The organism is Enterococcus sp. DIV0008 (assembly GCF_050542615.1).
Taxonomy (GTDB): domain Bacteria; phylum Bacillota; class Bacilli; order Lactobacillales; family Enterococcaceae; genus Enterococcus_D; species Enterococcus_D innesii.
Genome location: NZ_CP172937.1, coordinates 2,748,239 through 2,805,909, shown reverse-complemented (window position 1 = coordinate 2,805,909; position 57,671 = coordinate 2,748,239). Strand labels below are relative to the sequence as shown.

Here is a 57,671-nt window from a genome sequence, read left to right as displayed (position 1 = left end):
TGGCCGCAATTTGAATACGATGAAGAAGCAGGTCGCTATGTTTCTGCTCACCATCCGTTCACATTGCCAAAAGAAAGCGATCTGCCGTTGTTAACGACAGACCCTTCAAAAGTCTATGCGCAAGCCTACGATATCGTGCTAAACGGTTACGAGCTAGGTGGCGGATCATTGCGTATCCATACACGGGAAGTGCAAGAGCAAATGTTTGAAGCGCTAGGCTTCTCACGTCGCGAGATGCAAAATCAATTTGGCTTCTTATTGGATGCTTTGGATTATGGTTTCCCACCACATGGCGGCATCGCCCTTGGGTTAGACCGATTAGTGATGCTATTGGCTGGTGAAGAAAACATTCGCGAAGTCATTGCCTTCCCTAAAAATGGGAAAGCGGCTGATCCAATGTCACAAGCACCAAGTACCGTTTCACCAATGCAACTGTTTGACTTGAGCATTGATGTAACAACGGTTGAAGAAAACGAATAAGCGTTAAACCCATGATGAAATGAGTGATGAAATAGAAATTGGTGAATGAATGAAAAAAGTTCATGAGAATTCACCCATTTCTTTCATTGCTCGTTTCTTTTTTTATGTGCTGAAGTATAATAAAGGCAAATCAAAAAAGTGAGGCTATGAAATGCAATGACTCCTCTGTTTAAATGGCTCCCTCATCCGGAATATGCCAACAAACTTTCATTCTCGATCGTGTACGCACTGCTGGCATCGATTGCGGTCAATTTTTTCTATCAGCCGGGCAATATTTATTCCAGCGGCATTACCGGTGTCGCTCAGATCATTACTACGATCTCAAGAGAATGGATCGGGTTTTATATCCCCTTATCTCTTGCGCTATTATTGTTGAATGTGCCATTATTTTTTCTTGGCTGGTTTAAGATCGGCCACAAATTTACGATCTTTACTGGAATCACTGTTTTATTGACATCCTTATTCGTGCAAATTTTGCCAGAAGAAACCGTCACGACGGACCCGATGATCTGTGCGATTTTCGGTGGTGCCATCAATGGAGTGGGGATCGGCTATGCCTTGAAGAATGGTCTTTCTTCCGGAGGGCTGGATTTTGTCAGCATTGCCATACGCAAACGGACAGGGAAGACGATCGGCTCGATATCGATTTTCTTTAACATTGTTATTTTGTTCGCCGCTGGGATCTTGTTTGGCTGGCAATATGCGTTGTATAGTGCGATCGCGATTTTTGTCAGTGGAAAAGTGACGGATGCGGTCTTTACGAAACAAAAGAAAATGCAGGTGACGATCATCACTCGCAACCCAGAAGAAGTCATTCAGACGATCCAAAAACATATGCGGCGAGGCATTACCATCATCAATGAAGCCGAAGGAGCCTACAAACATGACAAACAAACGGTTTTGCTGACGGTAGTCACACGCTTTGAACTGCCGATGCTGCGCAGTGCTATGAAAGAAGCCGATCCAAAAGCCTTTGTTAGTATTGCGGAAAATGTCCAGATTTTGGGTCGGTTTTATGAAGAAGAACTGTAAAAAAGGAGTTGAAAAAAGTATTTCTTTATAGAAGTACTTTTTTTTCGCCAAAAATTAATTTTTTTGAAATATAGCAGATGTTGCTAGCTTTATATGGGGGATTTCTGGTAAATTATGAGAGTATGGAATCAATAGCGTTCATGCTGAAATTGTTTTTTTATGAAACAATTGGATCAATTAGAGAAAAGTGGTTGGAGAATGAACAAACGTTTAAGTACAAGCCGCTATATTACCGGGTTCGACGGCATTCGCACCTTGGCAGTCATCGGCGTTATTTTATATCATTTACTACCTACTCATATGCGAGGCGGGTATTTAGGAGTTCCAGTATTCTTTGTCGTATCAGGTTATTTAATCACTGACTTGCTGAGGCAAGAGTGGGATCAAAACGGCAAAATCAAAGTCAAAGATTTTTATGTACGGCGGATGAAACGGCTTTATCCAGGAATGGTGGTGATGCTGCTTATCTCAGCAGCGTATATCACTTTGTTCCAGCGAAACCTGCTGAATAATTTGCGCGGGGTTTTTGTTAGCTCGTTGCTGTATTACAACAACTGGTGGCAGATCAATCATGGGTTATCCTATTTTGATCGGTTCGGCAATGAATCCCCCTTTACCCATCTGTGGTCACTGGCTGTGGAGGGACAGAACTATCTGATTTGGCCTTTAGTGTTTATTTTGTTGATGAAAATCGGCAAGCAGAGGCATCGCGCCTTTAAATTTACTGCCGCAGTCACGATTTTATCGGCAATTCTGTTAGCGGTCCTTTACACACCAGGCGCTGATCCAACACGGGTCTATTATGGAACGGATACGCGGCTCTTTTCGATCTGGATGGGGAGTGCCTTAGCATTCATTTGGCCAAGTACCCACTTGAAGAAAGAGATACCGCAAAAAGCCAAACGGGTCTTAAATATCTCTGGTTTTGCTTCCTTGGCTGGTCTGATCGCAGCGTTCTTTTTCTTAGATGATCATTTAACCTTTGTCTATTATGGCGGCATGTTCTTGATCAGTATCCTATGTACGATTCTTGTGGCAGTCACCGCTCATCCCGGAGCCAGTTTGAATCGGGTATTGAGTAATCCGATTTTCAGTTATATCGGCAAGCGCAGTTATGGGATCTATTTGTATCAATTTCCAGTGATGATATTTTACGAAGCAAAAGTGGGAAATATCGGTGAGAACGTGCTGATGCACACGTTAGTGGAACTATTCTTGATCTTGTTTATCAGTGAATTGTCCTATCGGTTTATCGAAAACCCAATGCGTAAATTCCAGTACAAAGATACATTCAGAACGGTCCGCGGTTGGTTCAGTAAACCAATTTTTAGTTGGAAAAAACCGTGGTTAGTGCCCAGCTTAATCATTACCCTCGTTGCTTTGTTTGGCGTCGTGACTGCACCGACGAATTATGTCGATGCCCAGCAGCAGCAGTTGAGAGACAACATTGCGGCCAATAAAAAAGCGGCTGAGCAATCGCAAAAGAATGCGAACGCTGAAGGCAATGAAACGGACGATGAGGCGAACACGAGTGAAGATGAAAAAAATATCATGGAAAAGTATGATCTAACAGCAGCCCAAGTGAAAAAAGCAGAATCTCTTGAAATCACGGCTTTTGGTGATTCTGTGATGCTGGATGCAACGGCTGACTTGAAAGAAGTCTTTACCCAAGCGGTAGTTGATGGGGATGTTGGGCGCCAGCTGTATGCGAGCCCTGAATTGATCAAAGACTTGAAAGAAAAAAATCTTTTACGGGATACCGTCCTTGTGGGGCTAGGGACGAATGGTTCCTTTACAGAAGCCCAATTTGACAGCTTTATGAATGAGATCGGTGATCGCAAAGTCTACTGGATCAATGTGCGGGTACCGACACAGCGTTGGCAAAATGAAGTCAATCGGATGTTGGAGCGCATGGCGGAAAAATACGACAATATGACCTTGATCGATTGGTATGATTTGAGTAATGACCAAGAGTCCTGGTTTTATGAAGATCGGGTCCATCCAAATCCAGATGGCATGGATCAATACGTGAAGCTAGTTGCCCAAACGATTTTACAAGAGGAATAGGCAAGAAAAAGACAAACCTTATGCAATCATAAGGTTTGTCTTTTGTCTTAAACGGTGCTTTGAAAGAGCATCGTTTTTTAATCTTTTTCTATCACCGTTAACAGTGAGTCAAACAAAATCGCACTAGAAGCTGATCCGGGATCGATATGACCGATGGCACGTTCACCAACATAAGAGGCACGGCCTTTTTTAGCAACAAGTTCTTTGGTATGTTCTTTCGCTGCTTCGATCGTGTCCTTGGTCAATTCCCCTTTTTTCAAGGCTTCTGCGACAGGTTGCCAGACATCGACCATCGTTTTGTCTTCAAACTCAGCTTTTCCCCGCATTTTGATGCCGGTCAAGCCTTCTTCAACGATCGTACCTAATTGTTCAAAGGAGTCGATTGTTTCTAGTTCCTTCGTTGCTTTGGTCATATTCATAAACGCCGAACCATAAAGGGGACCCGAAGCGCCGCCGACTTTTGAGATCATTGCCATCGAGAAGACTTTAAAGGTATCACTGATCGTCGTTGGCTGTTGTTTGGCATAAGCTTCTTGATAAGCAGCTACGCCGCGTGCCATATTGTTGCCATGGTCCCCGTCGCCGATCGGTGTATCTAAATCGCTTAAATAGGCCTTGTTTGCTTCGATTTCTTTCGTGAAGGTATCTAACCATGCTTGCACCGTTTCTGTTGTCAATTGCATCTCTATTCGCTCCTTTACCAGGCTATTGTTGTGACGTCTTCATTTAACGCATCGGTGTGATCCGTTTCGCTGAAATCGATCATGGTCAGTGAAAGTCCCTGCATATCGATGGAAGTCATGAAATTGCCGACCTTATGGAAGGAGACAGGGATGTCTTTTTCTGCGAGTAATTTCGCGACATCATTGGCAAAAATGAACAACTCCATTTGCGGCGTACCACCCATACCGTTGATCAAGACACCGACTTTTTCTGGGGTCTTTTCATAATCCGCTAAGATTTTTTCCACCAACTCTTGTGCTAGTTCACGTGAGGGTTTCAGTTTTTCTCGACGGTAACCAGGTTCGCCGTGGATGCCCACGCCATACTCGATCTCATCATCGGCTAAGTCAAAACCTGGTTTCCCAACTTCAGGAACTGTTGCCGCTTTTAATGCGACCCCAATGGTTTTGATCGATGCAACCAAGGCATCGCCCAGTGTTTTTAATTCACTTAAGCTGGCACCATTACGAGCAGCTGCGCCTAAAATCTTGTGGACTAAGACCGTACCGGCAACTCCTCGTTTGCCAGCAGTATAGGTGCTATTTTCAACAGCGATATCATCATCAACGACCACGATCTCAGTTGTGATCTCTTCCATTTCTGCCATATCTTTGGCCATCTCAAAGTTCAAGATATCGCCAGTATAGTTTTTGACGATCAACAAGACGCCTTGCCCTTGATCAGAATCTTGGATAGCCGTCAAAATCTGGTCGGGGGTAGGGGAGGTGAAGACATCGCCTAAAACGGCGGCGCTAAGCATCCCATCACCGACAAAGCCAGCATGGGCCGGCTCATGTCCGCTCCCACCGCCAGAAACAAGACCGACTTGTTCTTTTTGATTATTCTTAGCAATCACCCGTGAGTCGGCGACTTGATGGACCAGTTCAGGATAACTGCCTACGATACCAGCCAACATTTCTTCTACGATCATTGAGGGATCATTAATGATTTTTTTCATGCTTCATGCCATCCTTTCTCGGCTGCTTTTTTTGCTTCTGCAACGATTTGCGCCAAATCATCACTAAAACCAGCGGTGATCGCTGCAGCAAAGGCACCTTCCACCAGCGGCGCGTCGATCAGGTGATAGCGTTCTTGTTGCTGAGGTTCTAGCATGTCGTAAGCAAGTTCGGCATTCAAAACGGCACTGCCTAAATCGGCAAAGACTAAGATCAGTTCAGCATCTGCGGATTCGTTGACGGCATCTACGATTTTCGTGGCGTCAGAACCCAGCTCTCCTTCTGCTGTCCCGCCTAAAGAATAGATCGTGACTGACTCGCCATCAGCCATTTCTTCGATCATCTGTTTTAATCCTTCGGTGAGTTGCTGACTGTGAGAAACGAGTAAAATACTTTTTTTCATCCAATTTCACCAACACTTTCTGATTAAATTTGGCTGTTTGACAAGGGGGTTGCCTTTTCCAAAGAAACACCGTCCTTGTTGAAACCGCCTACAGGTTCAGTATACCAAATTTCTTTCTTCTTGTATGGTTGCACCTATGGAGAGGACAAAAAAACAGCATCGTCTTTCTGGACAAAGCAAGAAAGAGCGATGCTGCAAAATCAATTAAGACTGTTTAACAAGCACTTTGGCTGAAAAGCGCTTCGTTAGGAAAGAAAGCCCAACGTACAGGCAGATGTTCAATGCCATCATGCCAAGGAAGTAAGGCAAGGTCACGGCGGTCAAGAAACCGACTTCCAGCAACCCGTGAAAGAGCATTGCTGCGACATAGATCCCCACGGTAGTGGTAATCGCTAAGAACAATCGCAATGGATTTAATGGCAAGCAAGCGCGAATCACAGCGATACAGCTGATCCCGATCAACAAATAGTACAACAAGGTCGTCGTATCAAATTGTGACCAACCGTAGTCGGTTTGTAAAAAGCGGATCGCAAAGTAATTGACTAACACCAACAAGGCATTTGGCAACGCATTGAGCAAGACTGTCGGCAAGTAACGCCCCTTGATTGGTGCTTTGTTTTCTTCAAAGGAAAGGAAGAAAGATGGATAACCTTCAATTGCTAAGTCGATCAATGTGATTTGGATCGGCAAGAACGGAAAGGCGCTGGATGTCAGGATACAAACCAAAGAGAGCAAGAAGCTGTAAATCGTCTTGATAAAGAAGATTCCCGACGCTTTGGTGACGTTATTGACGACGCGGCGTCCTTCAAATAAAACATCTGGCAACGTAGTAAAGTCAGAATCCAATAAGACAAAGTTAGCGATTTGACGAGCCGCACTGTCGCCAGCAGCCATTGCAATGCTGACGTCGGCTTCTCGTAACGCCAACACATCATTGACGCCATCGCCCGTCATGGCAACGGTCCGTTGATTGGCTTTTAATTCTTGGACAAGTAGTTTCTTTTGTTCAGGGGTCACACGACCAAAGACCGTATAACGTGTCGCAGCTTCTCGGACTTCTGCTTCGGTCGTTAAGGTAGAAAGATCGATGGCTTGATCGGCATTCGCAAGACCTGCACGATGGGCGATCGCTGCGACAGCTATTGGATTATCGCCAGAGATCACTTTTAGATCGATGCCTTGATCCGCTAAGTAAGCCAAGGTTTCTTCTGCGTTTTGGCGGATGATATCGGATAAAATCAAGACAGCCACCGCTTGTGCGTTGGTTGGGTCAAAGGATGCTGGCGCTTTTGGATCGGTCTCTACGGCTAAAATCAACACCCGTAGACCTGCTTCTTGCGCTTCTTTGACTTGTGGCAAGGCAGCAGAGCCGGCGACTTTTTCAGGTGCACCAAGATAAACATTTCCTAGATGTTCAAAAGCCACAGCACCCCATTTGCGCTGTGAAGAAAAGGCAGCGACTTCGATCGGCTGATGATCCGTTAGCTCAGGGCAGCCTTGACGCAATGCTTGCATCGTTAAATTGTTATCTGTGCTGGCTGCCAAATAATTCCCTAAGAGCATGTTAGGGTCGCTATCGGTTTGGAGAGGAACGATCGACTCGAGAACCATATGGCCTTCCGTCAACGTCCCCGTCTTATCCAGACAAAGGGTATCGACATGCGCCAAGGTTTCAACGGCATACATGTCTTGGACCAAAATCCGTTTTTTGGCCAATTTAATGACACCTGTCGTCAAGGCGATACTGATCAGCAGGACAAGTCCTTTTGGTAACATTCCTAATAAGGCAGCGGCAGAAACGACGACGGATTCCTTGATCCCAGCATCTCGCATCATAAAGGCTTGGAAGAACAAAATCACCCCTAAAGGAACGATTACATAGCTAGTGAATTTGGATACACTACGGATCGAAGCAAGCAGCTCAGAGCGGATCGGTTTGTGGACCTTCGCCTCATTGCTTAGTTTCGCTGCGTAGTTTTCTGCACCGACATGAAGGACTGTTCCTGTCACTTCACCGCTGACGATGAAACTCCCTGAGAGTAAGGAAGCACCTGCTTCTTTGACAACCAGATCGGCTTCACCAGTCAGCATCGCTTCATTGACTTCGACTAGTCCAGAAAGCACCGTCATATCAGCGGGGATTTGGTCCCCAGCACCAAGAATAACTACGTCCTCTAAGACCAATTCTTTGGCTGAAATCTCATGGATTTGAGCATCTCGAATCACTCGTACCGTTTGCGGTGAAACAAGTGAGAGTTTTTTTACTAAATTACGCGCATGCAATTCTTGGCTGATCCCAATGGTGATATTCACAAAAATAATCGCTAAGTAGAACATGTTGGAATAGGCGCCTACAGCAAATAAAAAAACGCCAATCAATAGATTGAGAAAATTGAATAACGTCAGTAAATTGTCTTTGATGATCGCAGCAGTTGATTTACTGGTTTTTGTTTCATAATCATTGTGCAGTCCCTCTTGGGTTTTCTTGGCGACTTCTGCTGCAGTCAAGCCGGTGGGTAATTGAGTCATAAGCATCTCCATTTCATTTGTTCATTTCTTTCTAATTCCTTTATCTAGTCTAGCATTCGAAAAAGGCAATGCAATCGTTGCGAGGAAAATAACGATAAAATTAATTAAAATCTTAAACAATCAACACGTGTTCTTTTAAAGAAAGAAAAAAACGGGGGGACAAACCGCACCATCGACTTTTTTCAGGTGCTTACGTATAATAGGGGAAGAGAAAAAGCCGAGAAGCAGATGCTTAGCGGACAAAAGAGGGTAGCGTGCATGTCTTTAAAAGAAAAAATTATTGCAGAAAGCAAGCGAATTGGCATCGACAAGATCGGGTTTGCTTCAGCGGAGCCGTTTTTGGCATTGGAGCCTTCCTTGCGGGAACAAAAAGCCAAAGGCCATACCTCTGGTTTTGAGCATCCCGTGATCGAAGAGCGGATCTATCCTGAACGGACATTTGAAAATCCGCAAACGATCATTGCGATCGCTTTAGCTTATCCGACAAAAATCAAAGAGAAAGTCCCCCGGGATGAAAAGCGTGGCATGTTTGCCCGGGCTTCTTGGGGCATCGATTACCATGATATTTTGCGAGAACGGTTGGATCGCTTGATCGCCTTTATCAAAGAACAAGCACAAACGATGGAAGAACAAGTCGAATGGCGTTTCGCACCGCAAGTCGATACAGGGGAATTGGTGGATGTGGCGGCAGCGCAGCGGGCGGGTCTTGGCTTTATCGGTCGTAATGGCTTGCTGATCACAGAGGAATTTGGTTCGTTTGTTTATCTCGGAGAGATCGTCACTAATATCTCTCTTGAACCGGATGAAGAGGTCCCGTTTGGTTGTGGGGATTGCATGCGTTGTGTGACGGCTTGCCCCACCAAAGCGTTATTGGGCGATGGTCGGATGAATGCCCAGCGCTGTTTGTCCTATCAAACCCAGACGAAGGGCATGATGCCAGAAGAGTACCGCAAAAAGATGCATAACGTGATTTACGGTTGCGATATTTGTCAGCTGGTCTGCCCTTATAATCGGGGGAAGGACTTCCATTTTCATCAAGAGATGGAGCCTGAAGTCGATACCGTTTATCCAAAACTGCAACCGATGCTGTCTTTATCAAACAAAGCCTTCAAAGAACAATTTGGCCATCTATCTGGCTCTTGGCGGGGGAAAAAACCGCTGCAGCGTAATGCCATCATCGCCTTAGCCAATGTGGGAGACCGCAGTGCCTTGCCAGCGATTTGGCGCTGTGCGACAGAAGACGTGCGCCCAGTGATTCGAGGAACGGCTTATTGGGCAATTGGCCAGTTGGGCGTCAAAGAACCAGAGATGTGGTTAGAGCGACTGCAACGGTGCGCAGAGTTAGAACCCGAAGAAGAGGCGCTACAAGAATTGCAGCCTGCCATCGAACGATTGCAAGCAGTCATGACCAAAAAGCAGGAAAAAGAGCTATAAAAAAAGCAAAACGTGCCCGTGGCCGTTTTGCTTTTTTGTTTAATCTAGTACGTCATCACTTTCAACGATTTCTTCTGAATCGAGTTCAAAATCTGGTGCTGGATGCACACGCTCAGGTAGCTCCATTTCTAACTCGCCTTCTTCGGTGTATTGGTTGTCGGTATCGGCAACGTCAACTAAAATTTCTTCAGGAAGCTCTTGCTCCACCCGATAGCCTTCTGCATGACGTGCATCGAGTAATTCCAAAAGATGTTGCCACTCGTCTTTCGAGATCACTACAACGTCAATGCCATCTTTGTTTTGTACCTCTACAACAGAGGAAAGATCGGTGCCGACCGTTTTAATGATCGATTCCAACGACCATTTACTCGTTTCTAAGTCAATTTTTTGTGCCATAAGAATTACTCCTTTTTTGAGAAAAATTTTGTCCTACCTTAATTGTAACGGTAAAGTTGCAGAAAACAAAATAGCTTGATTGGGAATCGTCCCTGATATGCGCAAGAACATTTGCACAGTGGCTTTAACCAAGGTAAGATAAGAGCAAGAAGGGAAGGAATAAAAATGACAGAAAAACAGACATTTCATGTGAATGGGTATTTAGCACTAGTTGTGCTGATCGGGTTATTAGTTGGCGGCGGTTATTTGTTTTATCATGGGTTCGTAAATGAGAGCGTTCTTGAAATCGTTCTCAGTATTCTTTTATGGATCGTTTCGTTTCTTTTCCTTAGTTCGTTAACGATCGTACAGCCCAACCAAGCCAAAGCGATCCTCTTTTTTGGGCAATATTTAGGGACCATTAAAGACAACGGCTTATTCGTGACAACCCCCTTAACCCAAAAAATCAATGTTTCATTGAAAGTCCGCAACTTTAACAGTTCGCTGTTGAAGGTCAATGATTCAGACGGAAACCCGATCGAGATCTCGGCGGTGGTGGTTTTTAAAGTCGTAGATACGGCGAAAGCATTGTTTGATGTCGATTATTACCAAGATTTCATTGAGATCCAAAGTGAAACAGCGATTCGTCATATTGCGACGCAATACCCGTATGACACGTTCAATGACGATGATCTGACGTTGCGAGGCAATACCAATGAAGTTTCGGAAGAACTGGCAAAAGAATTGCAAGAACGATTGGCTGTTGCTGGGGTCGAAGTCTTGGAGACGCGCTTAAACCATTTGGCGTATGCGACTGAGATCGCTAGTGCGATGCTGCAGCGCCAACAAGCTAAAGCAATTTTATCAGCACGGCAAATCATTGTTGAAGGGGCCGTCTCCATGACACAAATGGCGTTAGAACAAATCGAAGACGGACAGGACATCAATTTCACAGATGACCGCAAAGTCCAACTGATCAATAATTTATTGGTGTCGATCATTACCGATAAAGGCACGCAGCCGGTGATCAATACGGGCGATGTCAAAGAGAAAGGAGTGTAGCATTTGAAGAAACTTTACATCAAACAGAAGGTTTTCAGCATCGGCGAAAAATTTACCGTCACCGATGATTTACAAAACCCTCGCTATTATGTCGAAGGCAGTTTTTTTAAGATCCCGAAAAGTTTTACGATCTTCAATGAGCAGCAGCGACCGATCGCGGAGATCACCAAAAAAGTGTTCAGTTTATTACCGAAATTTTTTGTGGAAGTCCACGGCCAAGAAGCGATCGTTTTAGAAAAACATTTCACATTTTTTAAAGCCCGCTATTCCATCAGTGCAGAAGGCATCGATGTGGACGGCAATTGGTGGGATATGGATTTTGTGGTCAACCGCAACGGTAAGCGAATCGCAGAGATCCACAAAAAATGGATCTCTTGGGGCGATACCTATGAAGTTGTGATCTATGAAGAAGATCTAGATGACCTGATCATTGCATTAGTGGTAGCCATCGATCGCGTCAAAGCAGATGATGCCGCAGCGTCAAGTTCAGCAAGTAGTTAGAAAAAAAGGAGCGATGTGCATGTTATACGGTTCGATTGAAGCAGGCGGCACAAAATTTGTGTGTGCCATTGGCGATGAAGAAATGACAATCAAGGAAAGAGTGAGCTTTCCGACAACGACACCTGAGGAAACAATGCCTTTAGTCATTGGTTTCTTCAAACAATACCAAGCAGATTTAGCAGGGATTGGGATTGGCTCATTTGGGCCCATCGATATCCATCGCGATTCTGCCACTTATGGGTACATTACCTCGACCCCGAAATTGGCATGGCAAAATTTTGATTTCATCGGTACCATGAAAAAAGAATTTCCGATCCCGATTTCTTGGACAACAGATGTCAATGCGGCTGCCTATGGTGAGTATGTCTTCGGCAGTGGCAAAGGATTGAGTAGTGTCGTTTATTACACGATCGGTACAGGTGTTGGCGGCGGTGCCTTACAAGAAGGGCGCTTTATCGAAGGCTTTAGTCATCCAGAAATGGGGCATATGCTGGTCGTCCCTCATCCAAAAGATGACTTTGCTGGCAGCTGTCCATTTCATGGCAACTGTTTAGAAGGGATGGCTGCTGGACCCGCCATCGAAAAACGCTTAGGGAAAAAAGGGCAAGAGGTTGCAGAAGATGATCCTTATTGGGAAATCGAAGCCTCCTATATTGCTCAATGCGCCTACAATACAACCTTGATGTTTTCTCCAGATGTGATCATTTTTGGTGGTGGTGTGATGAAACAGCGCCATATGCTGCAAAACGTCCACGACGCATTTGCAAAATTGGTCAATGGGTATGTCGAAACACCTGAGTTAAGCAAATATATCGTGACCCCAGCATTGGAAGACAACGCTGGAACGCTCGGTTGTTTGGCATTGGCTCGAGAAGCGGTCTTACATTCATAAACGAAAAAACGGATCATACTCTTCGGGTATGATCTTTTTTTACAGCTTATCAGTGGCGCTTTTGGCGACTTTTTGTATACTTAAGCTGAGGTGGAAAAGAATGAAATTAGCTGTTCGAAAAAGAAAAATCGGGAATATTCCGGTCTTAGAAGTCGTACCAGAAGAAATGATTTATGAGCCACTGCCATTGATTATTTACTATCATGGCTGGCAGACGAGTAAAGAATTAGTGTTGACACAAGGCAGAAAGTTGGCTAGAGAAGGTTTTCGGGTGGTATTGCCAGATGCAGCCAATCATGGGGAGCGCAAGACCCAGCTATCGGAGATTCCTTCATTAACTTTTTGGCAAAGTATCCAAACCAATCTATTTGAGTTTTCTTACTTAGTCGATTTTTTTGAAAATCTTGGTTTGGTCAACGGTCAGATCGCAGTTGGCGGAGTCTCCATGGGAGGGATGACCACGTGCGGTTTATTGTGCCAGCATCCAGAAATCACAGCGGCAGCTTGTATCATGGGTTCTCCTTCCATGTTGAAATACCGTGACCGCATCCAAATGCACGCTGGCGCTGCTGGGTTCTTTGTACCCGAGGATTATGGTCAGCTATTAAGCTGGATGGATGCTTACGACCTGTCTTCTCAACCAGAGAAATTAGGACAGCGTCCTCTTTTGTTTTGGCATGGTACCCAAGACGAGAAAATTCCTTATGGTGATGTGGAAGCCTTTGTGGCAGAAAATCCAGAAGCAAATCTGCAGTTTATCTCGCGAGAAGAACGCCATCTGGTTCGTGGAGAAACGATGGATCAAGTCACAGCTTTTTTCGTGGCAGAGCTCAATAAAACCAATCCATGACACGGTTTGCTCAAGGAAAAAGATTGTGTGGAAAAGTACAAGCATAAAACTCGTTTTTTGTCACGTGATAACCTATACTGTAGGGTGCAAAAAAAGGAGGAATTGGTTTGACATACCGCGTTTTATTATTTTATAAATACACAACAATTGAAGATCCGGAAAGCTTCGCCAAGGAGCATTTAGCATTTGGAAAAGAAATTGGCATCAAAGGCCGTATTTTAGTAGCCAATGAAGGGATCAATGGCACGCTTTCTGGAACGGTTGAAGCAACGGATCGCTATATGGAAAAAATGGAAGCTGATCCCCGTTTTAAAGGGATTTTTTATAAGATTGACGAAGTAGAAGAGCATGCGTTTAAAAAGCTATTCGTTCGTCCGCGCAAAGAATTGGTTTCATTGAACCTTGAAGACGACATCGATCCATTAGAAATGACTGGAAAATATTTAGATCCTAAAGCGTTCAAAGAAGCGTTGTTAGATGAAGATACCGTGGTGATCGATGCCCGTAACGATTATGAATATGACTTAGGCCATTTCCGAGGAGCCGTTCGTCCCGATATCCGCAGCTTCCGTGAGTTGCCGCAATGGATCATCGATAATAAAGAAAAATTCATGGATAAAAAAGTCGTTACTTATTGTACTGGTGGTATCCGTTGTGAAAAATTCTCAGGCTGGCTGCTGCGAGAAGGTTTTGAAGATGTGGCCCAACTCCATGGTGGTATCTTTGCTTATGGGAATGACCCAGAAGTTCAAGGCGAGCTTTGGGATGGGAAAATGTACGTCTTTGATGAACGCATCAGTGTGGAAATCAATCATGTAGATAAAAAAGTCATCGGCCGCGACTGGTTTGATGGCACACCTTGCGAGCGCTATGTAAACTGTGCCAACCCAGAATGCAATCGCCAATTCTTAACTTCTGAGGAAAATCAAGCTGCCCATTTAGGTGCCTGTGGCTATGATTGTGCCATCCACGAACACAACCGTTACGTGGAACAACATGGGATCACAGAAGCGGAAAAAGCTGAACGGTTAAAAAACTTTGCAACAAAAAACGAAACAGTCACTGCCTAAACCGACAACTGTTTCACAGAAAATGAATGATTAAAAGAGTCGCACGTGAGTCCGAAAACTGGCTTAGCTCAGTCAAGTTTTCAATCTTCCGTGCGACTTTTTTGAATGAACAAAGTTGGAAACGACCGTTTTTTAATTATCTGAAAAATCTAACTATTCCAATTGTTCTTTTTTCTTTCCTATCGAGAAAAAACGCAAGGCTCTCGCATATTTCACGATTTTAGAGTAAACTATACCTAATTGTGGAAGAGGAAAGAGGAATTCAGATGAAAATTGTTATTGCTGGTGCAGGTGCTATGGGCAGCCGTTTTGCTATTATGTTAAAAAGAGGCGGAAATGACGTCACGTTGATCGACGGCTGGCCGGCGCATATCGAAGCGATCCGTGAACACGGATTACGAGCGAACTTAAACGGTGAAGAGATCGCAGTCCCTTTTTCGATCTATTCGCAAAATGAGATCCCAACGACTGTACAAGCAGACTTGATCCTGGTCTTTACTAAAGCGATGCAACTGGATCAAATGATGCAAACGATCAAACCGATGATTGGCGAGCAAACGAAAGTCTTATGCTTATTAAACGGGATCGGTCATGAGGACACGATTGAAAAATATGTCAGCACGGATAAAATCTTTTTAGGAAATACCATTTGGACGGCGGACTTGATTGGTCCTGGTAATGTTCGCTTGTTTGGGGATGGTTCTGTAGAACTGCAAAATATCGAATCGGGGAAAGAAGAAGATGCCCGTCAATTGGCGGCAGTCTTGGCTGATGCTGGGTTGAATGCGTCTTATTCTGAGAACATCCGTTACTCCATCTATCGCAAAGCCTGTGTCAACGGCACCCTAAATGGCTTGTGTTCGATTTTAAATGTGAATATTGCCCAATTCGGACAAACCTCAACGGCGCGTGCGATGGTCCAAACGATTGTGGAAGAATTTGCGGCAGTTGCTGCCCATGAATCTGTTGAACTGGATGTATCCGAAGTAGTCCACCATATTGAGGAAACCTATGATCCAGAAGGCATCGGAATGCACTATCCATCCATGTATCAAGATTTGATCAATAATCATCGCAAAACCGAGATCGATTATATCAATGGCGCAATCTCACGAAAAGGCCGCAAGTACCAAGTCCCAACGCCTTATTGCGACTTTTTGACTCAAATGATCCATGCTAAGGAAGATATTTTAGCAGCAGAATAACCTAAGTAAATATGGTCTTAAAATGAAAAAACGGCGTATCCTTTTAGGGTTCGCCGTTTTTGGTCCATTTATTGAAAATATGTTGAAGAGTGCATTCAAAGGTGACGCTATTGTGCAGGCAGATCCGCCATAAACCGTTCGCTACCTTGAAAGACCGCTAATTGATTGACACCAAAGGAACGCAGCAGATCGCTCATCGCTGCAAAATCTAACCGATAGTCACTGGCTTTATGGGCATCAGAACCGAGGGTGAACAATTTCCCACCGACACTTTGATACAGCGGGATAGCATATTGATAAAGGTGGGCATTTTGATAGGGGCCAAAACTCTTAGCGTTGATTTCCATCGCTAAGTCGCGGGCAACGATTTTTTTGAAGATCGTCGTTAACTCTGTTTCAAAATGGGCGGCCAATTCCTCAGCTGTAAATTGGAAACGTCGCAAGCCATAATCAAAGTGGGTCACGATATGTCCGTCAGAAAACGAGTCCAACACGTGGGCCATTTGGTCAAAGTATTGTTTGGCAACTGCAAATTTGTCCTTCGTCAACACGGCATCGTCCATATAATCAAAGGTACCGTTTTGATGGATACTGATCAATTTCAAGTCATAAGGATGGCTTTCAAGATAGCGCAAGATTTCTTGTTCTTGACCAGGCACGACACCAATCTCGATGCCTTTTAAGAGTTTCGTCGCTGTGGTCTCTTGCAGCTTCTGGTGGGTATTTACTAGTAATTCGTAGTCAGGAATATCATCACGGAATCCCGAATAGGGGTTCTTCAAATCGAAATGATCTGTCGCAACGAAGTAGGCAGGCTGGTAAGCTAGATAATTCTCAAACTGTTCATCTGAATCAAAAGACAAAAATGTATGCAGATGTTGATCATAATAATTCATAAACAAGACTCCTTTTCTTGAATACGATACCACAAAAAAGCAGAAGAAACTATGATTGGCTGAGAAAAGGTTTTCTCTTGGACAATTTTTCGCTTATAATAAATAAGAATAGAGCGAAGGAGTCGGTCAGCCATGAGTATGTACCTTGAAATTCCTGAATTTGAAAGTGAATTTCGTTTTCGAACGTTTCTAAATGATGGGTTGACCATCGTTTACCCCCATGTCCATAAAGAAATCGAGATCATTTACGCTAAGCGCGGCACGGTGAATATTGGTGTTGACGATACGATCATTGAGTTGGAGGAAGGGGATCTGTATCTTTTTTCCAGCGGGCAACCCCACTATTTTCTAGCATCGCCTGAGAGTGAACGCTATGTCTATCAATTTGATATGCAGCTTTTTGAAGAGCCGTTGCTTCGAGAAAATGAAGTATCCTTGATGACACTCTTTGAAGAAGGGGAGCCCCACAGTAAAAATTGGCCAACGAGTTTTACGGAAAAAATAACAGGTCTCTTGATCGAGTTGTATCAGTTGGAAGAAGAAAATGTTGTTGGGAAGCGTTATTTGACTCTCGGGCTGCTTTACCAGTTGATCGGGGAGTGCTATCAAGGTTTGCCAAAGCGCAAACAAGCCGTCAATCCGCTAAAACGAACGGCCGCACAATACAAAGAAACCTTGCAGCGTCTGAATGATGTCTTTGAGTACATCGAATCTCATTACCAAGAAGTCTTGACGATGGAGGACACCGCAAGACATGTAGGGTTTAGTCCCCATTATTTCACGCGTTTCTTTAAAACCAATACTGGCAAGACCTTCATGCAGTTTTTGACGGAATACCGCATCAATCAAGCCAAATTTATCTTGGCAAACGAAAAGATCCCAATGGCAGAAGTCGCCGAAAAAGCAGGCTTTGCTAGTGTCAAAACATTTCACCATGTCTTTAAGGAAGCCGTTGGTCAATCACCGTTGCAGTACCAGAAACAACTGAATCAAAATTGATAGAAACAGCCGATGAGCCTTTGCTTGTCGACTGTTTTTTTGTCAATTTGGCACTATTTTTTTCTCGATAGTGTTTTTTTAATCGCTTTGCATAAATTGTGGAGTGGTTCTTTTTGTTAAAGTTTCATAAGATAATTTTCGGGAATTTTTTCAATGGAAACTGGGAAGAACTGCTTTCGATGTTTCGCTATAATGAGGAGGTAGAAAATAATAAGCGTTTTCAGGAGGAAAGATATGACAGTTAAAGTTGGAATCATTGGGTGCGGTGGGATCGCTAACGGCAAGCACATGCCTGCCTTGTCTCAAGTAGAAGAAGTAGAAATGGTTGCCTTTTGTGATCTGCTGGTTGAACGTGCAGTTGAAGCGAAATCAGCATTTGGGACCGAAGATGCCCAAGTATTCAGCGATTATCAAGAAATGTTGGCACAAGCTGATCTAGATGTGATCCATGTGTGTACACCAAACGCCTCACATGCTGAGTTGACGATTGCTGCACTAGAAGCAGATTGTCATGTCATGTGTGAAAAACCAATGGCAAAAACAGCGGCAGAAGCCAAAGCAATGATCGAAGCAGCCAATAGAACAGGAAAAAAACTCACGATCGGCTACCAAAACCGTTTTAGAAAAGATTCTCGTTATCTTCATGAAGTGTGCGCCGAAGGACAATTAGGAAACATTTATTTTGGGAAAGCTCATGCGATCCGTCGTCGGGCTGTGCCAACTTGGGGTGTTTTCCTTGATGAAGAGGCGCAAGGTGGCGGTCCGTTGATTGATATCGGTACCCACGCATTGGATCTGACCTTATGGATGATGAACAATTACAAACCAAAATTTGTTGTCGGAAAAGCGTATCATGAGTTGTCGCAAACCAAAAATGCCGCAAATGCTTGGGGCCCTTGGGACCCAGAGAAATTCTCAGTAGAAGATTCGGCCTTTGGTTTTGTGGTCATGGAAGATGGCGCAACGATTTTCTTAGAAGCCAGCTGGGCGCTCAACAGCTTGGATGTGAAAGAAGCCAAAACGACACTGATGGGTAGCAAAGCCGGTGCGGATATGAACAACGGTTTGACCATCAATGGGGAAGACCACAGCTTGCTGTATGAAAAAAATATCGAACTTGAAACAGGCGGCGTTGATTTTTATGAAGGAAACGGGGAGACGCCAGAAATTTTAGAAGCACAATCGTGGATCCATGCGATCATCAACGATACCGAACCAGTGGTCAAACCTGAAGAAGCAATGGTCGTGACGGAGATTTTAGAAGCGATCTACAAATCATCGCAAACCGGTGAGCCAGTCTACCTATAAGAACTGCTGGAAGAAAAGGAGCGAGCATAAATGACAAAACCGAAAATCGCTTTACAGCTTTGGAGTATTCAAGAGGACTGCAAGACAGACCTTTTTGAAGCGTTGAAAACAGTAAAACAAAACGGCTATGACGGTGTTGAATTTGCTGGTTATCATGGACATAGTGCTGCACAGATCAAAGAAATGCTGGAGCAGTTGGATTTGGCGGTCGCGGCTTCCCATATCCCGTTTGAAGCATTGCAAGATCGTTTTGAAGAAACCGTCGCTTTTGAAAAAACGATTGGCAATCAACGGATCGTGATTCCGTATGCCAGCTTTGATTCTTTGGAAAAATGGCAAGCCTTTGCTGCGGAGCTGACCCAGATCACCCAAAAATTGCAAGCAGAAGGGCTGACTTGCTACTACCACAATCATGCCCATGAATTTACTGAAGTTGCTGGAGAATCTATGATCGATGAACTGATCAAAGACAATCCGCAACTGCGTTTGGAAGCCGACCTTTACTGGTTAGTCTTTGCAAATGTGGCTGTTTTACCTTGGCTAAAGGAACGCGAAACGAAGATCGGCTTGGTTCATATCAAAGATATGCAAGAGCAGCCGCAGGAAAGCACCGAGATCGGCAATGGGATTTTACCAATTAAGTCGTATGTAGAAGCAGCTAAAGCATTAGCACTACCATGGCTGATCGTCGAGCAGGAAGCTTTTCAAAAATTCGCTCCTTTAGAAGCCAGCGGGATTGATTATCTGCAATTAAAAAACATCGTAGAGGAGGTCTACCAATGATCCATGTTACGGTATGGAACGAGTTTCGTCATGAAAAAACGAATGAGACCGTCCAAAAAATGTATCCAGAAGGAATCCATGGTCAAATTGCCAAGTTTTTAGCAGAGGATGATTTCCAAGTGCGAACGGCGACCCTTGATGAACCAGAACACGGGTTGACGGAGCAAGTATTGGCTGACACGGATGTGTTGGTTTGGTGGGGCCATATGGCGCATGAAGAAGTCGATGATGCTATCGTTGCTCGTGTGCAGCAGCGTGTATGGGAAGGAATGGGACTGATCGTCTTGCATTCTGGCCACTTTTCGAAAATCTTTAAAACGTTGATGGGAACGTCGTGCGATTTGAAATGGCGGGTAGACGATCAGCATGCGCGGATCTGGAATGTTAATCCAAGCCACCCAATCGCTGAAGGAGTCGGCGAATGGATCGAACTAGAGCAAGAGGAAATGTATGGCGAGCACTTTGATATTCCAGCGCCGGATGAATTGATCTTTGTCAGCTGGTTCCCTGGTGGTGAAGTTTTCCGAAGCGGCTGTACATTCCGCCGTGGGAATGGCAAAATCTTCTATTTCCAGCCTGGTCATGAGACATTCCCAAGCTATTACAATCCCAAAGTGCAAAAAGTGATCCAAAATGCGGCTCGCTGGTGTGCACCAACAGAAAATCGTTACCCAACGTATGGGCATTTTCAAGCAATTGAGGAGGAAAGAAAATGAAATTAGGTGTTTTTACCCCGTTATTCAATCAACTTAGCTTTGAAGAAATGATCGATGAAGTAGCGAAAAAAGGGCTCCAAACCGTTGAGATCGGTACCGGTGGTTCTCCCGGCAATGCCCACTTAGACATTGACCGTTTACTAGCAAGTGAAGCAGAGCGAAAAGAATACTTAGCGAAATTAGCTGATAAAGGATTGGAAATCTCAGCTTTGAGCTGTCACAACAACCCAATCTCTCCATTAAAAGCAGAAGCGCAAGAAGCCGATGAACTTTTGCGCAAAACCATCAAATTAGCCAGCTTAATGAATGTACCTGTTGTGAACGGATTTTCAGGCGTTTCAGGCGGAAATGCAACAGATACGCAAGTCAACTGGCCAGTATTGCCATGGCCAACGGAATACGATGACAATTATAATTATCAATGGGAACAAAAACTGATTCCTTATTGGAAAGGCATCAACACGGAAGCGGAAGCGGCTGGTGTTAAAATCGGGATCGAACTTCATGGCGGCTTTTTGGCACATACTCCTTATACGATGTTGAAACTGCGAGATGCTGCGGGGAAAGCCATCGGCTGTAACTTGGATCCAAGTCATTTATGGTGGCAAGGGATTGACCCAGTGGCAGCGGTCAAAATCTTAGGGGAAGCCGATGCGATCCATCACTTCCATGCCAAAGATACGTATTTGGATCAAGACAATATCAACATGCATGGCTTGACGGACATGCAGCCATATAGCAATGTCAAAACCCGAGCTTGGACCTTCCGTTCAGTCGGTTGCGGCCACAGCTTACAAGTCTGGTCAGATATTATTTCTGCGCTTAGAATTTATGGGTATGATTATGTCTTGAGTATTGAACATGAAGATCCAATCATGTCCATTGATGAAGGACTGACTCGTGCCATCAGCAATTTGAAGACGATTATGATCCGTGAAGAAGCTTCATCCATGTGGTGGGCATAAGAAGAAAACCGAGGAGTGTCAGACATGAGTGCAATCAATTTTGCAGTAATCGGATATGGCGGCATGGGTGCGTACCATGTCCACAATATCTTACCAAATGAAAACGAACGAATCCACATCGTAGGAACTTACGATATCAATGAAGAACGTCAAGCGATCTCACAAGAAAAAGGCCATAAGATCTTTAAAAGCTATGATGAAGTCTTAGCCGATGAGACGATCGAAGCAGTATTGATCGCCACACCTAATGACTTGCATAAAGAGTTATCGATCGCTGCGTTGAAAGCAGGCAAACATGTTGTTTGCGAGAAGCCTGTTGCGCTGAATACTGCGGAACTAGATGAGATCGTGGCGGTTGCCCAAGAAACTGGCAATACCTTTATGGTTCACCAAAACCGCCGTTGGGATCCTGATTTTCTACTTGTACGCGAACTGTACCGTAATGGACAGATCGGTGATTTGTTCCAATTAGAGTCACGGGTCCAAGGGGCAAACGGCATCCCAGGAGACTGGCGCCATGTGAAAAAACAAGGTGGGGGAATGCTTTTAGACTGGGGCGTTCACTTGTTGGATCAAATGCTATGGCTGATCGACAGCCCAGTGAAAGACGTCAAAGCGGATCTTAGCTTTGTGTTGGGGGAAGAAGTCGATGATGGGTTCTTCGCTTTGATTACTTTTGAAAATGGGGTCAAAGCAATCGTGGAAGTTGGAACCTCCAATTACACGCAATTGCCTCGCTGGTACATCAAAGGAACAGAAGGAACAGCCACCATCACCGATTGGGATTTAAATGGGGAAATGGTGCAAGCAACAGGTCGCGAAGATGTGGCAGCACCAAAACCAGTCCAAGCAGGCGTCGGCTTGACGAAAACGATGGCACCCCCATCGGAATTGGCAGCCAAAGAAATTCCTTTCCCGAAAGCCGAAGCGGATTTTGAACCTTTCTACAAGAATTTTTACAACGTTGTACGCAACGGTGCCGAACCTATCGTTAAAAACGAAGAAGTCCGAGCAGTGATGCAGTTGATTGAACGCATTTTTGCCACAGCGTAAGAGAATAGAAAAAAGCACTAGCTGAGGGAGTGATCTCTCTTCGCTACGTGCTTTTTTTGTGTAATGAAACGACAACAGTCATTCCGATACGTAAAAATTGAACAATAAATCTTGAGGATAATTTCCCCATCGATCGCCGAAAATGGTCAAACCACCAGCGTTTTCGGCAGTTGCAGGTGCAGCAATTTTAAAGGTGAAAAAGTCACTGTGGTCTAAGTCGATTTCATTCAGGTTGTGATCTGTTAATTTTTCTCCATCGAGGGAAGTATCATAGCGATTGATGCGTAAATGCTTAAGCAATCCATATTGACTGAACTCATCGATCCACCATTGCGGAGTCAGAGAACCTCTGACATCCGAAAAGTTTCCTGGTACGGTGTAACTACCGATGCAGTGATTGTTTAAGTAAAAGGAAAGATCACTGGGCCAATAGTTATTCGAAATTGGGAACTCTGAAGCGATCTCCATACTGATTTCCAGTAATTCGATTTTTTCGCCATTTTTCAAAGGATTTGGGATTTTGTATTCTAAAAAACCGTTATTTAGCCAGATGATACTTGCATCAACACGTTCTTGATCCAGAAAAGATTTTGGATCATCTAAGGCGCCAATCAAGCGGTCTTTGGTCGCCATTCCACAAGAAGGCTCAGCTTTAAAATCGGTGAAGTGGCCGATTTTCACAGATTGGGAGGTTAGATTCATTTCTGGAAACACTTTTGCTGGGAAATTGATATTGATGAAATCAGTTTTTAGGGACAAATATTTTTTCTTCCAGTCTTGCCCCGATCCTTTTTCGGATTTGATCAACTGAGCTTCTTCGAGTTTACGGATATGTTTGGTCATTAAAGCATTGCTGATTGCTAATTTTTGTCCGATTTCACTGATGCTTTTCTTCTTATCGCCTAATTCTCTTAAAATCGCTAAGCGAGTTTCATTTGCCAGTGCTTCGTAGATCGGTAAAGATGCGTTCGTTAGATCCAATTCCATGACGATCACCTCGTTATACTAAAATGTTTAATGAAAAGATAGTTTAATTATAACACAACCTTATGGATTTACAAAATTGTAAAATGATATAAGTTTTGATTATTCCTTGATAAAATAATGTTGACAGCGCTTTATATTTGTAGTAACTTTACGGTGTAAACATTGTTCGACGTTAGTCTAACGATTATGTTTATTGATAACTGGATGTCATTTTACTTTTTAGTTAAATTAAAAGGAGTGTAAAAAATGAAAGTAAGTAAATCTATTGTTTTAGTAGGGACAAGCTTATTATGTACAGTGTTGTTAGCTGCTTGTGGCGGGAGTGGTGGCTCAAGTAATAATTCAGAAATTTTGCTTTGGTCTTCGACGACAGGACCAGACGGTGAAAAAATCAAAAAAACGATTGATCAATACAATGAAACAGACCCAGACTTTAAAGTGAAGTTAGTAAGCATGCAAGGTGACACCTTTACTTCAAAGTTGACGACTGCGGGGAAATCGGGGAAGGGTGTTCCTGATTTGGCTTTGATTGCCTCAGAAGCTTTGCCTACGTACAAACACCAAGACATGCTTGAAACTTGGGATGACATGATCGATGGGACAGAATTGGCACGGGAAAACTACGTTGAAGCTGCTTGGGACACTGGTGTAGTGGATGATAGTCAATATGGGATTCCGGCAACTATGGGTTCGTGGGTGATGTATTACAACCAAGATTTGGTGGATAAATATGTTCCAGGAGCGTTGGATGATGGCGTAGTGACGTATGAAGAAATCAGACAAGCTGGGGAAAAAGCAAAAGCAGATGGTATCTATAGTTTTGGCTATACATGGGGCATGCAGAATTATTCGAATCTCTACCAACAAATGGGTGGGGAATGGCAAGATGCACAAGGAAACATCAATATCGATAACGAGTTTTCTTACAATGCCGTTCAAGAGTTTAAGGATTTATATGATGCCGGCTACATGGTCCCAGATGGTGAAGATGCAAATAAACTTTTTGCAAACCAGAAACTGATTTTTCTTCCAGAAGGAACATGGATGCTAAGTAATATGGAAGAAATCAGTGACTTCACTTGGGGCCAAACATTTACTCCTCAATGGGATGCGGAACATATCATTCAAGGTTCAGGCGTCGATCAGTTTGCGATGTTCAAAACGAACGAGGAACGTTCCGATGAAAAGAAAAGTGGCATGGTCGACTTTCTGACTTGGTTACAAGCAAACCAATTAGAGTGGGTCAAATCAGGTGCAAATCCTACTTCCTTAGCAATGCTAGACAATGAAGAATATGTTGAGATGCCACAATCCTTCTTATTGAAGACAGAAAAAGGACAAGCGGCAATTTCTGTTAACGCAGTTGATGGCTTATCGTATATTTTTGGAGAATATGATAATCGTTCATGGGACATGATCACAGGAAAAGCAGATATTCAAACGACTTTTGGTGAGATCCAAAAAGTTGTAGAAGAAAAGATGAAATAATCTGCTCACGTGGAGGCTGTGGCAGAAGGAAGAGTGACCATAAAAAGAATTCAGTCCATTTTTTGATAGGGGAGGAATTCTGATAGGCTTAAAGGGCTGTCACAGTCGTTTCTTGTTGAGAGCTGCACTAGAAATACAAGGAAGGATGGGTATTGATGAAAAAAAGGTTAAATGGCTGGCCAATCGTTTTTATTGGTCCACATATGCTCCTTTTTCTTTTATTCTTTTTAGTTCCTGCAGTGATTGGGATCTATGTTTCTTTTACTGAATGGGATCTGTTCAGTACACCGATTTTTGTCGGGTTTGATAATTTTCAAACGATTTTGTTTGATCAAGACTCGTTGTATCATACGCAATTTTTTAATGGAATGAAAAATACGCTGTTTTTTGCGGCAATCTCCGTTCCGTTATGTATTGTGATTCCCTTGTTGCTAGCGGTTGCATTATCTGCTAAACCAAAAATGATGCGTTTTTTTCAATCGATTCTCTACCTGCCAACATTATTTGCAATCTCTGCCGTCATGATTATTTGGGGGTTCCTTTTGAGCAAATCTTTTGGACCGATCAAAGAAGTATTCGGTATCGACATCAATTTTGTAGGCACGCAACCATGGGCATGGATCGCTATTTTGATCGTGACGATTTGGTGGACATTAGGTGGGAATCTAATTATTTATGTTGCTGCATTAAATGGCGTCTCCAAAGAGCAGTTAGAAGCAGCAGAATTAGATGGTGCGAATAGTATCACGAAATTTTTCCGTATTTCTTTGCCGAGTATTCGCAACCAGCTTGTTTTTACCACGGTCATGACGACCATCGCTCAGTTTAATATTTATGGTCAGCCACTAATGTTGACGGGTGGCGGACCCAACAATTCTACTCGCGTGTTGATGATGTACATCCAAGAAAATGCTTTTGGTAGTAGTACCTCGGTTGCAGGAATTTCTTCAGCGATGGCTATTTTACTAGGTTTTGTAATCATGGCAGTTTCGATTGTGCAATTTATGGTCATCAAAAAAATGGAAAGATAGGAGGGAAGAAGATGCGAGAAAACAAACTAGGGAAAAGAATTGCCTTTATTTTGCTAGCAATCGTCTGTGTGATTTGGCTCTTTCCTTTGATATGGGCAATTTTTACCTCGTTTAAATCGGAGGCAGAGATTCAAAAGGTTGGGTTCAGTTTGATTCCACAAGATTGGACGCTGGCTAACTTTTTGGGCTTGTTACAAGGCAATGATTCTTCTCCTGTGTTCCGCTGGTTTGTGAATTCAATGATTATTTCAACTTCACATACGCTGTTGGTTATGGTGATCGTCTCGTTTGCAGCCTATGGCTATACACGACTCACCTTTAAGGGGAGAGATTTGATTTTTGCCCTATTGTTAGGAACGATGATGTTTCCGGGGGTGGTCAATTTGATCCCGAATTTTAAAATCGTTGATACGTTAGGTTGGACCAATACATTTCTGGCAGTCATCGTTCCTGGGGCTGCAGGTGTTTATAACATTTTCCTCGTTCGGCAGTTCATTTTAGGGATTCCTAAAGAATTGGATGAATCGGCTGTGATCGATGGGGCCAACGAGTTTCAAATCTTTTATCATATTATCTTACCACTGATCAAACCTGTATTGACGGTGGTTGCGTTATTTAGTTTTACTGGCTCATGGAATGACTTCTTGTGGCCATCGATCGTGATAAACGATATTGATAAATTACCGATTACACCGGGGCTGCAGTTGCTACAAGGGCAATACATGACCTATCCGGGAATTGGAACTGCCGGAGCAATCTTGGCTTTGATCCCTACCTTTTTATTGTATTTGGTGGCGCAAAAAAGCTTTATGGCGTCAATGTCGTTGCAAAGTGGCATAAAATAATTTGTTTTTGGAGGAAATATGAGTAGAGAAGAATATCCGAGACCGCAATTTGAGAGAGAGAATTGGTTAAGCTTAAATGGTGAATGGCAATTTGCCTTTGATGACCAAAATCTTGGTTTAAAAGAAAAGTGGTACACAAACGAAGCAAACTATCCGTACAAGATCAATGTACCCTTTGTCTATCAAAGTGCATTGAGCGGCATTGATCATCGAGAAGTGCACGACGTTGTATGGTATTATCGGACCTTCAATGTGCAAGTCCCTGAAAAAAGTCGTGTCCTTTTGCATTTTGGGGCGGTGGACTATGAAGCAGATGTGTTTGTCAATGGCAATCATGTGAAAAATCATTGCGGAGGGCATACCTCTTTTGATATAGACATCACGGATGCTTTAGTATCTGGACAAGAGCAAATACTAAGTGTGCGAGCATTTGACCCGCATTTTGATGAAAGCATTCCACGGGGGAAACAATTTTGGGAAGAAGAATCAGCAGGAATCTGGTACACAAACTCAACAGGGATCTGGCAGCCAGTCTGGCTTGAAGTAGTTGCCGAAACCCATCTGAAACAGGTGAAATTTACGAGTGATTTTGATGCTGGCGCCGTGAAGATCGATGTAGAACTGAACCAGTTACAGCCGCAAGTAGTCCTAGAATATCAAATCTATTTTAAAGGTGCTTTAGTTACCAGCGGAAAGGCAGACTTTATCACTTCTGAGTTGAGTTTTGCAGTTGATATTTTCCAGCAAGAAATTTTTCGGACGAATTTTCACCACGAAGGCTGGTCTTGGACACCTGAAAAGCCGCAATTATTTGATGTTGAATTGACGCTTAGAGAAGCAGGGAATGCCATCGATCAGCTAAAAAGTTATTTTGGTATGCGTAAAATACATACAGAAAACGGTATGATTTACTTAAATAACAAGCCTTACTACCAGAAGTTGGTTCTCGATCAAGGCTATTGGCCGAGCGGCTTGTTAACTGCACCAACAGATGAGGACTTTAAACAAGACATCTTATTGGCCAAAGAAATGGGATTTAATGGTTGCCGAAAACACCAAAAAACAGAAGACCCACGCTTTTTATACTGGGCAGATAAATTAGGATTTCTTGTTTGGGGAGAGTGTGCGGCGCCCGCAATCTATACCGATCGTTCTGTGACGCGTTTAATGCAAGAGTGGGCAGAGATCATCACTCGGGACTATAGTCACCCTTCGATCGTTACTTGGGTTCCAATCAATGAGAGCTGGGGGGTGCCAAAAATATCATTTGATCGTCAGCAACAGCATTTTTCTCAAGCGATGTATCACTTTATCCATTCGCTAGACCAGCAACGGTTGGTTATTTCAAATGATGGTTGGGCGATGACGGAGACAGATATTTGTGCGATTCATAATTATGCGCATGGGCAAGAATCTGAACGGCAAAAATATCTATACTTCAAAGACAGTCTCAGCACGAGAGAAAAATTGGTGAATCGAGTATCGACCCCATGGCCGATTTTCGCTGGAGGATTTTCTTATCAGGATCAGCCTATTTTATTGACCGAGTTTGGCGGTATTGGCTTCGATGTTTCGGGGCAACCCGGTTGGGGCTATACCTCAGTGGAAAATCAACAAGATTTCTTGAAGGATTATCAGCGAATCATGACAGCTGTTTATGATTCTGTCGGACTCTGGGGCTATTGCTACACTCAGTTGACAGATGTTGAACAAGAAATCAATGGATTACTGACCTATGACCGCCAACCAAAAGTTGATTTGGCAGCGATTAAAGAGATCAATGAGCAGTTTCATCCACCACAGATAGAATAAAATGATTGGTAAGGAAAGGGGCGATGTCCGATGGGGAAATCAGCAGCTTGGCTCAGTGGAGTAAGTATCTTGATTGCTGCGCTTATGATAACCGGTTGTAGCACTGGAACTGATCCAGGGGAAGAAGTGTCCGATTTTACTTCAATTATCGATAATAATGGAGCAGATCCTTGGATCTTGCAAACGGAAGCGTTCTTTTATTATACCAAAACGACTGGGAATAATTTAACGCTTTGGCGTGCTGAAAACCTCTCTCACGTTGCTGCTGGTGAAAAAAAGGTCATCTGGGAAATGCCAGCAGAATTTGAAAGTATCTGGGCACCCGAGCTTCATTACTTAGATGATCGATGGGTGATGTATTTCGCGGCTAATCGTCCTTCAGAAACGCATCGTATGTATGCATTAGTCAATCATCAAAAAGATCCTTACATGGGTGAGTGGGAATTGGAAGAGATCAAAGGGATGGATGATAAATTTGCGATTGATGGAACAGTCTTAGAGATCAATGACAAACGCTATTTCCTTTGGTCAGGCTGGGAAGGATATGAAAATGTTGCGCAAAATCTTTATTTAGCGGAAATGGCCTCCCCTACGGAAGTGATTGGGGAGAAACGGCTGATCTCAGAACCAGAATATGAATGGGAAATGCGGCAAACACCATTGATCAATGAAGCCCCTCAAGTGATCATCAAAGACGAAACAGTCAATTTGGTATACTCTGCCAGTGGAAGCTGGGACAATGATTACGCTCTTGGTCTTATGACCTTAGATGTAGCTGATGATCCGCTAGAAAGAGCGAATTGGCAAAAGGAACCAGCGCCGATTTTCCAACAGACAAACACTGTCTATGGACCTGGTCATAATGGATTTGCCAAATCAAAAGATGGTTCTGAAGACTGGCTGATTTATCACGCTGCTCGGTGGGATCATTCGGGCTGGGACCGTTCGATCCGCTTGCAAAAGTTTGGTTGGGATCAAGAGGATAAAGTCCTACTGGAAGCTCCTTTGGATGAGTGGCATGTTCAAGCGTTGCCAAAAGCTGAGCCGAATCGACTGCGATTAACTGCTAGCCGTGCTTTGCTGGAAGGCGATTTAGTGCTTGTCGAAGATGAGGCAGCACTCTCGAAAAAAGTCGTCCAAGGCTTTGAATCAACGACTGACAAAATTATCTTTACCCCGCAGATTGAAGAAGCAGAAGAATTTCTGGTGATTGCCTATGTCAAAACCACTGATTACCTCTCCTTAAATGACCCAATTCAGGTCAGGATTGAAACGAAACAAGCAAGCCACGTGGTGGATGTCTATCCTTCCGAATATTATCAACCGCTACAAGTCCGCATGAAGTTACCGAAAGGGGCGCAGGAAATCACCCTTTCGTCTGAGATTGGGGTGGATACGCTAAGTATTGATCGTTTAGAACTCGTCAAATTCAAATAAAAAATAGTGAGGAAGTTTTCCAATCCAAGCGATGGGTAATGATCGTTTGACTCCTGCTACTTTGTCTTTAGACAATGTGGCAGGATTTTTTCGTCCTCGAAAATTCCCAACTCCTACCGCCATAGCCTAAAATTCCATGTATAATAAAGAAAACAACCGTTTTATTTGGCGGAGAGAAAAGAAAAAGCAAAAGAGGTGCAAACTATGAGGATGAATCAAGAAAAGCTGACTTCATCAAATGGGAAGGATCAGCTTTTTGTCAAAACGTGGCTGCCAGAAGAACAGCCAAAAGCAGTCGTGCAAATCGTCCACGGAATGATCGAGCACATTGAACGTTACCACGAGTTTGCGGAATGTTTGACTACGCAAGGCTATGCGGTGGTCGGTCATGATCACTTAGGGCATGGGCAATCCGTTAAGGACACACAGGCCTATGGGCATTTTGGTGAAAAAGAGGGCGCCAAATATTTAGTGGCAGATGTGGGAGTGGTCCATCAGTACGCCGCTGCTTGCTACCCAGACCGACCGTACTTTATCTTAGGGCACAGTATGGGGTCGCTGGTTTTGCGGAATTATTTGTTTAGTCAGCCCCATCCATTGTCAGGAGCGATCATCATGGGCACCACGATGGAAAAAGCCGTGCTGATGCAAGGAGGCAAACTCGTCACGAACTTGTTGCGCCCGTTTGCCGCTCAGCAATGGCCTTATCAAGTAATGGAACAGCTAGTTTTTGGTCAGCACAACCGGCGTTTTGGTCCCAATCGAACCGCCAAGGACTGGTTGACCAGTGATCCGCAGCAAGTGGATCGCTATTTGAAGGACCCTTACACCCAATTTCATTTTTCCTTAGCGGCTTACAAGGATCTCTTTACATTGACGCAAGCTGCCAGTGATCCGGATCAACTGCGCAGGATTGACCCAGAATTGCCGCTGCTCTTGATTTCAGGTGCAGACGATCCTGTTGGTCACTATGGCAAAAGCGTCCGCCAATTGGCTCAGCAGCTGAAGCAAAATGCTGACGTGACGATGTATTTGCTTGAGCAGGGACGTCATGAGATTTTGAATGAGCGTAATCGCGAGATCGTTTACAATGAAATTTCTCGCTGGCTGTTTGAAAAAATGCCGAAATGACGAACGTTAAGAAATTGGTAGTCTTTTCTGAAAATTCAAAATTATTTTCTCTTTTAAGGCTTTTTTCATTTTCGGCTATCTGTTATAATGATTTTCACATCTAACATAAAGGAGAGATTTTTTGTATGACAGTTTATAACTTTTCAGCTGGTCCTGCCGTATTGCCCCGTCCCGTATTGGAGAAAGCACAATCCGAACTTTTGAATTACCGCGGAAGTGGGATGTCCGTTATGGAGCTGAGTCATCGGTCCTCCTTGTTTGAAGCGATCATTAAAGATGCAGAAGCACTTTTACGAAAATTGATGGGAATTCCTGAAAACTATCAGGTACTGTTTTTACAAGGCGGCGCGAGTCTCCAATTCAGTATGATCCCTTTAAATCTTGCACAAAACAAAAAAGCCTTATACGTAAATACCGGTTCTTGGTCAAAGAAAGCTATTGAAGCAGCAAAAGCGCTTGGAAACGTGACGGTGGAAGTTGTTGCCTCTAGTGAGGATCAAAACTTTACCTATATTCCAGAAATTTCAGAAGATGCGATCGATCAAGAAGCGGCTTATTTGCATATCACCACGAACAATACCATTGAAGGGACGGCCTTTCAAACGATTCCGCAGGCTGGCAATGTGCCGATCGTAGCGGATATGTCCTCAAATATTTTAGCCAATGACTATCGCGTAGAAGACTTTGGTGTGATTTATGCTGGGGCCCAAAAGAATATAGGTCCTGCAGGGTTGACGGTAGTGATCATCCGAGAAGATTTACTCAATGATGATGCTGTTTTCGCTCCAATGCTGGATTATCGTTTACAGGCTAAAAATGACTCATTGTACAATACACCACCAACGTATGCTATCTATATTGCTAAATTGGTGTTTGAATGGTTGGAAGAATTAGGCGGCATTCCTGCAATTTTAGAACAAGACCGCCAAAAAGCGGCGCTTTTATACGAAACGATCGAATCCTCTGCTCTTTACAGTAGTCCTGTGGCTGTTGACAGCCGTTCATTAACGAATATTCCTTTTGTGACAGGGGATAAAGCATTAGATCAGCGCTTCAATGAAGAAGCTGTCAAAGCTGGTTTTGAGAACTTGAAAGGGCATCGTTCCGTTGGAGGAATGCGAGCAAGCTTGTACAATGCCTTTCCATTAGCTGGCGTTCAAGCGTTAGTCGACTTTATGAAATCATTTGAAGCGGAGGTCAAATAAATGTTCCAAATCAAAACATTCAATGCGATCGCACCAGAAGGATTACAGCGTTTAGAAAAAGAAAAGTATGCCATCAACGAAAGCGACCAACCGCAAGGGATTTTGCTGCGCAGCCAGAAATTGCACGATTACGCTTTTCCTGAAAGTGTCTTAGGTGTTGCCCGTGCAGGGGCTGGAACCAACAACATTCCCGTCAAAGCATGTACTGAAAAAGGGATCGTCGTCTTTAATACGCCAGGTGCCAATGCCAATGCGGTCAAAGAATTAGTGATCGCTAGTCTGCTCTTAAGCGTCCGTCCGATTTTACGAGGTGCCCAATGGGTGCAAACCTTGAGCGGTGATAATGTGGAAGAACAAGCAGAAGCGCAAAAAAGTCAATTTGCTGGAACAGAGTTAGAAGGCAAAAAGTTAGGAATCATCGGCCTTGGTTCTATTGGAGCGATGGTCGCCAACGATGCTTATCGTCTAGGGATGGAAGTAGTCGGTTATGATCCTTACGTATCAGTGGATACTGCTTGGACGATCTCTCGTCGGGTCAAGCGTGCCAATGATATTGCGGAAGTCTTTTCAACCTGTGATTTTATTACGGTTCATGTGCCGCTAATGGAAAACACGCATCATCTCGTCGGGGAAGCCGAACTTGCGAAAATGAAACCAACAACGAAGCTATTCAACTTTTCTCGTAAAGAAATCGTCGATACAGATGCCGTTTTACGTGCGTTAAAAGCCGACCGTTTAGCGGGCTATACGACTGATTTTGCGGATGAACAATTGCTACACAATGAAAAAGTCCTCGTCTTGCCGCATTTAGGTGCATCAACAGAAGAAGCTGAAGTCAACTGTGCCAAGATGGCAGCCCGAACATTGAAAAAATTCTTGGAATTCGGGACCATCAAGCGCTCGGTGAATTTTCCAACCGTTGAGATGGCCTTTCATTCGCCTTATCGTCTGACGATCATCAATCGCAATGTACCGAATATGTTAGGTCAGATTTCGTCGATCATTGCGGAATCTGGGATCAATATCGACAATATGCTGAATCGTGGACGAGAAGACTTTGCTTACACCCTAGCAGATGTCGCTTCTGAAGATGAAGCCTTGTTGAATCAATTAGCCGATAAACTGCGAGAGAACGAAAATATCGTTCGTGTGCGGGTCATCAAGAATCAGGAGGTTGGGTATTAATGGTTCAAGTATTTCCGTTTAAAGCCATTCGTCCAGAAGCCTCATTGGCAGAAAAAGTGGCCGAGCTGCCTTATGACGTGGTCAATTCACAAGAAGCCGCAGCGTTTGCGCAAGGCAATCCTTACAGCTATTTCCACATCGACCGTTCGGAGATCGACTTGCCAGGAATCGATCCTTATGATCCACAGGTGTATCAAAAAGCGGCAGAAAATCTTGCATCTTTTCAAGAAGCAGGCTGGTTGATTCAAGAAACGGCGCCCGCATATTATTTGTATGAATTGACGATGGCTGGTAGAAGCCAAACGGGGCTTGTCGCCTGTACCTCGATCGATGATTACGTCGCTGGGAAAATCAAGAAACACGAGTTTACCCGACCAGAAAAAGAAATCGATCGGATCAATCATATTCTGGCATGTGATGCCAATACAAGTCCGATTTTCTTGAGCTATCGCCAACCAGCAGCAGTCAAAGAAGCGATCGATGCGTGGCAAGCAGAACATGCGCCAATATATGATTTTGTTAGCTATCATGAGGTGCAACATCGTGTTTGGCTGATCGATGATCCGGCGCTAGTCGCCTCTTTTGCCCAGCAGTTTCAAGCTGTAGATGCCCTTTATATTGCGGATGGGCATCACCGCACAGAGTCAGCAGTCAAAGTCGGCTTGCAAAAGCGAGCCGATGGCCAAAACAGCCAAGAAAGTGACCGCTTTTTAGCGATCTTATTCCCAGAAAATGAATTAGCGATTTGGGAATACAATCGGGTCTTGCGGGTACCGGTGCCAGAAACTTTTTTTGAGCAGGCAGCCCAGCATTTTACGATTCAAGAAACTACAACGAAGAAACCAGCGCAACGTGGTTCGATTCATCTGTACCTAAACCATGCGTGGTGGGAGTTGACCATCAAACCGGAAGCTGTGCCGCAAGATGCGGTAGGACAGCTGGATGTGTCGCTTTTACAACAATACGTGCTGGCTGATATTTTCGCGATCCAAGATGTGCGGACAGACAAACGCATTGATTTTGTCGGCGGGATTCGTGGTCCAGAAGAATTGGAACGTTTGGTGGATAGCGGAGAATGGACATTGGCTTTTTCCATGTATCCAACGCAAATGGCCGATCTTTTGGCAGTAGCCGATGCGGGAGAAATCATGCCGCCAAAATCAACTTGGTTTGAACCAAAACTGTTGAGCGGTCTGTTTTTACACGATTTAGAAACGAATTAACCAAATAAGCTTACGAGGCAGCCTCGTAAGCTTATTTTCGCTATTAGAAGTTGCCGAGTGTTTCGATGATCAAGCGGACATTCAAGACCGTCAGTGCAATGGCACAGATCCAGCCTAAGGTAGAGACCCATAGCGGATTCTTGAAGCGTTCCCCCATGATTTTTTTTGAGCTGGTAAAAAGAACCAACGGAATCATCGAAACGGGTAAGGCGATGCTTAAAAAGACTTGCGAATAGATCAGCAGATCGTCCAGAGCTTGTTCGTTGCCGCCAAAGTAAATCGTACAAAGCAAGACGGGGATCACCGATAAGCCACGGGTGATCAGACGTCGCGCCCAAGTAGGGATCTTCATATGGATAAATCCTTCCATCACGACTTGCCCCGTCAGTGTCCCAGTGATCGTTGAATTTTGTCCGGATGCCAAGAGCGCTACGGCAAACAGAACGCTCAAGACTGGACTGGCGACAGCACCAGCAATGGAGGAATCTTGCAAAGCATCAAACAGCGCGGAGAAGGTGCCGACTTCTTCGCTATGACCAAAGAACAAGGCGCTTCCTAAGATCAAAAGCAGGCAATTGACCAAAAACGCAGCGGATAATTGGATATTGGAATCCCAAGTAGCGAACCGCACGGCCGTTGCCACTTCTTGGGTATCGCTGCGATCGATTTTTCGTGACTGGGAGATCGAAGAATGCAGATAGAGATTATGGGGCATCACAGTCGCACCAACGATCCCCAACGCCATTGTCAGCTGCCCATGGTTCAAGACTTGCTTTTGGGGAATAAAGCCTTGCAAGACAGCCGGTAGATCCGGTTGAGCAATAATGACTTCGTAACAAAAGACCAGCATAATGACCAAAATCAGTGTCATGACGATCGCTTCGATTTTACGGAAACCTAGTTTCATTAAAAAGAGCAGAAGCAATACATCGAAAATCGTTAAGATGACCCCAACTAATAACGGTAAGCCGAATAGTAGATTGAGAGCGATCGCTCCTCCGATCACTTCCGCGATATCCGTTGCCATGATAGCCAATTCGGTGACGATCCACAAGACAAAGCCTAAACCTTTGCTGGTGTGTTTACGAGTTGCTTGCGCAAGGTCCATCTGGGTCACGATCCCTAGCTTGGCTGCCATGTATTGCAGTAGCATAGCGATCAAACTGGAAATCAAGATCACAGAAAGTAAGAGATAGCCATATTCAGCACCGCCTCCGATCGAGGTGATCCAGTTTCCTGGGTCCATATAGCCCACGGCTACCAATGCCCCAGGACCAGAGAACGCTAAGAGATTGCGCCAAAAGCTGCCGTTTTTTGGGATGGCAACTGTATTATTTATTTCTTCCAAGCTAGGACCGTTGGCCGCTTGGATCAATTTTTTTTCTTCATTCATCGTTTCACGTCCTATCTTTTTAGGTATACCTAAAAACAAATCTATTGTATTCCTCATTTATGGATTTTTCAAGAGAAACCTTTTGGAAGTCAGAAGGAAGGACAAAAAAACAGCAGCCAAGGGGATGGCTGCTGCCTGTTAGGTTTTCTTATAAAATTAGTCGGCGCGTAAAGCGATCGCTGCATCTTTTTTCGCTGCCATTCGAGCTGGAATGTGGCCGCCAATCATCGTTAGAACGGTGCTGACGGCAATCAAGATCAGGCCGTGGACCGGATTTAATTGAGCAACATTTTCGAGATCAGTCATACTATATAAGATCGCGTTGATCGGGAATGTAGCTAACCAAGCAATTAGGACACCTAAAGCCCCTGAAGCGATCCCTAAAATACAGGTTTCGGCATCGAAGACGCGGGTGATGTCTTTTTTACGAGCACCTAATGCTTTTAAGACCCCAATTTCTTTCGTGCGTTCTAGTACAGAGGTATAAGTGATGATACCGATCATGATCATGCTGGTTACCAAGGAGATTCCTGCAAAAGCGATCAAGACATAGGTGATCGCATCCATCAAGCCACCAGTCAATTGAGTCATCGTACCGGCTAAATCGGAATAAACGATTTGGTCTTCTTTGTCTTTGCCTTTGTTGAAGTCATCCAAGTAATCAAGGATTTTTTCTTTGGCACTGAAATCATTTGGATAGATCATAATGCTGTTTGGTAAATCACTGCCGCCGAGATAAGCGATCAATGAATCTTTGGCACTTTCGTCAACGGGTTCATTCGTCATCACGTTGGTGTCGCTATCTTTTTGTGCTTGGACGATCGCTGAGTCTTGGTTTTCTTTGATCACTTCTTGCGCGAGGGCATCACTGTAGGCAATGCCGGTTGACAGCAAGTTCATCGTAGAGTTTTGCTTGATACGTAAGATTCCGCTGATCGTTAATTCTTTGTTGTTGCTGTTATCGAAAACTTCATTTATATCTTGGTTTGGAATGAAGTTTCCAGTCGGCAATTCGGTGTAAAAGGCATCATTAGACGCCAATGTGATTTTTGTTCCCACGATATCGTCGAAGGAAACCGTGTCACCATCTTCAATATCAAAACCGAGATTGATCAATGCATTGACATTCGTTACGTTGTTTTCATCGACGATCAAAACGACATCTGTGCTGGCACTTGGGTAGCTGCCTTCTAAAAGGTCATAGTTGTCTTTTAAGAAATTGCCGTTATCCTCTGATAACTGCTCAGGGAAAGTCGAAACCCCAATACCGGTTGAGGCACTCATGGCAGACATCATGGCATTGGTTTGTTCATTGTCAGGCGACGCGTTGGAGAAGCTGACTTGTTCCACATTGTCATCGATCTTGCGGAAAAGATTCAATGAAGTGGAACGAGTGTAGCCGATATTGTTACTTAACTCAGGATCAATGTCGTTGATGTAATCGAGAAACTCTTGATCGATTTTGTTGATATGAGTTGCACGATCCGTATCACTTAATTTGGCAGTGACCTCTTTATCTGAAGGGAAATCTTCCGATTTCTCCCGCGTACCCATCGCTGATGGATCTTGTTCAGTGGCCACTTGTGAGATCGTGATCGGAAAACGAGCTAATGTTTCTGACTGGGTATTGTCGATTTGTTTTTGGAATCCCGTTGACAGTGACAAAACAATGGCGATTCCGATGATTCCGATACTAGAAGCAAAGGCTGTCAAGAAGGTGCGCCCTTTTTTGGTGCGGATATTGTTAAACGACAAACGTAAGGCCGTCATGAAACTCATTTTTGTGTGCTTTAATTCGAATTGGTCTTTCTTTTGTCCTTCGACATGGGGGTTCGAATCTTTAATGATTCGTCCGTCTTTGAATTCAATGATCCGTCCAGCGTATTTGTGGGCCAATTCAGGATTATGGGTAACCATGATGACCAATTTTTCTTTTGATAGTTCTTGGATCAGTTCCATGATTTGGACACTTGTCTCTGAATCCAAGGCACCTGTAGGTTCATCACAAAGGAGGATATCAGGATCATTTGCTAAGGCACGAGCGATCGCTACCCGCTGCATTTGACCACCAGAAAGCTGATTTGGTTTTTTGTGCATATGCTCAGCTAAGCCCACACGCGTCAAAGCATCGGTTGCTTTTGCGCGTTTTTCTTCTTTTGACACACCGCTCAAGGTCATCCCAAGCTCGACGTTGTCGATGATGCCTAAATGACTGATCAAATTGTAGCTTTGGAAGACAAAGCCGATCGAATTGTTCCGATAGGCATCCCAGTCACGATCTTTAAAGGATTTCGTTGATTTGCCATTGATGATCATATCACCAGAGTCGTAATTATCTAAGCCGCCGATCACGTTCAACATGGTTGTTTTCCCAGAGCCGCTTGGCCCTAAAATGGCAACAAACTCTTGTTTACGAAAGGCGACGGAGACGCCATCGAGGGCTTTCGTAGTACTGGAGCCAACCGTATAATACTTCTTGATATCTTTTAATTCTAACATGGGGTCACTCTTTTCTTGCCGTTTTCACGATTATTTTCATTATGTAACCACGCTATCATAATGGTTAACAAAAATCAACGATTATCATTGTTTAAACAAATAATTTATACTAAACTAAAGACAGAAAAGAGGGAGAGTATGGAAAAAGCGTTAGGAACATTCAATATGGCGGTGTTTGCGGAGATCTTTTCGCTGATGGGAAACATATTGTTTGAAGAAATCGGTCTGGAAGATTTAAAATTGACCAAAATGGAAATCTTGGAACTCGTGGTGATCTCTAGTAATGAAGGAATCACGATGTCCGAGTTGGCCCAGCAAATAGGTACGTCAAAAGTCCAAATCAGTCGTTCGATCTCGGGGTTAGAAAAGGCTGGCTTTGTGGTTCGCAAAACCAACGGCGTCAATCGCCGCAACGTCAATGTTTATTTGGAAGAAGCTGGGAAGCAGTTGTTTGTCCAAAAGAAAAAACAAGTGGAAGACCGCTTGAATGCCAAAACCGCTCAAATGGCTGCAGAAGATATCCAGCAGTTGAGTCAGTCGTTGACGGAAGCAGTGGTGATCTTGCGGAAATATGACATTTTACGGAGTGGCAATCAATGTGAGAAAAATACGCCGTTTGATTAAAAAAGGGCGAAGCAATCGTTTGCTTTTTAATTACTGAATTAATTTCATATTAACTTATATTATCGATTTTTTAGATAAAGCAACCGATTGCGTTTTTCTCTTGTTTTGACTTCTGATTTGTGCGACAATGAGTATATCAAACAAGTCAAAGGAGTCTGCTATGAATACTACTGCCATCTATCATCGTCCCGAAAGTGAATTTGCGTATTTGTACGAGAAGGATAAAATGCATATCCGTTTGCGTACCGCCCGTCAAGACGTCCGCCATGTCCAGCTGCTTTGCGGTGATCCTTACACACTGTATAAAGAAGCGTGGTACCAACAAAGAATTGAAATGCAAAAAATTCTTTCCACGGACTTGCATGATTATTGGCAAGTATCGGTCGGAGCAGAATTCCGCCGTTTGTCTTACGGCTTTTCCATCGAAAGTTACGATGGGTTGCATGTCTTCTATGGGGATCACGGGGTCTACCCCTTTGAACAGCAATATTTAGAAATGAACAACAATTATTTTCGGATGCCTTACTTCCAAGAAGCCGATCGTTTCAAAATTCCCGAGTGGGCGAAAGAAACGGTTTGGTATCAAATTTTCCCTGAGCGCTTTGCGAACGGGGATCCATCAAATGATCCAGAAGGTGTATTGCCGTGGGGCTCAAAAAATCCCGATCGCCAAGACTTTTTCGGTGGGGATTTGCAAGGGGTCATCGATCATTTGGATTATCTTGTCGATCTAGGGATCAATGGGATCTATTTCTGTCCGATTTTTGAGGCCTATTCGAATCACAAGTATGATACCATCGATTATTTGGCCATCGATCCTGCTTTTGGTGATAACGATACCTTTAAACGCTTAGTGGAGGAATGCCACAAACGCGGCATCAAAGTCATGCTAGATGCTGTTTTCAACCATATGGGGGATACTTCGCATCAATGGCTAGATGTCATTAAAAACGGCAAAGATTCGCCGTTTGCTGATTGGTTCCACATCAATGAGTTTCCTGTCAACTACAAAGAAGGGGAAAACTTTGAAGATGCTTATGACATCACTTATGATGTTTTTGCCTTTACGCCGCATATGCCGAAACTCAATACGGAAAATCCCGATGTGCAAGATTATTTGTTGAAGATCGCTCGTTATTGGATCGAAGAATTTGATATCGATGCTTGGCGCTTGGACGTGGCAAATGAAGTTAGTCACTTCTTCTGGAAAAAATTCCGCCAAGTGTGTGATGAGGCCAAAGATGATTTTTATATCCTTGGGGAAATTTGGCATTCTTCTCAACGCTGGTTACAAGGCGACGAGTTTCATGCAGTGATGAACTACGCCTTTACGGATGCAATCATTGAATATTTTGTCAAAGACGAGATCTCTATGACGAAAATGGTCTCGGAATTAAATAACCAGCTGATGTTGTATCGGGAGCAAACCAATCAAGTGCAGTTCAATATTTTGGATTCTCATGATACCCCGCGTTTGTTAACTTTGGCTCGGGGAGACAAAGATTTGATGCGCCAAGTGATGGCCTTTACGTATCTGCAACAAGGCGTTCCTTGCCTGTATTACGGCGATGAGATTGGTTTGACCGGCGATATGGACCCGGATTGCCGTAAATGTATGATTTGGGATGAGGAAAAGCAAGATCGTGATTTGCTGCATTTCACCCAGTCATTAATCAAACTACGCAAAGACAACCAAAAAGTCTTATCTGAAGGTTCCTTGAGTTGGAACTGGGTTTCGGAAGAAGATGGCCTGATCATTTTCGAACGAGAGTTGGGGGCACAGCGGATCATCGGTATTTTCAACACTGGCGAGGACCAACTTACACTCTCTCGTCCTGATTCAATTTTGATGGAACAGTTTGTCCAACTGGAAGATGAGACGATGATCATCGATAACAAAGGCTTTGCTATCGTGAAAGTAAATAACGAAGAATCGAATGAAGCATAAAAATGAGGCAAGAATTGCATATGCAATTCTTGCCTCATTCAATGTTTTGGGTATTTTTAATTTCCCCATGCACGTTGGAAAGAATCTTCCCCAAAATTCCTTCTGTCGGTATTATATCCTATAACACCTAAATGTGACAAATGATAACCCTTAAATATAGGTAGTTTTTTCCAAAAACGGGGAAAACGATTGAAAATTTAGATAGTTCTGCCTTCTTTTTGCGCTTCTTTCCACGAAAGGTCTTTTCTTTTTTACAAGATATGATAAACTAGTAAAAATGTATTTTTATTCGAGGAGTGATTTGATGAGTACAGGGTATCACATAGCAGTTGTCGGAGCTACCGGCGCAGTAGGAACAAAAATGATTGAGATGTTGGAGAAGACCACGTTGCCGATCAAAAAAATAACGTTGTTGGCATCCAAACGTTCTGCTGGGAAGACCCTTGTGTTCAAAAATGAACCGCTCGTTATTCAAGAGCTGACCGCAGATTCCTTTGCGGGAGTCGATATTGCATTGTTCAGTGCCGGTGGTGACATTTCAAAACAATTTGCTCCAGAAGCAGTCAAACACGGTGCAGTCGTGATCGACAATACCAGTCATTTTCGGATGGATCCGAATGTTCCTCTAGTCGTTCCTGAGGTGAATCCTCATGCATTAGCGCAACATAAAGGAATCATTGCCAATCCGAATTGTTCAACGATTCAAATGATGGTGGCATTAGAACCGATTCGTCAAAAAGTCGGTTTATCGAGGGTCTTGGTTTCAACGTATCAAGCAGTTTCCGGTGCTGGCGCACAAGCCTTGGCTGAATTGACTCGTGAATCTCAAGAACTATTAGCCGGCAAAGCCGCTGATGAACTAAACCCTGAGATTTTACCAGCAGGCAGCGATAAAAAGCACTACCCAATCGCGTTTAACGCTTTGCCGCAAATCGATGTTTTTGCCGAAGAGGATTATACTTACGAAGAGTGGAAAATGATCAATGAAACGAAGAAGATCATGGAAGATACGCAGATCAAAGTAGCAGCTACGTGTGTGAGAATCCCTGTGTTTAGCGGTCATTCGGAGTCGATTTATATCGAGACCAAAGACCATGCCAGTGTTGAGGAAGTTAGGCAGTGGATCAGCGAAGCGCCAGGAGCTGTCTTACAAGATGATCCGAGTCAACAAGTATATCCGCAAGCTTTGACCAGTGTGGACAAAACGGAAACCTTTGTTGGTCGGATTCGCAAAGACTTGGATGTCGAAAACGGCTTGCATTTATGGGTCGTTTCTGATAATTTACTGAAAGGTGCGGCATGGAACTCCGTTCAAATCGCCGAAAGCCTGCATCAGCAAGGATTAGTTCATGTGTAAACCATAAGTTTTTCAGAAAAGTGTGGTGAATGCCACGCTTTTCTTTTTTTTGTTGTATAATAATAGGGACGGCTTATGCTTGGGAAATAATACAGTAGAAAAAAATTAAGAGGTGAATAAAAGTGGAAACGATAAAAATCATTCCTCTTGGCGGTGTACGCGAAAACGGAAAGAACATGTACATTGCTGAAGTTGGCGAGGATATATTTGTGCTGGATTGCGGTGTCCGTTATCCAGAAAATGAATTATTAGGGATCGATACAGTGATTCCAGACTTCACATATTTAGAAGAAAATGCCGACCGTGTGGCGGGTGTCTTCTTGACCCACGGGCATGCAGATGCGATTGGTGCATTGCCTTATTTCTTGGAGAATATCCAAGTACCGGTCTTTGGGACCGAGTTAACGATCGAACTAGCAAAATTGACCGTGAATAAAAATGAAGCTACCAAGCGCTTCAAAGATTTTCATGTGATCGATGAACATTCGGAGATCGACTTTGGCCATGCGACCATCAGCTTTTTCCGTACGACCCACTCTATCCCTGATTCTGTTGGAATCAGCGTAAAAACAGAAGCTGGCAATATCGTTTATACAGGAGATTTCAAGTTTGACCAAACAGCGATCCCTATGTATCAAACCGATTTTGGCCGCTTAGCGGAAATTGGAAAAGAAGGCGTCTTAGCATTGCTAAGTACGTCTTCAAATGCCGAAAATCCAACGCCGATTGCTTCTGAATTGACGATCCAAGATGAAGTTTATGACAATATCCGTTACTGGGAAGGTCGGATCATCGTCGCTAGCGTTGCTAGCAATTTACAACGGGTGCAACAAGTACTAGATGCGGCATTTCGTTCTGATCGCAAAGTCGTTTTGACCGGGCAAGATTTTGGTCGGATCATCAAAACGGCCATGAAGTTAGGGAAATTAAAATTACCTGCCGAAGACTTGCTGATCACCCAAAAAGAAATGAAAAAATACTCAGACGAACAGTTGTTGATTTTAGAAACAGGTCGCATGGGGGAACCAATCAAAGCGTTGCAAAAAATGGCCAACGGCTCTCACCGGACGCTGCGCATCAAAGAAGGAGATCTTGTTTACATCACAACGACGCCGACAACGGCAATGGAAACGGTGGTTGCGAAAACGGAAGATATCATCTATCGCGCTGGCGGTACCGTAAAACAGATCTCGGATAATTTCCGTGTTTCTGGTCATGCCAACCCGAATGATCTGCAGCTGATGTTGAATATGATGAAGCCGAAGTACTTTATCCCTATTCAAGGCGAGTACCGCCAATTAGCCGCCCATGTGGACTTGGCGCAAGAAGTCGGGATTCCGATGAAAAATATCTTCATTACTGCACGTGGAGATGTGTTAGAATACAAAAAAGGCGAAATGCTTGCCGCAGGTGCGGTTCCAGCTGAAAACGTCATGATCGATGGGATCGGTGTCGGTGATATTGGGAATATCGTCCTGCGAGACCGCAAAGTCTTATCTGAAGACGGAATCTTCGTTGCGGTAGTGACGATCAATCGTCGTGAAAAGAAAATTATTTCTGCCCCTCAAATCACTTCTCGCGGGTTTGTCTACGTGAAAGCCAGCCGTGACCTGATTCGTGAAAGTGGCGAGATCGTAGAAGAAATCGTAGAAAAACACCTTCATGATGAAGAGTTTGAATGGAGCAAATTGAAACAAGATATCCGTGATCGTTTGAGTCGTTTCTTGTTTGAACAAACCAAACGCCGTCCAGTCATCTTGCCGGTCATCATGGAATCAAGCCAAAGAAATCGCAACCGTAAATAATTCGTTTTGACCTACTGACAAAAGCAGGTGAAAGAATAGCCGTTTGACGGCCGATTTCTTTTCACCGAAGCTTTTGTCTTTTTTTGTGAAGAAAACAAGCGGCGGTTTTTTTGCAAAATGACCTTTATTTTGATCGTGAATGGCAGATAAGGATTGACGGCGAATGGATTTCGATCAATAATACAAAGTTGTCCCCCTAAGACTAGAGGAACAAAACAAGCAAAGAGAGGATGGTCGATTTGTGAATAGTTATCAAGAAAATCCCGTAGTACAACAGAGAAAGTGGTGGATTCTCATTGCTGTTTCGATGTTTACCTTTATGTCAACATTGGATGGGAGTATCGTAAATATCGCATTGCCGACGATCTCGGCAGATATGGGTGTACCTATGAATCAAGCGGAATGGGTCGTATCCGTCTACTTGATGATCGTTTGTGCCTGCCTTTTATTATTCGGTAAGGTAGGGGATAGTTGGGGCAAGATCAAAGTATTCCGCTTGGGGATGCTGATCTTTATTATCGGTTCGCTGTTATGCGGGTTTAATCACTCCTTAGCATTTCTTTTATTTGCCCGAGTGGTGCAAGCGATCGGTGCCAGCATGACGATGGCGACGAATACCGGAATTATTACCGAAGTCTTTCCTATGAGTGAACGAGGACGCGCCTTAGGGATGATCGGTGCCTTTGTTTCGTTAGGCTCCATCGCCGGTCCTGGATTAGGCGGAGTGATTTTGGCGCATTTTTCTTGGCCGTTTATTTTTTGGATCAATGTTCCTGTCGGTATTCTGACGATGATTGCTGGAGAAAAGGTGTTGCCAAAAGATATCACCATGAGTCATGATTCCATCGATAAAACCGGGTTTGTGCTGTTTTCAATTGCAATTATTAGCTTCTTCGGCGGCATTTTTCTTGGACAAGAGCGTGGCTTTCTAACGTGGCTGCCGCTGCTGTTGGTGGGGATCGCCTTAGTGGCATTCATCGTCTTTTTGCGAGTAGAAGCGCGTGTGAGCAAGCCGCTGATTACCTTTGGGATCTTTCGTAATAAAATTTTCACCATGAGCCTGATTACGGCGTTGCTGATCTTTTCTGCAAACTTTTTTGTCAATGTCGTGATTCCCTTTTACTTGCAAAGTGCCCGAGGCTTAACGCCGAGCGTGGCAGGAATGCTGATGATGGTCTTTCCTTTGATGATGGTCATTGGTTCACCACTTAGCGGGTATTTGACGGACCGCGTAGGACCGGAGATTTTGGTCTTAGCTGGCTTAGCGTTACTATCCATCACTCAGCTGATGTATATGTTTATGAATCAGGATACGCCGATTTGGTATTATATCGTTGCCACTGCCATCATGGGGTTAGGCAATTCGTTGTTCCAATCCCCCAACAATACGATGGTGATGAGCAGCGTCACCAAAGAAAATCTTGGGGTGGCAGGTAGTCTAAATTCCTTTGCCCGTAACTTGGGCATGGTCTTAGGGATATCCTTAGCAACGACGATTCTTTATGCCGCAATGAGTCAAGCCTATGGAAAGCATGTGACGACCTATATCGCAGGTCGGGCAGATATTTTTGCCTATGGTATGAAAATTACCTTCTTTGGGGCGTTTCTTCTTTGCATCACAGCGTTATTCTTAACAGTCTGGCGCATCTATAAACAAGGCGGACGTAAGAAAACGCTATGATTGCTTGAAATCATCAGGTCGAACTGTTCTATTCCTTATTCAGAGAGGGTAGAACAGTTTTTTTCATTTTTCTTGACAAGAACCAGAAAAAGGACGGATGTATTAAAGTTGCCAGAATTTGTGCTTTTGGATTTCTGGCGTTATCTGTTATAATGAAAAATATTAGACTGTATTACTTAGATGGAAAGGGGAATGTTGTATGAAACTCACGTATCACGGACACTCAGTGCTTGCTATCCAATTAGCGGATGGCCAAAAATTGTTGTTTGACCCTTTTATTACTGGAAATGCTCTGACTGATTTGGATGCAGAGACAGTGGAAACCGATTGGCTTTTGATCACGCATGGTCATAGTGATCATATTGGGGATATGGTGCCGATCGCCAAAAGAAACGAAGCGCCAGTGATCAGTGTCGTTGAAATTTGCCGCTATGCAGCCCGCAAAGGCGTTGCTGAGACGCATGGCATGAATATGGGAGGCTCTTTTGAGTTTCCGTTTGGCAAAATCTCAATGGTGGAAGCAAAACACAGCTCTGGTCTTGAAGAAGACGGCACGATGATCTATATGGGCAATCCAGTGGGGATCATTTTAGAAGCAGAAGGCAAAACCATCTACCACGCTGGCGATACTGCCCTCTTTAGCGATATGGCGATGATCGGTGAACGTTTCGACATCGATGTGGCGTTTTTACCGATCGGGGATAATTTTACGATGGGCGTTCAAGATGCTGCAACAGCAGCAGCGCTTTTAAATGCGAGCAAAGTAGTACCGATCCATTACAATACGTTTCCAATGATCAAGCAAGATCCGCAAACCTTCGTGAATTTATTGCCGGCAGGTGTGGGCCAGATCCTTGCAGTCGGTGAGACATTAGAAGTTTAAGCAACAGGAAGATTCGTAGTAGGAATAGGGGATAATTATGGCGACAAAACACGATTTGATTTTAGCGCATATCGAGAATCTGCCTGTAGGCGATCGCATCTCGGTGCGGGGAATCGCAAAAGACTTGAATGTCAGTGAAGGAACAGCCTATCGGGCGATCAAAGATGCGGAAAATATCGGCTTGGTTTCAACGATCCAACGTGTGGGAACCATCCGTATCGAACGAAAACTAAAGAAACACATTGAAAAACTAACTTTCGGCGAAGTCGTCCAAATCATTGAAGGCGATGTTTTGGGCGGCGCAGCCGGTTTAGACAAAGACTTGAACAAATTTGTTATCGGCGCCATGAAGGAATCGGCAATGGAACGCTATATCACGCCTGGTTCTTTAGTGATCGTCGGAAACCGTAACGAAGTCCACAAGTTGGCACTGGAAGATGGCGCAGCCGTCTTGATCACGGGGGGCTTTGAAACCTCAGAGGAAATCTGTCGCTTAGCAGACGAATTGGAGCTGCCGATTTTACAAACGACCTATGACACCTTTACCGTGGCAACGATGATCAACCGTGCCTTGAGCGACCAGCTGATCAAAAAGGACATCATGCTGGTGAGTGACATTTATATGCCATTGGAAAAAACCAAGTATCTGCACACCTTTGATACGGTCAAGGATTACAAACTGCTTTCGGAGTCTACCAACCACTCCCGCTATCCAGTCGTCAACAAGAATATGCGGGTCGTTGGGATCATCACAGCCAAAGATGTCTTAGAAAAGCCTGACACGCAGATCATCGAACGAATCATGACCCGGGAACCACGGGTCGTAAAAAAAGAGATGAGTGTGGCCTCTGCCAGCCATCAGATGATTTGGGATGGCTTAGAAGTGATGCCCGTCGTAGCAGATGACCTTTCTTTGATTGGGATCGTCACACGCCAAGATATCATGAAAGCGATGCAGATGGTCCAACGACAAACGCAAATTTCAGATACGATTTCTGACCAAATCTCGGGACAGATGCAAGTCATCGAACAAGATTTTGAAGGGAACAAATTGGCGCAGCCGCATTTCAGTTTTGCGGTGACGCCCCAAATGGTCAATGAAGTCGGAACGATCTCTTTTGGTGTCTTGAGTGAAGTGATCGCTAATACGGCAAAACGTACCATGCAGTTGAATCAACGGCGCAATAGTTGGATCGAACAAGTCAATCTGCATTACTTCCGTTTGATCCAATTAGAAAGCGAGATCATCATTCAACCGAAGATTCTAGAACTGGGGCGACGTTCGGCGAAAATCGATATTGAAGTATCGATCGAAAATTCCTTAGTGGCAAAAGCGATCGTGGTATGCCAAGTAATGGAACGCCCATAAATCATCGAAAACGGCACTTATGGAAAAATTTTAGAGAGAAAGTTGAGACCATTCATGAAGGTACAAGAAGAAATACTTGCAACAATCAAAGCATTCGACCGAATCATTATCCATCGGCACCAACGCCCTGATCCAGATGCATTAGGATCACAAGTGGGCTTGGCAGAAATTTTACGAGCTAGTTTTCCGAAAAAAGAAATCTATCAAGTCGGCGGACCTGTTGAAGGATTGGATTACTTGGCGCTGATGCAGACGATCCCTGATGATTTGTATAAAGGGGCACTAGTGATCGTTACAGATACGGCCAATGCACCACGGGTCAGTGACCAACGCTATGATCAAGGGGCGAAATTGATCAAAATCGATCATCACCCTAATGATGAACCTTACGGAGAGCTGGTCTGGGTCAATACGAAAGCCAGCAGCTGTAGTGAGATGATCGTTTCGTTTTGGCAAATGTTTCAAAACGAGCTGACGATGACCCAAGAAGCGGCTCGTCTACTGTATGCGGGCATTGTTGGTGATACTGGACGGTTTTTATATCCGGCAACGACAGCGACAACCCTGCGCTTAGCGGCTGAACTATTGGATTACGGCTTTGATGCAGCGAAGATCAATCGGCAATTGGATCAAGTCTCTCGCAGTGTTGCCCGCCTTTCAGGGTATGTCTACGAAAACATCGAAATCGATGAGATTGGTGCTGGCAAAGTGATCCTATCACAAGAATTGCAGCAGCGTTTTGGCGTAGTGGATTCGGAAACCTCAGCAGTCGTTTCCTTACCAGGGAAAATCGATGAGGTGCTGGCTTGGGCGATCTTTGTCGAACAACCAGAAGGCTATTACCGAGTGCGGATGCGTTCGAAAGGTCCAGTGATCAATGAGATCGCCAAACGTCATCATGGCGGCGGACATCCCCTTGCCAGTGGAGCAAACGCAAAAGACCTTGAAGAAGTTGCCGTGATCTATCAAGAGATCCAAGCAGCGATCAAAGAGTTTCAAGCAGAATAAACACTTTTACAAGAACATTTGCCAATAAAAAAAGGGCGTGCCAAAAGCTTTCGGTACGCCTTTTTTTAGACAAAACGCAGCGCAGGCTCATCACTGAACCGGCACTGCGTTTTTTTGCTTATTTTTGAGAAAAAGCGCGGCTTAGCCCCGTAGATCGTCTAAAAATTCGGTTTTGCTTTTCGTTTTCTCGTCTTTCATTTTGATGACTTTGGCTGGTGAGCCCGCAACGACTGCTCCAGCAGGGACATCTTCAGTCACCACAGAACCGGCAGCAACGACTGCACCTTCGCCAACACGGACACCTTCAAGGACGACGGCATTTGCACCGATCAAAACATTGTCTTCTATGATGACTGGGCTTGCTGAAGGTGGCTCAAGAACGCCAGCCAAGACAGCACCAGCGCCAATATGGGCTTTTTTCCCAACGGTTGCCCGGGCACCTAAAATCGCACCCATGTCGATCATGGTTTCTTCACCAACGACGGCACCAATGTTGATCACGGCCCCCATCATGATAACAGCATTTTTTTCAATGATGGCTTGGTCACGGATAAAGGCACCTGGTTCGATACGGGCGTCGACTTTCGTCAAGTCTAACAAAGGGATCGCTGAGTTGCGGCGATCATTTTCCAGATAGTGATCGGTGATTTTGTCTTGGTGCGCGGTTAAAAACTCAGCTACTTTTTGACTGTCACCAACCACGAAATAGAAGGTGCCGTTACCAAACAATTGGATGCCATCTGCTTGGACGTCGCCAAGATCTCCATTGATATAGACTTTTACAGGTGTTTGTTTATTTGCTTCTTTGATATATTTTGCTAATTGATAAGGATCGGAAAATTGTAATTCTGTCATGAGAGACCACCTTTACTTGTCGATTAGATTTTGCATGGAATAAAAACCGGCTGGTTGATCGGCTAAAAATTCCGCTGCTTTTAGCGCACCATTGGCGAAGATTTCGCGGGAGAGCGCAGTGTGTTTTAATTCAATGATTTCATCCTGCCCAGCATAGATGACAATGTGTTCCCCAGGGATCGTTCCGCCGCGAACGGCATGGATGCCCATCTGCTTGCGGTCATTTACTAGATCACTGCCTTCACGCCCGTAGAGATATTCTTTTTTTGTTTCACAGCTGTCATTGATACTATCTGCCAACAGCAAAGCTGTACCGCTTGGCGCATCGAGTTTTTGATTATGATGCTTTTCGATGATCTCAATGTCAAAGTCAGCTTCTAATGCGGGGGTGATATTTTGTAGTGCTTTGATCAGCACATTGATCCCCAACGACATATTGGCAGAATAGAAAACCGGAATCACTTTAGCAGCTAACGGCAGCATCATCTGCGTGTCTTCCGTCAAACCAGTTGTAGCAACCACGATTGGCAGCTGCTGTTCGACACAATAGTTCAACAAGGCAGGGACATTGCTATAATGAGAAAAATCAATCACCAAATCGATCGGCTGCGTGATTTTTTCTGGACGATCATAGATTGGAAAAGGACCATCTAATTGCTCGGTACGATCCAAGCCGGCGGCCACTTCTAACTGAGGGTGCTTTGCGATCAGGCTTTGCAACACTTTGCCCATGCGACCGTTTGCACCGCTTAATAAAATCTGTTTCACCAAAAACTCCTCCTTACAGCAATCCGTAATTGGTCATTTCTTCTTCTAAATGAACGAGGGTCGCATCTTCTGGGACACCCAAAGGCAAACGATAATGCAATTCGCATTTGCCTAGCAAGGAGACCGCTGCTTTGATCGGCACAGGATTTACTTCACTGAAAATCGCATCGATCAACGGTTTTTGTCGCAATTGCTCTTTGATGGCTGCTTTTACATCACCATTTAAGAAATCAGCAACGAGTTGTGCCGTTTGTTTCGGAGCGATATTGCCGATCGTTGAAATCACGCCAGAGCCACCTAAAGCTAGAATTGGGGTTACTTGATCGTCATTTCCTGAGTAGATCGCAAAGTCATCATCCGCAAGACGAGCGATTTCTGCGATTTGCGAAATGTCGCCGCTGGCTTCTTTGATGCCTTTGATATTAGGGATTTTTTTCAGTTCTGCCACAGCTTCAGGTGTTAAATTTAAGCCGGTTCTTGAGCTGACGGAGTATAAGATCACTGGCAGCTCAACGCTTTGACAGATTGCTTCATAGTGAGCGACTAAACTTTTCTTGGTCGCTTTGTTGTAGTAGGGTGTTACAACCAATAATGCGTCAGCACCAACGCGCTGTGCTTCTTTTGAAAGATGGATCCCATGTTGGGTGTTGTTGGAGCCTGTTCCGCCGATGACGGGGATTCGACCAGCAACTTGTTTTACCACCGCTTCGATCACCGCGATATGTTCTTCATCGTCTAACGTGGATGCTTCACCGGTCGTACCACATGCAATGATTGCATTCGTTCCTTGCTGCACATGCCACTCCGCTAACTCCTTCAGCTTATCGAAATCCACCGAACCATCTTGAAGCATAGGGGTGATCAACGCAACGCCAGAACCTTTGAATATTGTCAAACTACGACACATCCTTTCAACCAATTTATTTTTCGTAACTCTACGTATAAGTGTACCAAAACGAGGGGTAAATTTTTCAATAAAAATCGAAACATTTCGACAATTTATACTATAGATTATTCGAATTATATACTATAATATTAAACAATATCAATGAAAAACTGAATATTCGTTGGTTTTTATGGATATTTTTAAAAGGAATGAATAGAAAGGTGTTTTAACATGCAAGTATCGCAAGCAGTCAAAAAATTAACCGAAGACGTGGTTCGTTTTCGTCGTGAATTACATACAATCCCTGAATTAGGGTTAACTGAGTTCAAAACAAAGGAATACTTGCTGCGTCAGTTGCAATCCTTTGGAATCAAAGAAATCTATCCAGTGATTGAAACCGGCTTGATTGCGGTCTTTCGCAGCGATCGTCCAGGAAAGACGCTGGCCTTTCGAACGGATATCGATGCACTGCCGATCAAAGAAGAGACAGGTGTTTCCTTTGTTTCCAAACATGAAGGGAAAATGCATGCCTGCGGTCATGACGGCCATATGGCAACGATGCTAGGGTTTGCTAAATATTTAGCAACACATCCTGAAGTGATTCGTGGAACGATCGTTTTGATTTTCCAACCAGCCGAGGAAAGCCCCGGTGGCGCTCAATTGATGATCGATGAAGGCATCTTACGAGATTTTGGCGTGGAAAAAATCGTGGGGCTGCATGTCTTCCCAGACTTTCCCGAAGGAGTCATTGCGAGTCGGAAAGGTCCGATGATGGCCCGTAACGGCGAGATCAATCTAACGATCAACGGCACGAGTGCCCATGGTGCCCAGCCTCATCAAGGACATGATGCCATTTTAGCCGCGGCTGCGATCATTCAAGGATTGCATTCGATCATTTCACGCAATATCAGCCCGCTTTCTGCTGGGGTCATCACTTTTGGGAAGATCCATGGGGGAGATGCGGAAAATATCATTCCCGGCAAGGTCGTTTTAAAAGGAACGATGCGGGCGTTTGAAGATGAAGTCTATGAAACGATGACGCGCAGAATCACCACCGTCGCACAAGAAATCGCCAAAGGATATGATTGCACGGCGGATGTCGAATTCGAGCACCTTTATCGTGTCGTGGACAATGATCCTGAGATGGTGGAAGTATTGGAAAAAGTGGTTGGGGAGAGCTACCGAGAAACACCGCCATATATGTTGGCAGAGGATTTTTCGATATACCAAAAGGAAATCCCCGGCGTCTTTTTCTTTGTCGGTACCCGAAATGAAGAAAAAGGTTATGTCCACCCTTTACACAGCAGCAAAATGAATTTTGACGAAAAAAATCTATTGCAAGGCATCGAATGCTACGTTCGTTTGATCGAGGCGTTGAACGAGCCGACAGACAAGGAGTAAAGCGATGGCAAAAGAAATCAAGAACAATCACTTATACATTGACGGTTGCGATACCGTTGAGCTGGCAAAAACCTTTGGAACTCCCCTTTACGTGTATTCCGTTTCGGAGATTCGCGAAGAATGCCAAAAGATTCAGGCGCAGTTTTTGACGCGCTACAGCAAGACACGGGCAGCCTATGCCGCTAAAGCTTTCTGTACCACAGCGATGCTGCAAGTGATCAAGTCAGAAGGACTTTCATTAGACGTGGTTAGCGGTGGGGAACTGTATACAGCGATCCAAGCTGATTTTCCAGCAGAACACATCGAGTTTAACGGCAATAACAAATCCATTGAAGAATTAGCAGCCGCCCTTGATTATGGCGTGGGACGGATCATCGTTGATGGCATTCAAGAAGTCGGCTTGATCCGCGCGTTATGTCAAGAAAAGCAAGTCGTTGCTAAAATTTTGTTGCGCATCACACCCGAGGTTTCGGTCAGCACCCATCAATTTATCTCGACCGGACAAAAAGATTCAAAATTCGGGATTCCTTTAGATGAAGAAATCTTATTTCCGTTAGTGGAAGAAGTGATTCAAGCACCTGAATTGGATTTCTATGGCCTGCATTTTCATGTCGGCAGTCAATTGTCGGACAATCGCTCACATCTAGCGGCAGTTGATGCGGCTTTGGCCCTTGTCCAAACTATTCATGAACGTTTTGATTATTGGATCAAAGAACTAAATGTTGGCGGCGGCTTTGGCGTTCGATACACAGATGCAGATATTCGCCAACCCTACAGCTACTTTTTAGATCCTGTGATGGAAAAAATCGACGCCTTTTATGCGCAGCACCAGAGCGAACGTCCGACCATCGTTATTGAACCCGGTCGCAGTATCGTCGCAGAAGCAGGCATTAGTTTGCACACCATCGGCAGTATCAAGACATTGCCGGGAATCAGAACATACGCCAGCATTGACGGTGGCATGACAGACAATATTCGTCCTGGTCTTTATCAAGCAACTTATACTGGTATCTTAGCCAACCGCGCTTCCGAAGCTGCGACACAAAAGATCACCATTTCTGGCAAAGCTTGTGAGAGTACGGACATCTTAGTAAAAGATCTTGCATTACCGCCCGTTGAAACTGGGGATCTGTTTGCTACGTTCGCAACAGGAGCTTATGGCTATTCGATGGCCAGCAGCTACAATAATTTACAGATTCCTGCAGTCGTCTTTGTGGAAAACGGCCAAGCGGAATTAGCCGTTAAACGCCAGTCCTACGAGCAAATGCTGCAAAATGAAGTGGTTCCTTCGTTTCTAAAAGAGGGAGCTTCCAGCAAGTAAAATTTTGAAAAGCAGGTGACAACATGACGATTCCTTATACAAAAATGCAAGGTGCAGGAAATGATTTTATCGTAATCGATAACCGCACATTGAAATTCTCCCATGAACAACTGTCGCAATTTGCTGCTCAGGTTTGCCATCGGAAATTTTCTGTTGGCGCGGATGCAGTCATGGCAGTGGATTTTCGCACAGGAACCGCTGATTTTCGGATGCGGTTTTACAATGCTGATGGGACCGAAGCAGAAATGTGCGGCAACGGCGCTCGCTGTATTGCCCGTTATGCCTTTGAGAAGGGAATTGCTGGCGAGCAGATGACCATCGAAACAGTTGCTGGCGATGTCCCCGCATGGCGCTTGTCGGCAAAACACTACAAAGTAACCTTGAATCCACCCACCGTGACTACATTTGATCAAGCGTACCCGAATCCAATGGTTTCTTTCGTGGACTATGTGGAATTGGGTGATCCAGGAATCCCTCATGCGGTGGTTCACTATCCTGGTCTGGCAGAAACTGAGTTGGAACAGCTGGCTGAACTTGCCAAAGAGATACGCTATTGGGAGGTTTTCCCCAAAGGGGCGAATGTCAATTTCTATGAAGAAGATGACAAGGGTGATCTGATCGTTCGCACGTATGAACGAGGGGTGGAAGGTTTTACCTATGCGTGCGGCACAGGTTCTGGTGCCACTGCGTATGTCGTGACCAAACGTCACCAGCAAGCGGCAGCGAATGTCTTGCTGCACGTGTTAGGTGGCGAGTTAACGGTAGAAGTTGATGTTGATCAGGGCGCATTAGAATTGATCGGCGATGCGGTTATGGTCTCTGAAGGCTTGATTCTAGATGAGAATTTGGCTCTGTAAACACTGTGAAAATTATTGCAAAAAGATGATATTTTCGTGAAAAAAAGAATTGACATTCATTTGAGGCTATCGTATAGTTAAACACAAATTAAAAAACACGCGATGATAAGAAGAGTAAGTCAGTTTCGATTGGATCAGAGAGCTCGGATTGGTGAGAAAGAGCACAGCCGTTTGACTGAAGATGGCCTTGGAGCGTTTGGACGTGAGCAAAAGCAAGCGTGCAGCGGGATTGCCCGATACAGCAAAGCAGTTAATAAACTGATAAGGTTGGCTGGTTCAGCCAATAAATTAAAGGTGGTACCACGAACAAGGTTGTTTCGTCCTTTCTCTATGATGGAGAAAGGACGTTTTTTTATTATAAAAAGGGGGAACAAAGAAATGAAACAGTTGAAAAAGGGAATCGTTGGATTAGTTGCTGCTGCTGTCTTAATTACATTGGCAGCTTGTGGCAATACTAGCAGCACAGAGGATACGCAGTCTGGTGAAAACAGTGTAAATGCAGTGGAAGAAAAAGTGGTTGGAGTGGCGCCGGGACCATACGGGGACATGGTGACGGAGGTGATCTCGCCATTAATGGAAGAAAAAGGGTATCAACTCACGACCAAAGTGTTTAATGATTATATTCAGCCGAACAATGCCTTGGCGAATGGCCAAATCGATGCCAATTTGTTTCAACATACGGCCTATCTAGAAAAATTTTCGGCAGATAACCAGTTATCCCTTACGGCATTACAAAAAGTGCCAACACTGGGAATGGGCATCTATTCGAAGCAACTGTCCAGCTTGGATGAGTTAGCAGACGGGGCGACTGTTTCGATTGCCAATGATGCCTCAAATTTAGCTCGGACCTTGCAACTGTTAGCTGCCAATGAGTTGATCACCATCGCAGACAATATCGACGAAACGAAAGCAACAGTGAATGACATCGAAGAAAATCCGAAGAATCTGACATTTAAAGAATTAGACGCAGCTCAATTGGCTCGTTCGTTAGATACCGTCGATTTAGCTTTAGTACCAGGAAACTTCGCTTGGGCGGCTTCTCTTGATCCTGCAGATGCTTTGGCGTTGGAGTCATTGAAAGAAGAATATAAAAATGTCTTTGTGGTGTCCTCCGAAGAAGAAGACAGTGATTTTGCTAAGGCAGTTACGGAAGTATTAGAAAGTGACGCATTTAAAGAAGCGATTGCCGAATCACCGTTCAGCAACTTTGATCAACCGAAATTTTGGACTGAGTAAGAAGGGCATATCTTATGGCAAAAATAGAAGTAAAACAAGTATCAGTGACATTCACTCATAAAAAACAAATCAAAAAAGCAGTGGATTCCGTTGATTTTTCCGTTCAAGCTGGAGAAGTATACGGGATCGTCGGATTGAGCGGGGCTGGGAAAAGTACCTTGGTTCGTACGTTGAATCTACTGCAGGTACCATCTAGCGGTCAAATTCTGATTGATGGTCAAGACATCACGCAAGCCAAAGGGAAACACTTGCGTGAAGTACGACAAAAAATCGGGATGATCTTTCAGCATTTCAATCTGATCCATAATCGAACCATCAAGGAAAATTTAGCCTTTGCTTTGCGTGCTGGGCATTATCCGCAAGAAAAGCAAGAAGCGAGGATTAAGGAACTGTTGGAAATGGTGGATCTGCCTCACAAAATTCACGAGTATCCGAATAATTTGTCTGGGGGAGAAAAGCAACGGATCGGCATTGCACGAGCGATTGCCAATGAACCTGAGATTTTGTTATGTGACGAAGCTACCAGTGCGTTAGATGTTGAAACGACTGAAGAAATTTTGAAATTATTGATTCGAATCAAGGAACAGACAGGCATCACCATCGTCTTTATCACCCATGAATTGGATGTTGCCCGCAAGTTTTTTGATCGGGTGGCAGTGATGGAGAAGGGTCGCATCGTTGAAGAACAAACGACCTACGGCTTGTTCAGTCAGCCTAAACAGCCTATGACGAAAAAACTGGTAGGTCGTTACTTGGATCTGACGCTTCCCGAGGAGATTCTAGCATCCTTCACGGAAGGCGACTTGCTGGAATTGCGCTATCAAGGGGAGTATACGTTAGAACCACTGATTTCGACTGTAGCCAAAGCCTATGATGTGTCGATCAATATTATCCACGGAAAAATTGAGTATATCAAAAAAGATGTGATCGGTATTTTGTATATCTATTTGACTGGCCCCGCCGAAGAAGCAGCAAAAGCCCGAGCACACCTAGCTGCGAACGTCTTTTCTCTAAGAAAGATAGGTGAAGAAAATGGCTGATACGCTTGAGATTTTAAAAACAAACCTGCCCCAAGCACTATGGGAAACATTCTTCATGGTGGGAACTTCAGCAATTATAGGAGTAGTTTTCGGCTTA

General features: G+C 44.2%; 51 protein-coding genes and 1 other annotated feature (2 of these 52 running past the window's edge). Of the genes, 39 read left to right on the top strand and 12 right to left on the bottom strand.

Features of this window, described 5'->3' with window-relative positions:
* The 3 genes from aspS to IGI84_RS13140 all read left to right on the top strand — a co-directional run.
* Nucleotides 1–480, top strand: the end of a protein-coding gene (gene aspS / locus IGI84_RS13150; protein ID WP_074536792.1) for an aspartate--tRNA ligase. The gene continues 1,296 nt to the left of window position 1, outside the view; only the last 480 of its 1,776 coding nucleotides appear in the window; its start codon lies off the left edge, out of view; the stop codon is at nt 478–480.
* A 156-nt stretch (nt 481–636) separates the two neighbouring features.
* Nucleotides 637–1,512, top strand: a complete 876-nt coding sequence (locus IGI84_RS13145; RefSeq protein ID WP_005233887.1) for a YitT family protein — start codon at nt 637–639, stop codon at nt 1,510–1,512.
* A gap of 198 nt (nt 1,513–1,710) precedes the next feature.
* Nucleotides 1,711–3,579 (top strand): acyltransferase family protein, encoded by a 1,869-nt coding sequence (locus IGI84_RS13140; RefSeq protein ID WP_216691300.1) that lies wholly within the window; start codon nt 1,711–1,713, stop codon nt 3,577–3,579.
* A 77-nt stretch (nt 3,580–3,656) separates the two neighbouring features.
* Here IGI84_RS13140 and dhaL read toward each other — a convergent pair whose 3' ends face one another.
* From dhaL to IGI84_RS13120, 4 genes are all read right to left on the bottom strand, one after another.
* A complete protein-coding gene (gene dhaL / locus IGI84_RS13135) occupies nt 3,657–4,262 on the bottom strand; it encodes a dihydroxyacetone kinase subunit DhaL (RefSeq protein WP_142425047.1) in 606 nt (201 codons plus the stop codon).
* 14 nt (nt 4,263–4,276) lie between these two features.
* The gene (gene dhaK / locus IGI84_RS13130; protein WP_216682449.1) at nt 4,277–5,260 is read right to left on the bottom strand and encodes a dihydroxyacetone kinase subunit DhaK; all 984 of its coding nucleotides are present in this window, start codon (nt 5,258–5,260) and stop codon (nt 4,277–4,279) included.
* The gene (gene dhaM, locus IGI84_RS13125; RefSeq protein WP_005228160.1) at nt 5,257–5,661 is read right to left on the bottom strand and encodes a dihydroxyacetone kinase phosphoryl donor subunit DhaM; all 405 of its coding nucleotides are present in this window, start codon (nt 5,659–5,661) and stop codon (nt 5,257–5,259) included. The genes dhaK and dhaM overlap by 4 nt, the downstream gene beginning before the upstream one ends.
* Before the next feature lie 204 nt (nt 5,662–5,865).
* Nucleotides 5,866–8,190, bottom strand: coding sequence for an HAD-IC family P-type ATPase (locus IGI84_RS13120; protein WP_096741700.1), 2,325 nt, complete (start codon nt 8,188–8,190; stop codon nt 5,866–5,868).
* Nucleotides 8,191–8,448: 258 nt separating this feature from the next.
* Between IGI84_RS13120 and queG the strand changes: the two genes are divergently transcribed.
* Nucleotides 8,449–9,624: a tRNA epoxyqueuosine(34) reductase QueG gene (gene queG / locus IGI84_RS13115; protein WP_220426450.1), complete on the top strand. Its 1,176-nt coding sequence runs from the start codon at nt 8,449–8,451 to the stop codon at nt 9,622–9,624.
* 39 nt (nt 9,625–9,663) lie between these two features.
* On the opposite strand, the gene IGI84_RS13110 is transcribed toward queG, so the two are convergent.
* Complete coding sequence (locus IGI84_RS13110; RefSeq protein ID WP_216682447.1) at nt 9,664–10,020, bottom strand: hypothetical protein; 357 nt, start codon at nt 10,018–10,020, stop codon at nt 9,664–9,666.
* A gap of 165 nt (nt 10,021–10,185) precedes the next feature.
* Here IGI84_RS13110 and IGI84_RS13105 point away from each other — a divergent pair, with 165 nt between their 5' ends.
* The 6 genes from IGI84_RS13105 to IGI84_RS13080 all read left to right on the top strand — a co-directional run bounded on the left by IGI84_RS13105 (nt 10,186) and on the right by IGI84_RS13080 (nt 15,579).
* Entirely contained in the window at nt 10,186–11,061 is an 876-nt protein-coding gene (locus IGI84_RS13105; protein ID WP_005228179.1) for an SPFH domain-containing protein, read from the top strand.
* Nucleotides 11,062–11,064: 3 nt separating this feature from the next.
* Nucleotides 11,065–11,562, top strand: coding sequence for an LURP-one-related/scramblase family protein (locus IGI84_RS13100; protein ID WP_005233908.1), 498 nt, complete (start codon nt 11,065–11,067; stop codon nt 11,560–11,562).
* A gap of 19 nt (nt 11,563–11,581) precedes the next feature.
* A complete protein-coding gene (gene scrK / locus IGI84_RS13095; RefSeq protein WP_010749999.1) occupies nt 11,582–12,454 on the top strand; it encodes a fructokinase ScrK in 873 nt (290 codons plus the stop codon).
* Nucleotides 12,455–12,554: 100 nt separating this feature from the next.
* Nucleotides 12,555–13,304: an alpha/beta fold hydrolase gene (locus tag IGI84_RS13090; protein ID WP_015510359.1), complete on the top strand. Its 750-nt coding sequence runs from the start codon at nt 12,555–12,557 to the stop codon at nt 13,302–13,304.
* A 107-nt stretch (nt 13,305–13,411) separates the two neighbouring features.
* Complete coding sequence (locus IGI84_RS13085) at nt 13,412–14,374, top strand: rhodanese-related sulfurtransferase (protein WP_096741697.1); 963 nt, start codon at nt 13,412–13,414, stop codon at nt 14,372–14,374.
* Between the two features lie 266 nt (nt 14,375–14,640).
* Nucleotides 14,641–15,579, top strand: coding sequence for a 2-dehydropantoate 2-reductase (locus IGI84_RS13080; protein ID WP_220426449.1), 939 nt, complete (start codon nt 14,641–14,643; stop codon nt 15,577–15,579).
* A 107-nt stretch (nt 15,580–15,686) separates the two neighbouring features.
* Here IGI84_RS13080 and IGI84_RS13075 read toward each other — a convergent pair whose 3' ends face one another.
* A complete protein-coding gene (locus IGI84_RS13075; RefSeq protein WP_216691302.1) occupies nt 15,687–16,475 on the bottom strand; it encodes a PHP domain-containing protein in 789 nt (262 codons plus the stop codon).
* 132 nt (nt 16,476–16,607) lie between these two features.
* Here IGI84_RS13075 and IGI84_RS13070 point away from each other — a divergent pair, with 132 nt between their 5' ends.
* The 6 genes from IGI84_RS13070 to IGI84_RS13045 all read left to right on the top strand — a co-directional run bounded on the left by IGI84_RS13070 (nt 16,608) and on the right by IGI84_RS13045 (nt 22,299).
* Entirely contained in the window at nt 16,608–17,474 is an 867-nt protein-coding gene (locus IGI84_RS13070; protein ID WP_216682445.1) for an AraC family transcriptional regulator, read from the top strand.
* A 234-nt stretch (nt 17,475–17,708) separates the two neighbouring features.
* Nucleotides 17,709–18,782, top strand: a complete 1,074-nt coding sequence (locus IGI84_RS13065) for a Gfo/Idh/MocA family protein (RefSeq protein ID WP_005228203.1) — start codon at nt 17,709–17,711, stop codon at nt 18,780–18,782.
* A 30-nt stretch (nt 18,783–18,812) separates the two neighbouring features.
* Nucleotides 18,813–19,565: a sugar phosphate isomerase/epimerase family protein gene (locus IGI84_RS13060; RefSeq protein WP_220426448.1), complete on the top strand. Its 753-nt coding sequence runs from the start codon at nt 18,813–18,815 to the stop codon at nt 19,563–19,565.
* Nucleotides 19,562–20,281 carry a ThuA domain-containing protein gene (locus IGI84_RS13055; protein WP_074536784.1) on the top strand — a complete coding sequence of 240 codons (720 nt, stop codon included), beginning with the start codon at nt 19,562–19,564 and terminating at the stop codon, nt 20,279–20,281. Before IGI84_RS13060 ends, IGI84_RS13055 begins: the two co-directional genes overlap by 4 nt.
* A complete protein-coding gene (locus IGI84_RS13050; protein WP_005228209.1) occupies nt 20,278–21,246 on the top strand; it encodes a sugar phosphate isomerase/epimerase family protein in 969 nt (322 codons plus the stop codon). The genes IGI84_RS13055 and IGI84_RS13050 overlap by 4 nt, the downstream gene beginning before the upstream one ends.
* 24 nt (nt 21,247–21,270) lie before the next feature.
* Complete coding sequence (locus IGI84_RS13045) at nt 21,271–22,299, top strand: Gfo/Idh/MocA family protein (RefSeq protein ID WP_010749991.1); 1,029 nt, start codon at nt 21,271–21,273, stop codon at nt 22,297–22,299.
* A 78-nt stretch (nt 22,300–22,377) separates the two neighbouring features.
* Here the strand turns inward: IGI84_RS13045 and IGI84_RS13040 are convergent, their stop codons facing one another.
* Complete coding sequence (locus IGI84_RS13040; RefSeq protein WP_216682441.1) at nt 22,378–23,286, bottom strand: ArsR/SmtB family transcription factor; 909 nt, start codon at nt 23,284–23,286, stop codon at nt 22,378–22,380.
* A 246-nt stretch (nt 23,287–23,532) separates the two neighbouring features.
* Between IGI84_RS13040 and IGI84_RS13035 the strand changes: the two genes are divergently transcribed.
* The 9 genes from IGI84_RS13035 (at nt 23,533) to IGI84_RS12995 (ending at nt 34,643) form a co-directional block, all read left to right on the top strand.
* Nucleotides 23,533–24,774 carry an extracellular solute-binding protein gene (locus IGI84_RS13035; protein ID WP_216682440.1) on the top strand — a complete coding sequence of 414 codons (1,242 nt, stop codon included), beginning with the start codon at nt 23,533–23,535 and terminating at the stop codon, nt 24,772–24,774.
* Between the two features lie 155 nt (nt 24,775–24,929).
* Nucleotides 24,930–25,805: a carbohydrate ABC transporter permease gene (locus IGI84_RS13030; protein ID WP_016612866.1), complete on the top strand. Its 876-nt coding sequence runs from the start codon at nt 24,930–24,932 to the stop codon at nt 25,803–25,805.
* Nucleotides 25,806–25,816: 11 nt separating this feature from the next.
* A complete protein-coding gene (locus IGI84_RS13025) occupies nt 25,817–26,650 on the top strand; it encodes a carbohydrate ABC transporter permease (protein WP_042890647.1) in 834 nt (277 codons plus the stop codon).
* An 18-nt stretch (nt 26,651–26,668) separates the two neighbouring features.
* Complete coding sequence (locus tag IGI84_RS13020; RefSeq protein WP_220426447.1) at nt 26,669–28,462, top strand: glycoside hydrolase family 2 TIM barrel-domain containing protein; 1,794 nt, start codon at nt 26,669–26,671, stop codon at nt 28,460–28,462.
* A 30-nt stretch (nt 28,463–28,492) separates the two neighbouring features.
* Nucleotides 28,493–29,899 (top strand): glycoside hydrolase family 43 protein, encoded by a 1,407-nt coding sequence (locus IGI84_RS13015; RefSeq protein ID WP_216682439.1) that lies wholly within the window; start codon nt 28,493–28,495, stop codon nt 29,897–29,899.
* A gap of 204 nt (nt 29,900–30,103) precedes the next feature.
* Nucleotides 30,104–31,030 carry an alpha/beta fold hydrolase gene (locus IGI84_RS13010; RefSeq protein ID WP_216682438.1) on the top strand — a complete coding sequence of 309 codons (927 nt, stop codon included), beginning with the start codon at nt 30,104–30,106 and terminating at the stop codon, nt 31,028–31,030.
* Between the two features lie 125 nt (nt 31,031–31,155).
* Nucleotides 31,156–32,235 carry a 3-phosphoserine/phosphohydroxythreonine transaminase gene (gene serC / locus IGI84_RS13005; RefSeq protein WP_216682437.1) on the top strand — a complete coding sequence of 360 codons (1,080 nt, stop codon included), beginning with the start codon at nt 31,156–31,158 and terminating at the stop codon, nt 32,233–32,235.
* On the top strand, nt 32,236–33,420 hold the full coding sequence (locus IGI84_RS13000) for a phosphoglycerate dehydrogenase (RefSeq protein ID WP_081117859.1): 1,185 nt from the start codon (nt 32,236–32,238) through the stop codon (nt 33,418–33,420). It abuts the gene before it with no gap.
* Complete coding sequence (locus IGI84_RS12995) at nt 33,420–34,643, top strand: DUF1015 family protein (protein ID WP_220426446.1); 1,224 nt, start codon at nt 33,420–33,422, stop codon at nt 34,641–34,643. The genes IGI84_RS13000 and IGI84_RS12995 overlap by 1 nt, the downstream gene beginning before the upstream one ends.
* Before the next feature lie 43 nt (nt 34,644–34,686).
* Here IGI84_RS12995 and IGI84_RS12990 read toward each other — a convergent pair whose 3' ends face one another.
* Both IGI84_RS12990 and IGI84_RS12985 read right to left on the bottom strand, forming a co-directional pair.
* Complete coding sequence (locus IGI84_RS12990) at nt 34,687–36,036, bottom strand: Nramp family divalent metal transporter (RefSeq protein WP_077452117.1); 1,350 nt, start codon at nt 36,034–36,036, stop codon at nt 34,687–34,689.
* Nucleotides 36,037–36,192: 156 nt separating this feature from the next.
* Nucleotides 36,193–38,535 carry an ATP-binding cassette domain-containing protein gene (locus tag IGI84_RS12985; protein ID WP_216682436.1) on the bottom strand — a complete coding sequence of 781 codons (2,343 nt, stop codon included), beginning with the start codon at nt 38,533–38,535 and terminating at the stop codon, nt 36,193–36,195.
* A 138-nt stretch (nt 38,536–38,673) separates the two neighbouring features.
* Here IGI84_RS12985 and IGI84_RS12980 point away from each other — a divergent pair, with 138 nt between their 5' ends.
* The 8 genes from IGI84_RS12980 to IGI84_RS12945 all read left to right on the top strand — a co-directional run bounded on the left by IGI84_RS12980 (nt 38,674) and on the right by IGI84_RS12945 (nt 49,210).
* Nucleotides 38,674–39,159, top strand: coding sequence for a MarR family winged helix-turn-helix transcriptional regulator (locus IGI84_RS12980; RefSeq protein ID WP_216682435.1), 486 nt, complete (start codon nt 38,674–38,676; stop codon nt 39,157–39,159).
* A gap of 160 nt (nt 39,160–39,319) precedes the next feature.
* Nucleotides 39,320–41,107: a glycoside hydrolase family 13 protein gene (locus IGI84_RS12975; RefSeq protein ID WP_034872136.1), complete on the top strand. Its 1,788-nt coding sequence runs from the start codon at nt 39,320–39,322 to the stop codon at nt 41,105–41,107.
* Nucleotides 41,108–41,411: 304 nt separating this feature from the next.
* Complete coding sequence (locus IGI84_RS12970) at nt 41,412–42,464, top strand: aspartate-semialdehyde dehydrogenase (RefSeq protein WP_216682434.1); 1,053 nt, start codon at nt 41,412–41,414, stop codon at nt 42,462–42,464.
* 122 nt (nt 42,465–42,586) lie between these two features.
* Nucleotides 42,587–44,269 (top strand): ribonuclease J, encoded by a 1,683-nt coding sequence (locus tag IGI84_RS12965; protein ID WP_010749981.1) that lies wholly within the window; start codon nt 42,587–42,589, stop codon nt 44,267–44,269.
* Between the two features lie 241 nt (nt 44,270–44,510).
* Entirely contained in the window at nt 44,511–45,950 is a 1,440-nt protein-coding gene (locus tag IGI84_RS12960; protein WP_220426445.1) for an MFS transporter, read from the top strand.
* Nucleotides 45,951–46,149: 199 nt separating this feature from the next.
* A complete protein-coding gene (locus IGI84_RS12955; RefSeq protein ID WP_005233945.1) occupies nt 46,150–46,833 on the top strand; it encodes a metal-dependent hydrolase in 684 nt (227 codons plus the stop codon).
* A 37-nt stretch (nt 46,834–46,870) separates the two neighbouring features.
* Nucleotides 46,871–48,202, top strand: coding sequence for a DRTGG domain-containing protein (locus IGI84_RS12950; protein ID WP_220426444.1), 1,332 nt, complete (start codon nt 46,871–46,873; stop codon nt 48,200–48,202).
* Nucleotides 48,203–48,256: 54 nt separating this feature from the next.
* The gene (locus IGI84_RS12945) at nt 48,257–49,210 is read left to right on the top strand and encodes a DHH family phosphoesterase (protein WP_140965311.1); all 954 of its coding nucleotides are present in this window, start codon (nt 48,257–48,259) and stop codon (nt 49,208–49,210) included.
* 141 nt (nt 49,211–49,351) lie between these two features.
* Here IGI84_RS12945 and dapD read toward each other — a convergent pair whose 3' ends face one another.
* The 3 genes from dapD to dapA are packed head-to-tail and all read right to left on the bottom strand — an operon-like array spanning nt 49,352 to nt 51,728.
* The gene (gene dapD / locus IGI84_RS12940; protein WP_005233952.1) at nt 49,352–50,065 is read right to left on the bottom strand and encodes a 2,3,4,5-tetrahydropyridine-2,6-dicarboxylate N-acetyltransferase; all 714 of its coding nucleotides are present in this window, start codon (nt 50,063–50,065) and stop codon (nt 49,352–49,354) included.
* A 12-nt stretch (nt 50,066–50,077) separates the two neighbouring features.
* Nucleotides 50,078–50,833: a 4-hydroxy-tetrahydrodipicolinate reductase gene (gene dapB / locus IGI84_RS12935; RefSeq protein ID WP_220426443.1), complete on the bottom strand. Its 756-nt coding sequence runs from the start codon at nt 50,831–50,833 to the stop codon at nt 50,078–50,080.
* A 13-nt stretch (nt 50,834–50,846) separates the two neighbouring features.
* Nucleotides 50,847–51,728, bottom strand: a complete 882-nt coding sequence (gene dapA, locus IGI84_RS12930) for a 4-hydroxy-tetrahydrodipicolinate synthase (RefSeq protein ID WP_008380503.1) — start codon at nt 51,726–51,728, stop codon at nt 50,847–50,849.
* A 222-nt stretch (nt 51,729–51,950) separates the two neighbouring features.
* Here dapA and IGI84_RS12925 point away from each other — a divergent pair, with 222 nt between their 5' ends.
* The 6 genes from IGI84_RS12925 to IGI84_RS12900 form a co-directional block, all read left to right on the top strand.
* The gene (locus IGI84_RS12925; protein WP_220426442.1) at nt 51,951–53,120 is read left to right on the top strand and encodes a M20 family metallopeptidase; all 1,170 of its coding nucleotides are present in this window, start codon (nt 51,951–51,953) and stop codon (nt 53,118–53,120) included.
* 4 nt (nt 53,121–53,124) lie between these two features.
* On the top strand, nt 53,125–54,441 hold the full coding sequence (lysA, locus tag IGI84_RS12920; RefSeq protein ID WP_010749977.1) for a diaminopimelate decarboxylase: 1,317 nt from the start codon (nt 53,125–53,127) through the stop codon (nt 54,439–54,441).
* Nucleotides 54,442–54,464: 23 nt separating this feature from the next.
* Nucleotides 54,465–55,298 (top strand): diaminopimelate epimerase, encoded by an 834-nt coding sequence (dapF, locus tag IGI84_RS12915; RefSeq protein ID WP_220426441.1) that lies wholly within the window; start codon nt 54,465–54,467, stop codon nt 55,296–55,298.
* Nucleotides 55,299–55,391: 93 nt separating this feature from the next.
* Nucleotides 55,392–55,626, top strand: a binding site (T-box leader).
* 50 nt (nt 55,627–55,676) lie between these two features.
* Nucleotides 55,677–56,534: a MetQ/NlpA family ABC transporter substrate-binding protein gene (locus tag IGI84_RS12910; protein WP_142425063.1), complete on the top strand. Its 858-nt coding sequence runs from the start codon at nt 55,677–55,679 to the stop codon at nt 56,532–56,534.
* A 14-nt stretch (nt 56,535–56,548) separates the two neighbouring features.
* Nucleotides 56,549–57,574: a methionine ABC transporter ATP-binding protein gene (locus IGI84_RS12905; protein ID WP_016621699.1), complete on the top strand. Its 1,026-nt coding sequence runs from the start codon at nt 56,549–56,551 to the stop codon at nt 57,572–57,574.
* Nucleotides 57,567–57,671, top strand: the beginning of a protein-coding gene (locus IGI84_RS12900) for a methionine ABC transporter permease (protein ID WP_081117871.1). 555 nt of this gene lie beyond the right edge of the window; only the first 105 of its 660 coding nucleotides appear in the window; its start codon is at nt 57,567–57,569; its stop codon lies beyond the right edge, outside the window. Before IGI84_RS12905 ends, IGI84_RS12900 begins: the two co-directional genes overlap by 8 nt.

Coding starts and splice junctions, on each gene's coding strand:
- IGI84_RS13145 (WP_005233887.1), top strand. CDS start 637: ATGACTCCTCTGTTTAAATGGCTCCCTCATCCGGAATATGCCAACAAA.
- IGI84_RS13140 (WP_216691300.1), top strand. CDS start 1,711: ATGAACAAACGTTTAAGTACAAGCCGCTATATTACCGGGTTCGACGGC.
- dhaL (WP_142425047.1), bottom strand. CDS start 4,262: ATGCAATTGACAACAGAAACGGTGCAAGCATGGTTAGATACCTTCACG.
- dhaK (WP_216682449.1), bottom strand. CDS start 5,260: ATGAAAAAAATCATTAATGATCCCTCAATGATCGTAGAAGAAATGTTG.
- dhaM (WP_005228160.1), bottom strand. CDS start 5,661: ATGAAAAAAAGTATTTTACTCGTTTCTCACAGTCAGCAACTCACCGAA.
- IGI84_RS13120 (WP_096741700.1), bottom strand. CDS start 8,190: ATGACTCAATTACCCACCGGCTTGACTGCAGCAGAAGTCGCCAAGAAA.
- queG (WP_220426450.1), top strand. CDS start 8,449: ATGTCTTTAAAAGAAAAAATTATTGCAGAAAGCAAGCGAATTGGCATC.
- IGI84_RS13110 (WP_216682447.1), bottom strand. CDS start 10,020: ATGGCACAAAAAATTGACTTAGAAACGAGTAAATGGTCGTTGGAATCG.
- IGI84_RS13105 (WP_005228179.1), top strand. CDS start 10,186: ATGACAGAAAAACAGACATTTCATGTGAATGGGTATTTAGCACTAGTT.
- scrK (WP_010749999.1), top strand. CDS start 11,582: ATGTTATACGGTTCGATTGAAGCAGGCGGCACAAAATTTGTGTGTGCC.
- IGI84_RS13090 (WP_015510359.1), top strand. CDS start 12,555: ATGAAATTAGCTGTTCGAAAAAGAAAAATCGGGAATATTCCGGTCTTA.
- IGI84_RS13080 (WP_220426449.1), top strand. CDS start 14,641: ATGAAAATTGTTATTGCTGGTGCAGGTGCTATGGGCAGCCGTTTTGCT.
- IGI84_RS13075 (WP_216691302.1), bottom strand. CDS start 16,475: ATGAATTATTATGATCAACATCTGCATACATTTTTGTCTTTTGATTCA.
- IGI84_RS13070 (WP_216682445.1), top strand. CDS start 16,608: ATGAGTATGTACCTTGAAATTCCTGAATTTGAAAGTGAATTTCGTTTT.
- IGI84_RS13065 (WP_005228203.1), top strand. CDS start 17,709: ATGACAGTTAAAGTTGGAATCATTGGGTGCGGTGGGATCGCTAACGGC.
- IGI84_RS13060 (WP_220426448.1), top strand. CDS start 18,813: ATGACAAAACCGAAAATCGCTTTACAGCTTTGGAGTATTCAAGAGGAC.
- IGI84_RS13055 (WP_074536784.1), top strand. CDS start 19,562: ATGATCCATGTTACGGTATGGAACGAGTTTCGTCATGAAAAAACGAAT.
- IGI84_RS13050 (WP_005228209.1), top strand. CDS start 20,278: ATGAAATTAGGTGTTTTTACCCCGTTATTCAATCAACTTAGCTTTGAA.
- IGI84_RS13045 (WP_010749991.1), top strand. CDS start 21,271: ATGAGTGCAATCAATTTTGCAGTAATCGGATATGGCGGCATGGGTGCG.
- IGI84_RS13040 (WP_216682441.1), bottom strand. CDS start 23,286: ATGGAATTGGATCTAACGAACGCATCTTTACCGATCTACGAAGCACTG.
- IGI84_RS13035 (WP_216682440.1), top strand. CDS start 23,533: ATGAAAGTAAGTAAATCTATTGTTTTAGTAGGGACAAGCTTATTATGT.
- IGI84_RS13030 (WP_016612866.1), top strand. CDS start 24,930: ATGAAAAAAAGGTTAAATGGCTGGCCAATCGTTTTTATTGGTCCACAT.
- IGI84_RS13025 (WP_042890647.1), top strand. CDS start 25,817: ATGCGAGAAAACAAACTAGGGAAAAGAATTGCCTTTATTTTGCTAGCA.
- IGI84_RS13020 (WP_220426447.1), top strand. CDS start 26,669: ATGAGTAGAGAAGAATATCCGAGACCGCAATTTGAGAGAGAGAATTGG.
- IGI84_RS13015 (WP_216682439.1), top strand. CDS start 28,493: ATGGGGAAATCAGCAGCTTGGCTCAGTGGAGTAAGTATCTTGATTGCT.
- IGI84_RS13010 (WP_216682438.1), top strand. CDS start 30,104: ATGAGGATGAATCAAGAAAAGCTGACTTCATCAAATGGGAAGGATCAG.
- serC (WP_216682437.1), top strand. CDS start 31,156: ATGACAGTTTATAACTTTTCAGCTGGTCCTGCCGTATTGCCCCGTCCC.
- IGI84_RS13000 (WP_081117859.1), top strand. CDS start 32,236: ATGTTCCAAATCAAAACATTCAATGCGATCGCACCAGAAGGATTACAG.
- IGI84_RS12995 (WP_220426446.1), top strand. CDS start 33,420: ATGGTTCAAGTATTTCCGTTTAAAGCCATTCGTCCAGAAGCCTCATTG.
- IGI84_RS12990 (WP_077452117.1), bottom strand. CDS start 36,036: ATGAATGAAGAAAAAAAATTGATCCAAGCGGCCAACGGTCCTAGCTTG.
- IGI84_RS12985 (WP_216682436.1), bottom strand. CDS start 38,535: ATGTTAGAATTAAAAGATATCAAGAAGTATTATACGGTTGGCTCCAGT.
- IGI84_RS12980 (WP_216682435.1), top strand. CDS start 38,674: ATGGAAAAAGCGTTAGGAACATTCAATATGGCGGTGTTTGCGGAGATC.
- IGI84_RS12975 (WP_034872136.1), top strand. CDS start 39,320: ATGAATACTACTGCCATCTATCATCGTCCCGAAAGTGAATTTGCGTAT.
- IGI84_RS12970 (WP_216682434.1), top strand. CDS start 41,412: ATGAGTACAGGGTATCACATAGCAGTTGTCGGAGCTACCGGCGCAGTA.
- IGI84_RS12955 (WP_005233945.1), top strand. CDS start 46,150: ATGAAACTCACGTATCACGGACACTCAGTGCTTGCTATCCAATTAGCG.
- IGI84_RS12950 (WP_220426444.1), top strand. CDS start 46,871: ATGGCGACAAAACACGATTTGATTTTAGCGCATATCGAGAATCTGCCT.
- IGI84_RS12945 (WP_140965311.1), top strand. CDS start 48,257: ATGAAGGTACAAGAAGAAATACTTGCAACAATCAAAGCATTCGACCGA.
- dapD (WP_005233952.1), bottom strand. CDS start 50,065: ATGACAGAATTACAATTTTCCGATCCTTATCAATTAGCAAAATATATC.
- IGI84_RS12925 (WP_220426442.1), top strand. CDS start 51,951: ATGCAAGTATCGCAAGCAGTCAAAAAATTAACCGAAGACGTGGTTCGT.
- lysA (WP_010749977.1), top strand. CDS start 53,125: ATGGCAAAAGAAATCAAGAACAATCACTTATACATTGACGGTTGCGAT.
- dapF (WP_220426441.1), top strand. CDS start 54,465: ATGACGATTCCTTATACAAAAATGCAAGGTGCAGGAAATGATTTTATC.
- IGI84_RS12910 (WP_142425063.1), top strand. CDS start 55,677: ATGAAACAGTTGAAAAAGGGAATCGTTGGATTAGTTGCTGCTGCTGTC.
- IGI84_RS12905 (WP_016621699.1), top strand. CDS start 56,549: ATGGCAAAAATAGAAGTAAAACAAGTATCAGTGACATTCACTCATAAA.